Genomic DNA, 48,408 nt, shown 5'->3' on the forward strand with positions numbered 1-48,408 from the left:
ACGTCGGTGAGACCACGATCAGGGCGTCGGCCGTGGTGACCGTCGTGAGCACCTTCTCCAGGTTGGCCGACGGGAATCCGGTGAGCAGGTTGTTGGTCAGATCGTGTGCGTGGTCGCGGACCTCGATCACCTCGGTCCGTGACGCGACGCCGCGGGTCGACAACTCGTCGTGCACGGCCGCGGCCAGCTGATCCGCGAGCAGCCGGGACGACGACGGGGTCGTCAGCCCCGCCGTCACCACGGCGATCACGCGTTCGGACGGCGTACTCATCGGACCGGCTCCTCGATCGTCTCCAGGGCCTGGGCGCGCTCGGCCGCCGTCTTCAAAGACGCATGCGTCGGCGCATCCGGAACGTGCGCGGGCTTCAGCGCCGCAAACTCCTTACGCAGCACGGGAACGACCTCTTCGCCGAGGATGTCGAGCTGCTCCAAGACGGTCTTCAACGGCAGGCCCGCGTGGTCGATCAGGAACAGCTGGCGCTGGTAGTCGCCGAAGTGCTCCCGGAAGGTCAGCGTGCGCTCGATGACCTCCTGCGGGCTCCCGACCGTCAACGGCGTCTCGCGGGTGAAGTCCTCCAGTGAGGGCCCGTGGCCGTAGACCGGCGCGTTGTCGAAGTACGGCCGGAACTCGCGGACGGCGTCCTGGGAGTTCTTCCGCATGAAGACCTGCCCGCCGAGCCCGACGATCGCCTGGTCCGCGGCGCCGTGCCCGTAGTGCTCGAAGCGGCGGCGGTACAGGTCGATCATCTGCTTCGTGTGCGAGGCCGGCCAGAAGATGTTGTTGTGGAAGAACCCGTCCCCGTAGTACGCCGCCTGCTCAGCGATCTCCGGCGAGCGGATGGACCCGTGCCAGACGAACGGCGGTACGTCGTCGAGCGGCCGCGGCGTCGAGGTGAACCCCTGCAGCGGCGTCCGGAACTTGCCCTCCCAGTCGACGACGTCCTCGCGCCAGAGGCGGCGCAGGAGCGCGTAGTTCTCGACGGCGAGCGCGATCCCGTTGCGGATGTCCTGGCCGAACCACGGATACACCGGGCCGGTGTTGCCACGACCCATCATCAGGTCGACGCGGCCGCCGGCCAGGTGCTGCAGCATCGCGTAGTCCTCGGCGATCTTGACCGGGTCGTTGGTCGTGATCAGCGTGGTGGAGGTCGAGAGGATCAGGTTCTTGGTCTGCGCGGCGATGAAGCCGAGCATCGTGGTCGGCGAGGATGCGACGAACGGCGGGTTGTGGTGCTCACCGGTGGCGAACACGTCCAGCCCGACCTCTTCGGCCTTCAGCGCGATGGCCACCATCGCCTTGATCCGCTCGCCCTCGCTCACCGTCGTGCCGGTGGTCGGATCCTCGGTCACGTCGCTGACGCTGAAAACCCCGAACTGCATCGCTCCTCCTCAGACTCTGTAGTTCACGATTAAACTACTTATCTCAGGAGAACGCCAACTACCGGGGTGGCATTCCGCGGTCAGATCCCGGTGGACTCGAGCACCGGCGCCGCGGCCTGGGCTGTCTGTCGCCAGGCCTGCCGGCGGAACCCGAGCACGATCCCGGCCAGGACGGCGCTGCTCAGCACGGCGGCCGCGACGACCAGCGGGATGCTGCGCGTCAGCCCGCCGGTGACGACCACGACCAGCCCGATCCCCGCCGTACATGCGGCCAGCGTCACAGCAATCGGCTTCTGCTGCCAGACCCAGCGGTCACCGGCCTCGAGCTCGGCGGTCAGGCCGGTCGCGAACGCGCGCAGCTCGCCGTCCCACGGCGCCAGCTCCAGGATCTGGGCCGCCGCCTGCCGGCACAGGTCGCGCTGCCGCTCGTTCGCGATCACGCGCACCTGATAGACGGTGACGGCCAGCGAGGCCTCGGTCATCCGGCGGATCGCCCACGCGAGCCGGGCCCGCAGGTCGTTGTCCTCGGGCCGCGCGCGGAGCTCGCCGTACAGGCGGTCGACCTCGGCGGCCAGCTCGTCATCGGGGTGCACTACGGGTGTCCTTTCACGGGATGTAGACGACCTTGCCCTGATCGACGGCGACCCGGCCGTCGACGTCGAACTGCCGGGTGTCGGTGTACGGCACGCCGCCGTAGCCCCGGCCGGTCACGGAAACCACGCCGTCCGTGGTCGTCTCGACGAACAACTCACCGCCCTCGCCGAGGCGCACGGCGATCACCGGATACTTGGTGATCTTCCAGGTCTTGTCGTCACCGCCGATCGGGCAGCCGTCACCGGCCGACTTCAGGCAGGCGGCCAGGTACGCCTTGATCTGTCCGTCGGCCGCGGCGTTCGCACTCGCCTTCACCCGTGGCTCGACCATGACCTCCTGGTCGCCGAAACCGACGTCCGCGGTGACGGGGTCGCTCTCGAGCAACGGGTTGTCGCCGGACGAGACGACATATCGGCCGGGGAACACCGCGATCTGCGTGGTCACCTCGGGCGACGGCGCGGGCTTGCCGTTCACGAGGACGCCGGTGAGCGTCGGGCCGGACAGCTGTAGCGTCGGCCGATCGCTGGAGATGGCCCAGCCGCGGAACATCCCGGCGGTCAGCTCGGGCTTGCGACTCAACCGCAGCTCACCCTCAGCCGTCGTGTCACCGACCTTGAACCGCACCTTCGCGACGCGCTGGTTGTCGTCGCTCTTCATCTCCAGCACCTTCAGGCCGGACGGCGGGACGTACGCCTCCGAGCTCAGGAGGCCGTCGATCGACGTACCCGAACTCCCGACGTACGACGCCGCGGCGGTCGCGTCGCGATCGGCCAGCGCGGCGAAGTAGTTCTCGACCACGGCCTGCGGCGTGAACCAGATCCGCTGGACGGCGAACGTCGCGATACTCACGGTCGCGATCGCCGCGACCACGATCGTCGTCCCGATCACGCCGCGCGGCGTCGGCCGCCAGGGCTCCACGAACGGACTGGTCCGCCCGTCGGGTCGCACACTCGTCTGCATCCTCAAGCCTCCTCGGCTGTGTTCTGGGCCTGCGCCAGGTACTCGTCCCGCTTGGCGTTCCGGTCCGCCATGATCTGCCCGTGGTGCCGCACCGGCGGCTCGTGCCGGCACGTCGCCAGCTCCTTCCAAGCCACCGCCGACCGCCGCAACTCGTTGTGCCACCGCACCCCGTCGGCCGGATTCACCGCACTCCCCACCACCCACCGATGCCAGTACCAGAACATCGCCAACTCGACCCGCAACCCCTCATGCACCGGCCAACACGGCGGCAACACCACCCAAGGCGCATAAGCCTCCTCAACCCACTCCACCCACTCCGCCAACCCACCCCACCGAACCGCCCGCTCCTCAGCCCCCAACCCCTCCCAAACCCAAGCCGGCCTACCAGCCATCACTCCACCTCCCGATCCGCCGACCCCTCAGCCGACCCGTCATAAGAGCCCCCCTCAAAACCCCCACCCGCACCAGACTCAGCCTCCATAGCCGCCGCCACCTCAGCATCCTCACCCGCCATCCCCCCACCCCCAGCCCCCGAGCCACCCTCCACCTCGCCCCCACCCGCAGCCGCACTCTCGCCTGACGCCGCGCCCTCGCCCGACGCCTCGCCCTCACCCACCCCGGCCGCTGCGTCATCCTCCGCCTCGACCCCGCCTACCGCCCCGCCCTCGCCCAACGCCCCGCTCTCGCCTGACGCCCCGCCGTCGTCCACCCCCGCCGAGGCGTCATCCGCCTCACCCACGGCCTCGGTCTCCCCCTCACCCCCCGCCTCAGCCAGCTCGTCACCCTCAGCCTGTCCGCCGGCCCGCCCCTCCCCCTCGACCTCAACCCCGGCCTGTCCTTCGGCCTCGGACGCGGCCAGCTCGTCAGTCTCCGACTCAACCTGCGCCTGCGAGTCGGCCTCAGGCTCGACCTCGTCGGTCTGTGCCTGCTGTTCGGCGTTGGGCTCGGCCTGCGCCTCGGTCTCGGACCCGACCTGCGCGTCCGCCTCCGACCCGACCTCCGAGCCGGCCTCGGCCTCGACCTCGCCGGCCTGTGCCTGCTGTTCGGCGTCGGTCTCCGCCTGGGCTTCGGTCTTGGACTCGACCTGCGCGTCCGCCTCCGACTCAACCTCGCCGGCCTGTGCCTGCTGCTCATCTTCGGACTCGGCCTGGGCCTCGGTCTCGGCTTGTGTCTGCTGCTCGGTCTCGTCGGTCTGAGCCTGCTGTTCGGCGTCGGTCTCCGCCTGCGCCTCGGCCTCGACCTGCGCGTCCGCCTCAGACTGGGCCTCGTCGGCCTGTGTCTGCTGCTCATCCTCGGCCTCGGCCTGGGCCTGGGCCTGGGCCTCGGTCTCGGACTCGACCTGCGCGTCCGTCTCCGACTCGGCCTGCTGCTCGGTCGCTACGTCAGTCTGCGCCTGGGTGTCGTCCTCAACCTGCGCATCAACATCCGCCTGTGAGTCCGCCTCGACCTCGGACTCTTCCTGCTCGCCAACCCCGCTCTCGACCAGTACGTCGTCCTCGACGTCCCCCGACTCCTCGAGAACAACCTCCTCCCCACGCTCTACCGGCGCCTCCTCCGGCACCCCATCGCCCTCGGCCCCACCCTCGTCGAGCCCATCCTCAGGTTCCCCCGCCAACCGCCCCCGCGGCTCCCCCTCCCGCTCAGTGCCGCCCTGCGCCTCCCGCTCAGCTTTCTCCCGCGCCTCCTGCGCCTTCCGCTCCCGCAGTTCGTCCTCATCCGCGAGAACCTGGTCGACGTACCGCTGCTCAACCTCAGCCAGCGGCCTGTGCTCCACCGGCGTGATCAACTCTTCGTGGCCCGGAGGCGGTTCCGTGTCGCCGTAACGCTCGGTCTGGATATGCCGGACCGCCTCCCGGTACTGCAGGTGGTCGTAACGCTCGGCCTCGGACATCCGGCGGGTGTCGACCGTCGCCCGGGCCCGGTCCAACTCGTAGAGCAGGTGGTTGTCCCGGTCCTTGACCCGGAACCACTCGGGAGTGTGGAACTGCACCTCGAACTGCTGCAGCACTTCGCCGTCCTCGACGACCGCCCAGGTGGAGTTGATGCCCCGGTAGTCCGGCTCGTTCAAGGTGTTGCGTTCCTTGAGCATGACGAACTTCTGATCCTCGAGCCGACGGTAGGCGTCCCGTACGCCGTCGGTGTACTGCTCACGCGGGAACGTCAGCGTGTAGCGGTTGAGGTCGTTGGTCGAGTCCGCCACGTCCTTCGCCGAGCGCCGCCGCGGACGACGCGCCACCTTGCTCCGGAACGAGTTGAGCGACTTGAGGGAGAAGTCGAGTCCTTCGAGTTTGCTGTTGTGCTCAGCAGTCTCGTTCCGCACCCGCTCGAGCGCCCTGTCGAGGGCACGCCGCCGATCCGCGGCGCGCTGGTGCGCCTCGCGGACGGCCCGGTCTTCCTCGGCGGTCAGCGTCAGATGGGCCTCGTGACCTTCGCCGCGCCATGCCACGGAACTCACAGGTCGGTGGCTCCGACGACCCCGGTGGTCTCCTGGATGATGCGTTCGGCTTCGGCCGCGTCGATCGGCTTCAGGTCGGGGACGTCGTGGGGACCGCCGACCAGGAAGTCGTGGATCTCGGTGGTGTCGGTCCACTCGGTGTTCCAGAAGTACTGCTCCGCCAGGCGATCCGGGCTGCTGAGCCGGCGGTAGACGAAGGTGCCGTCGCTGGGGTCGCCCTTGGCCCGCGACTCGTGAAGCACCCAGTACTTGACGAATCGCTGGCGATCGGCGAGCAACTCCTCGGCCTGCTCCGCCGAGATCGTGACCTGCAGGCTGGGCAGCGGGAAGTACCGCTCGGTGCCCGGATGCCACGTCCAGTCGACGAACGACAGGTACTCGAGAACATCACCCTGCCGCCGCCACAAAGCCCCCGGACGCTCGGCCGTCTCCCGCGCTGCCTGGGACACGATGGCGATGTACTGCCAGTCGTCGGTGTTCATGTGGTGGGGTCCTTCGGGGTGGTGGGGGTCATGGGGTGAAGCCTTGGAGGGTGGCGAATTCGGGGATGGCGCCGGCGGGGCGGGCTTCGGTTTGGAAGGGGGGTTCGGAGCGCCAGAAGAGCCAGGCGTGGAAGGGCGGGAGCATTTGGATGGAGCTGATGGGGAGGGCGGGGCGGTAGATGCTGGAGACGGTGTGGTTGGCGGCTCCTAGGGAGCCGCCGACGCCTACGGTGCCGGGGGCGGATGCCATGGCGTTGGGGTTGAGGTTGGTGCTGGTCATGGACTGGCGTTCTTCGCCGGCCCAGGAGGAGATGTTGTGCAGGTCGTCGCCGTTGGAGAGGCCGCCGAAGATGAGTTTGGCGGTGGTGGCGGCGAGGATGGCGGCTTGTTGTTCGACGCCGTAGCGGTTGCGGAGCTGGGCGAGGCTCTGGGTGGCCCACATGGTGACGATGCCGCGGCCGCCGCCTTCGCTGACCAGGGAGGGCAGGCTTTGCAGGGGCGCGATGTTGGCGATCTCGTCGAGCGCCAGCAGCAGCGGCGGGTCGAGGCGGCCGCCGCGGGCGGCGGCGAGTTCGGAGGCGCGTTGGGCGATGCTGTCGACGAGGCCGGCCATCAGCGGCGCGATCGCCTGCTGCTGGTGTGACGGGCCGATGATGAACAGGGACGAGCGGGTGTTCAGGAACTCGTCGATGTCCAGGTCGTTCGCCGAGCAGGACGCCAGTACGGTCGGTTCGGACGTCGCTTCGAGCGTGTTGCGAGCCACCGAGTAGAAGCTCCCGCGCTCCCGATCGCCGAGGAGCTTCACCGCGTCCAGATCGTCGGCCCACATCGCGCCCGGGCTCGACGACAACCGCAGGATCGCCGTGGGGTCACGGGTCTCCTGCGCGGTCAACCAACGCCGTACGACGGACACCGGCAGCCCTTCGAGCGCCGCCGCGTGGAAGTACGCGCGCAGGATCGCCGCCGCGCCGCCACGCCAGTGGTCCCCGTCCGAGACGCCCTGCCCCGCGACCGCCGTCATCGCCGCCACCCGGCGGTAGCAGACCGACGGGTTCTCGCAGTCGGCCAACGGCGACCAGCGCATCGACAGCTCGGGATACTCGCTGCCGAACGGGTCGTACACCAAGACCTTGCCCCCGTACGGCGCTGCCAGCGCGCGCCGCCGGTTGCCGGTGAACTGGAGGATGTCGCCGCGTGTCGACGTACAGACCAGCGGTCCCTCCCACCACAGCACCGACGGGATGATCAGCCCGGACGTCTTGCCGTACCGCGGCGGCCCGATGATGCCGACCGAGTCCTCCGGGGCGCTCCAGCAGCGTTTGTACCCGCCGCGCGCGTCCCACCCGAGGAACACCTGCCGGCGCGGGTCGGTCGTGAACGGCGGGATCGCGGGCCACTGGTTGCTCATCAGTCCCTCGCCAGGCCGCTCGTCACGATCACCGGCGTCGGCGCCGCCGGGGCGTCGGCGTCCGGCAGCGGGTACTCGACGCCCGGCTCCTCGATCGCCTCCAGCCGCAACTCGTTCGGCGGGTGACTGGCCTGCATCGACAACTCCCAGCTGTTCCGCGCGCCGTCGAAGTTCGTCCGGAACCGGGCCAGCGCCGTCCGCAGGCCGGCCCGTTCACCGGCGAACACCGCGCCCTGGTCGGCCTGGTACTCCATCGCGCGCCCACCGGCCGCCTGCATCGGGACGACGATGTACCTGATCGTGACGAAGATCGGCCAGGTCATGATCGCGATCGCGAACTGGACGACGCCGCGGGTACTCGCGAGCAACCAGCTGCAGACCCGGTACGAGATGTAGAGCGGCAGCGCGACGCCCTGGATGAAGGCGCCGGCCAGGGCGTCGGCGTTCCGCCAGTGCGTGAGCTCGTGACAGAGGACGCCGGCGAGCGGCTCGGGCGCGTAGTCGAACTCGTCCAGATAGCCCTTGGTGACCATGATGTGCCGGACGGAGGCATACGCGTTCGGATCGCGGTCGTCCAGCATCAGCAGCGGTGGGACGAAGGCCAGGCCCATCTTGCGAGCGCAGTCCTGCAGGATCGGCTCGATCAGCTCCCGCTCGCGCCGGCTCGGACGCCGCGCGCCCATCAGCTTGAGCTGCCAGCGGTCGGTCGCGATCTGGTAGATCGTGTAGAGGAAACCGCAGAGCGCCGCCGACAGGAGTTGGGCGAGCAGCCGGCCAACGGCTTCGAGCGGGCTGTCCGCGGTGACGGCGAGCCAGGGCAGCAACAGGCCGCCGACGAAACCGCCGACCGCGCCAACCGCGGCCCCGGCCAGCAGACCGAGGATGCCGCCGCCTTGGAGCAGAGTGCCGCTGAGCAGGCTGTCCAGGACCGGGATGTCACTCAGCCACGAGCTCGCCGAGCTGAACCCGCCGTACAAGCCGCCCGCGAACCCGGCGATACCGCCGAACACCAGCCCGACGCCGCCGAGCAGGACGGCGGCCGGCAGATTCAGCCAGGCGGCGAGCAGGGCCCCGACGAGGCCGCGCTTGTTGCGCAGCATGCCGGTCATCAACCAGGAGAGCACGCCTGGATAACCCGGCGGCGGTGTGAAGGCGAACCGCCACCACGCAGCTGCCCGCGCGCGCTTCGAGCCCTTCGCTGCGGCCGGCGCGACGTCCGGTGGCGCCGGATGCGGCCGCGGTGGGCCGGTCGGGGGACCGGCGTTCTCCAGGAAGGACGCAGTCGGTACGCCGACCGGGCCGGACGGCGACCGCGGTGGACCAGCCGGCGCGACCGACGGGCCGCGCGGCGGCCCGCTCGGGCCCGGCGCCACGCCGGTGGGTGGTGCGGCGCCGGCGCCGCAGTGTGGGCAGGTTTGGCCGGCCGGGTCTCGCTGGTTTCCACAGCGGACGCAGATCCCCACGCGGTCCTCCCGGTTCGGGCGCTCAAGGCCACTTGGTCGTCACGGAGCGGAATCGACCCTAGCGGTGGCCAGGAGCCGGTTGGAGCGGAAAGACCGAAAAACATCTGCAGGAAGTGGCAAGTTCCGGAACCACAGGCTCTTGTCATGGTGGGTCCGCGTGGTGAAACTGAGTGCCGTCACATGAAACCTCCCGCCCGCCTCGTGGAGTGCCGAATGTCCCCTGAATCAGCTCGATTGAGCCGCCGGCTCCTGCTCGGCTCCGCCGCCGCGGCCCCCGCCGCAGGTCTGCTGACCGCCCCCGCCCACGCCGCCCCGACGACCAAATCCCGGCGCGACCTCTCCACCCAGCTGCTCGACGAATGGGCCGCCGCCCCCGGCGCGCACCCGCTCATCCCCGACATCTCGCACGCCGGTTATCGCGGCGGCGAGCGCCCCCGGCGTCCGCGCACGGTCGCCGATGTCGTCGACTTCGGCGCCCGCCCGAACAGCCCGAACGACGCCGCGGCCGCCTTCACCGCCGCCGTCCGGTACGCCGGTGAACGCGGTGGTGGCACCGTCGTCGTACCGGCCGGGACCTATCGACTCGACTCTCCGCTCTGGATCCACTGGTCGAACGTCGTCCTCAAAGGCGCCGGCCGCGGCCGCACGATCCTCCACTTCACGAAACCGCTGGAGGAGTCGTACCGCCCGAATCTCCAACCCAGCTTGCAAAGTCGCTGGTCATGGACGGGCGGCCAGATCTGGGTGATGCCCGCCGAGCGCAAGGCGCAGTCCGAGGCCGAGGACTACGCGACCTCCGAGGGCTGGCTGCTCGGCGAGACCCTCGCGGACGTCGGCGCCGCGTCCCGCGGCCAGCGCACCCTCCTGGTCAACACGACCGCGAACCTCAAAGCCGGCGACCTCGTCGTCCTGGAAACAGACAACCCCGCGGACGCCGGCGTCCTGCGTCACCTCGCCGGTGACATCCCCGGCCTGCCCAGCTACGACTGGCGAACCAGAGCACCGCAACTGACCACCGGCTCAGGCGGTCAGTACGTGCAGTACGCCAGCCTGCAGTGGCCGGTCCGGATCGAGGCGGTACTTGGTGAACGCCTCGTCCGGCTGGCCCAGCCGCTCCGCTACGACCTGCGGCCGAGTTGGCCGTCGCGACTACGAGAGATCGGCCCGACCGTGCACGACGTCGGCATCGAGTCGCTGACGATCCGCAACGAGCTGCGCCCGATGACGATCCACAACCGGCACCCAGGCGCGAACGGCCTGTGTTTCCAGGCCGTTCACGACTGCTGGGCGGACGACGTCCGCGTCGAGAACTGCGATCTCGGCTTCGGGTTCACCACCACGAAGGCGATCACGCTGACCAACGTGGTCGTCGGCGGCCGCTCCGCGCACCACAGCTTCGCGTGCCGGATGCAGGCGCACGACAACCTGGTCGACGGATTCGAGATCGAGCCGTTCACCGTGGCGTTGCCGTCCGGTGCGTTGCACCACGGCCTCAACCTCGAAGGTCTCTCGGCCGGCAACGTGTGGCGGCGCGGCAAGATGGCCGAGGGCACCTTCGACACGCATCGCGCGATGCCGTTCGAGAATGCTCGGACCGACATCACTCTGGTGAACAACGGCCGAGTCGGTGGTTCAGCGGCGTCCGGACCGTTGTTCGGCGCGCGCATCGCGCACTGGAACGTCCGCATCACCTCTGGCAGCCCGTACGCCATTCACCTGACCGACGTGGCGCCCCGCAGCATCACTGTCGGGCTGCAGGGCCTCACGTCCACGGCCAGCGGTCTGCCGCGCGACTTCCAGGGCGATCTCGAGAACGCGACCTACCTACCCGACGCCCGCCCCGCCGTACCGGATCTGTATGCCGCGCAGCGGCTCAGCTGCGGTGTGGCTTGAGCAACTCGTCGTCGCCGGTGAGCGCCGCTGCGATGCGGCGGTGCTTACCGGCTTCGTCCCGCCGGGACTGGCGTTCGAGAGTCCGCGCCAGCATCAGATGGGCGTAGTACTCGGTGGGCTCACGTTCCAGCACCTCTAGTAGGTGCTCTTCGGCCGGCTTCAACAGCGCCGCGTGGTAGTAGGCACGCGCCAGCAGTAGCCGGGTGCCGACGTCGTCCGGCGTCTCTTCGACGACCGGAAGGAGCGCACGGATCGCACCGCGGTAGTCGCGCTCCTCGAAGTACTGCTGACCGATGCCGTAGCTGAGTGCACGCATGTCCTCCATGCGCTCCTCAACACCAGCGACGCGCTTTGTATGCCCTATGTACCTGGTAGGCGCCACAGCGGTCGCCTACAGTGCTGGACCGATGGCACATCCCGGAATGACCTCCAAGCGCCTGGCCGCCACCGCATTCGCGGTCAACCTCGTCGTCTGCGGGGCAGTAGGCGCCGGGCTGCTCGTACTGCGCGCGCCCGACGACGCAGCAGCCAGCGAGCCCACCCCAACCGCCAGTACGCCGACGGCGAGTGAAACCCCGTCGACGAGGCCCTCGACAGAGCCGTCGTCCGAGCAGCCCACTGTCTCGAAGCCGACCGCGCCGTCCACCACTCCGACCTCCACGGGTGCAATCGGCGTCTCAGGACCGGGCGGCATCGTCACCTCGATCCCGAAGGGCTGGCAGGGCAAGCCGCGCGCGAACGGCACCGACGCCCAGGCGAACGACCCAGCCGAGCCGACCAGCTTCCTCCGGTACGGCGGCTCCCCATCGCCCACCCGCCCGCTGCTCCAGGTGATGCAGCAGGCCGAGGCCGGTTTCCGCGGCAATTACCCCGGCTACAAGCTGATCGCGCTCCGCTCGCAGTCCTGGCGTCAGCACGAGGCCGTGAACTGGGAGTTCGAGTTCGACACCGCGGACGGCCGCAAGCACGTCAACTCGATGTACTGGCGAGCCGGCCAGAACGACTATGTCATCTACGCCTCGTCCTTGGTCGCCAACTGGCCGAAGATGCAGGCCATCTACGCGACCGCCATCGACACCGCCTCCCCCTGAGTGGAGGAGGCGGCGCGCGGGATCAGGCGGCGTCGAGCGCCGCGACCTGCTCCGGGGTGAGGGTGACGTCGACCGCGGAGTAGGAGTCGCGGATCGTCTCCGGCCGGCTGGAGCCCGGGATCGGGATGACGACCGGCGACTTGTGCAGCATCCAGGCCAGCGTCAGCTTCTGCGGGCTGATGCCGAGCTCGCCGGCCAGCTGGTGGAAGGCCGGGTGCTTGTCGCCGAGGTCACCGGCGCTGGAGATCCCGCCGAGCGGGGACCAGGGCAGGAATGCGATCCCGAGCTCGTCGCAGAGCTCGAGCTCCGGCTCGCTGGAGCGGAACTTCGGCGAGAACTGGTTCTGCACCGAAACCAGCCGGCCGCCGAGGATCTCGTTGGCGAGCTTGATCTGCTCCGGGTTCGCGTTCGAGATACCCGCCTGGCGGATCTTGCCCGCGTCGAGCAGGTCGCGAATCGCGCCGACCGAATCGGCGTACGGCGTCTTCGGGTCCGGCCGGTGGAACTGGTAGAGCCCGATCGCCTCCACGCCGAGCCGCTTCAGCGAACCCTCGACGGCCTGCTTCAGGTACGCCGGGGAGCCGTCCAGCGTCCAGCTGCCGTCACCGGGACGCAGGTGGCCGCCCTTGGTCGCGACGAGCACGTTCGACGTGTCGCCGCCGTACGACGCCAGCGCCTTCGCGATCAGGGTCTCGTTGTGACCGACGTCGGTCGCGGTCAGGTGGTAGGCGTCGGCGGTGTCGATCAGCGTGATTCCGGCGTCGAGCGCGGCGTGGATGGTCGCGATCGAGCGCGCCTCGTCCGGCCGCCCCTCGATCGACATCGGCATCCCGCCGAGGCCGATCGAGCTGACGGCGAGCTCGCCGATCGTCCGGGTGTGGTTGTTCTGAGTGGCCATACCCTCCAAGTTCCCGCACCGAATCCCCAAACTCCAACAGGAATATCAGAACGGATTCACCACCCGGAGCGATCAATCAGGCGCTGTGGACGTGCGGGTTCCGATCCTCGACGACGTACGTCGCCCGCGTGCTGATCGGGGCGCCGGGCGTCTGGACGTACGGCAGCACCCGGAAGTCGGAGCGCCACTGCCGCTGGTCGACGGTCACCCGGACGTAGCCGCGCTGTGCGTTGAAGAACTTCAGGTGCTCGTTCGCGGCCAGGAACTGCTTGCCCTGCTCGGTCATGTCGGCGCCGTTGCCGCCGCTGGTGATCGACGTCCCGACGAACTCGGTGCCGACCGCCTTCGACTTCTCGTCGGCGTAGTCGGGTTTGAGCTCGAGCGCGTAGTTCTGGTGCCGGTCGCCGGTGATCACGACCAGGTTCCGGACGCCGCTGTCCCGCGCGGCCCCGAGCACCTTGTTGCGCTCGGCAACATAACCGTCCCAGGGGTCGGTCCAGACGTGCGTCTCCGGGCCGGCCGCCCAGTCGGTCTGGCCCATCGGGGTCTGGTTGCCGATCACCTGCCAGCGCGCGGGCGACCTGCGGAACCCGTCCAGCAGCCAGGCGCGCTGCTTACCGCCGAGCATCGTGTTGTCGGGGTCGAAACGGTCGCCGCAGTCCGAGGTGTCGGTGTCACCGCAAACCTGGTCGGAGCGGTACTGGCGGGTGTCCAGGATGGTGAAGTCGGCCAACCGCCCGTACGGGAGACGGCGGTGGTAGCGGATGTCGGGGCCGGCCGGCATCTGCTCGTGCCGCAGCGGCATGTTCTCGTAGAGCGCCTGGAAGGCCTGCGCGCGGCGGGCACGGAAGACCGCGCGGTCCTGGTCCGGCTCGGTGTCGATCTGGGAGATGTCCCCGGCCCAGTTGTTCTCCACCTCGTGGTCGTCGAAGGTGTGGATCCACGGGTGCGCGGCGTGCGCGGCCTGCAGCGGCGCCTCGGTCTTGTAGAGCGCGTACTGCAGCCGGTACCGCGCGAGGTCGAACGTCTCGGTGTGGAAGCGCGGGTCCGTCGTGACGCCGCGTTTGTTGGTCTTCACGCCGGACTCGTACAGGTAGTCGCCGAGGTGGACGACGAGGTCGAGGTCCTCCTGCGCCATGTGGTCGTACGCCGTGAAGTACCCGTCCTGCCAGGCGTTGCAGGACGCGAACGCGAACCGCAGCTCCCGCGGGCTGGCGAACGGATGCGGCGTCGTCCGCGTCCGGCCGGTCGGCGAGACCTGGTGGCCGGTGCGGAAGCGGTAGTAGTAGACGTGGTCGGGCAGCAGCCCGTGGATCTCCGGGTGCACCGAGTGCCCGAGCTCGGGCGTCGCGACCACGCTGCCGCGACGGACGACGTACCGGAACCGCTCGTCGAGCGCGACCTCGTATTCGACGCGGACCGGGCGAGCGGGCATCCCGCCCTTGCCGTCGACGGCGTACGGGTCGGTCGCCAGCCGGGTCCACAGGACGACGCTGCTGTACTGCGGATCGCCCGAGGCGACCCCGAGGGTGAACGGATTACCCGCGGACGTCGGGGCGGCGTACGTGGTCGAGGCGTCCCAGGCGCCCGTGCCGAGCAGCACGGCGGCCGAGCCCGCACCACCCACGGCGAGGAACCTACGGCGGGAGACGGTCATGAAAGTTACCTCCTGGACGAGGCGGATTCAGGTAGGAAAGCGCCCAGCCAGTCTTCTGTCGCCGGGTGTCGAAGCCCTGACCGCCAGATGAACTCGCTGGTGCAGGATGACCGCATGACCGACGACCGCGTCCGCCGTGCCCGCCCCGAAGACGTCCCCGCGATCGTGGAGCTCGTCCACGCCCTCGCCGACTACGAACGCGCCCCCGACGAGTGCCACCTCACCGCCGACCAACTCCACACCGCCCTCTTCGGCCCCGCCCCCGCCGTCTTCGCCCACATAGCCCTCCACGACGACGAGATCGCCGGCTGCGCCATCTGGTTCCTCAGCTACTCCACCTGGCGCGGCGTCCACGGCATCTACCTGGAAGATCTCTTCGTCCGCCCCACCGCCCGCGGCACCGGCCTCGGCAAAGCCCTCCTCACCGCCCTCGCCCAAGAATGCGTCCGCAACAACTACGAACGCCTCGAATGGTCCGTCCTCAACTGGAACACCCCCGCCATCGACTTCTACGAATCCCTCAACGCCAACCCCCAATCCGAATGGACCGTCTACCGCCTCACCGACGAACCCCTTACCGCACTGGGTTCCTGAGCTGCGGGAACGATGTTCGGAGCCGAGCGACGACCTCAGGGCCGCTCGCGCCGACTGCGAGCCACAGCGTCGCGATGGCGGCGCGCAGCGGCTCCTCGTCGTACGTCGCGGTCAACGTAAGCAGCGCCTGGATCGGTGCCGGGCGACTCGCATCCCAGTCACCGCTGTGCATGATCGCGAAGCTGCCGTCGAACGTGCCGGCCGGCGGGCGCAACAGCTCGGAGAAGTCGACGCCCTGGTCCATTCGGTCGAGCGCATCGGCAATCCAGTCGATCTGGTCGAGACCGGCGGCCGCGCAGGCTTGCCGGGCGGACCAGCGGGCGACAGCGGTGAGGGTTTCGGCATCCGAAGCGTCGAGCTCGTCGAGCAGCTCACGGTCGAGCCGGGCCAGACGCGAGGCCTGCTGCACCTGCTGAACCCGCTCGCTCGGGAGCCGGCCACCCCAGGACTCCAGCCGCTCCGCCGCCCACAGTTCGGCCTGGTCCGCGGCCCGCTTCGCCTCCGCGGCCGCGACTTGTTCAGGCGTCAACGGCGGGGGCAGCGCCTGCGCCGTTCGGTGCCAGTATGCCGCGAGCTCGCTGGTCCTCTTGACGATCCGATCCGGCGCCGCCGGCGCGGGCCAGAACTGTAGGACGTATCGATCCACCGGTGGCTCGTCGTCCATCGGCGGGTCGGAGTCGTGCGCGGCGTCCATCCCCGAACCGCAGTACCGAACTCGGTACGTCGTCTCCGCGAGCGCCAGCGGCCAGCGCCCTTCACCACCCCACGACACCAGCGCCGCCTCCCCGCCAGGCTGGTACGACGCCTCGACGATCTCCTCCCACGACTCGTCGATCACCGGCTCCTCGTCGTACGCCTCGACCGCGAAGCCGACATCACCCGTGTGCATCCCGGTGATCAGGAACAACGTGCCGGCGGATGCTGCGCCGCACAATCCGTTGCGCTGCCCCCGAAAGCAGTCGTCCACGTCGTAATCGGCCTGTGCGCTCTCCACGTAGATCTGGCCGTACGAAACCGGAGCTTGCCCACTCATCAAAGTCCGCATGAAACCCTCTCAACTCGTGGTCGAGATCCAAGCAGAGGGCGCCGACAAACTCAGGTGCGGTGGGTTTTGGTGGCGTACATGGCTTGGTCGGCGGTGTGGAGGAGGGTGTCGAGGTCGGGGGAGGTGGGGGTGATGGGGGTGGTGCCGATGGCGGTGGTGACGGCGATGGTGATGCCGTCGAGGGGGCGGTTGACGGCGGTGGTGAGGCGGGTGATGAGGGTGGTGAGGGCTTCGGGGGTGATGTCCTCGGCGAGGATGGCGAACTCGTCGCCGCCGAGGCGGGCCACGGTGTCGCCGTGCCGGACGGCGTTCGAGAGGCGGGTGGCGATCTCGCGGAGGGCGCGGTCGCCGGCCTCGTGGCCGTAGCTGTCGTTGACGAGTTTGAAGTGGTTGAGGTCGCAGAAGAGCAGGGCGCCGGGGCGGCCGGAGGCGCGGGTGCGCTCCAGGACGAGGTCGAAGCGGTGCTGGAGCAGGCGGCGGTTCGGGAGGCCGGTGAGCGGGTCGTGCGCGGCGTGGTGGCGGAGCTCGCGTTCGGCGTCCTTGCGGGCGGTCACGTCGTCGATCTGGACGAGCAGGATGCGGCCCGGGTCGCGGCCGACGAGCGCCGCCGTACCGCCCAGCCAGATCTCGTTGCCGCTGGGCTGGGTGAAGATGCGCTCGAACCGGTACGGCGTCTTGCTGTGCGCCAGCCGGGCCAGCTCGTGCCGGGTCTGCTCGGGCTCCTCATCGCGCAGGAACTCGCCCGCGAAGGCGCCCACGAGCTGCTCCGCGGCGTACCCGGTGATCTGGCAGAAGGAATCGTTGACCTGCAGGATCCGGCCGGACTCCGGCCCGTCCAGCGCGACCGTCGCCATCCCGTTCCCGGCGCCTTCGAAGACCATCCGGAACGTGGTCTCGCTCGCCTCCAGCAGCGCCTTCTCGGCGAGCAACTGGTCGGTCAGCCGGGCCTTGTCGATCGCCAGCCCGGCCTGCGTCGCGAAGATCTCCAGCAGCTCGCGGTGAATCGGCCCCGGCCGCCGCTGATCCTCCGGCAGGTCGACCGAAAGCATCCCGACCAGCTCGCGATCGGGCGAGTAGAGCGGGGCGAACAAGGCGTCCAGCGGGTGCCACGCGTCCGGATCGTCGGAGACCGGTACGTCGGGCACCCACCCGACCACCTCACCCTCACCGAGCCGCTCGTGCGGGACGAAGCGCAGCCCGCCCCAGACGTCGGCGATCGCGAACTCGGCGTCGAAGATGTCCGCGGCGCTGATCGTGCCGAGCAGGGCTTCGCGGGCCTCCGGCGAGCCGGAGACCGCGATCACCTCGAACTTCCCGTCCGGCTGCCGCAGGTTCAGCACCGCGATCCCGAAGCCGAGCCCGTCGACCACGCCGTCCACGACGGCCTGCAGCGTCTCGGCCAGGCTGCGCCCGGCGCCCATCCGCGCGCTCACCTCGTACAACCGCCGTACTGCGGTCAGCTGTACCGTCGGCTCGTTCTGCACCACTCGAGGATAGGCCGAACTCACCAACCGTGAGCAGCTGTATCCACAGGGCAGTGCTAAATCTCGGTCAGACCTCGGTAGCTGCGCTCGGCCGAGGCCCACGAATCGGTCGGCTTGTCGTGCTCGACGAGGTACTGCTCGACGCCGCCCGACTCCGCGTGCGCGAACATCGCCGCGAAGTCGAGTTTGCCGGCGCCGACGTCCTCCCAGGAGCCGTCCGCAGCCATGTCCTTCACGTGCAGCGCGGGGAAGCGGCCCGGGTGGTCCTGGAACAGCTTGGCCGGGTCGTGGCCGCCGTCGACCGCCCAGTACAGGTCCAGCTCGAAGCCGAGCAGCTCCGGGTCGACGTCCAGGAGGACGTCGTACAGGACCGTGCCGTCCTCCTCGGCGAAGTCGAAGCCGTGGTTGTGGAAGAGCAGTTTCAGCCCGGCGTCCCGCGCGGCCTTGCCGGCCTCGGTGAACGCGGCCGCCGCCTGCTTGAACCCGGCCAGGTTGCGCTGCGCCTCCGGGATCGAGGGGACGACGATCCACTGCGCGCCCAGGGTGCGGACGTCGTCCAGCGCCGTCGACCAGTCGTCGGCCATCCGCGCGTAGCCGACGTGTTCGAGCACGATCCGCAGCCCGGCGTCGTCCGCGAATCCACGGATCTCCGCCGCGCTGTGGTCGAACCGGCCGCTCACGCCGACCGTGCGGTAGCCGATATCGGCCAGCCGCTTCAACGTCCCTGGATAGTCCTCGGCCAACACGTCCCGCATGGTGTAAAGGTGCATACCGATACCGTCGGCGGGGATGGTCATAACTTCGGCTCCTCAGGGCTAGACGACGTGCTCCTGGTAGCGGGCGTACGCGAGGTCGAAGACTTTCTGACCCGGCGCGTCCCACAGTTCCTGATTGAAGATCTCGACCTCGATCGGGCCGGTGTACCCGGCGTCGTCACACGCTTCCCGGAGCCGGCGCAGTTCAATCACGCCGTCGCCCATCATGCCGCGGCCGAGCAGGTTGTCGACCGGGAGCGGGACGGTCCAATCGCTGACCTGGTACGACACGATCCGCTCACCGGCCCGCGCGATCTGCCGGTAGACATCGGCGTCCCACCACAGGTGGTAGGCGTCGACGATCACGCCGACCTGGCTCGCCGGGAAGTGCTCGGCGAGGTCGAGCGCGCCTTGGAGGGACGAGACGACGCAGCGGTCCGAGGCGAACATCGGGTGCAGCGCCTCGATGGCCAGCTTGACGCCACGCTCCTCGGCGTACGGCGCCAGCTCGGCCAGGCCGTCGCGGATCATGCCGCGGGCGCCGTCGATATCACGCGATCCCTTGGGGATGCCGCCGCTGACCAGCACGAGGACGTCGGTGCCGACCGTGGCTGCCTCGTCGATCGCGCGCCGGTTGTCCTCGATCTTGGCCTGCCGCTCGGCGGGGTCGGTCGCGGTGAAGAATCCACCGCGACACAGGGACGACACCTTGAGCCCGGCGTCCGCGACCAGCTTGGCCGCCTTCTCGACGCCGTACTCCTGGATCGGCTCGCGCCACAGGCCGATCCACTCCAGCTCGGCTTTGGCGCTGGCGGCAACGACGTCCTCGAGCGGCCAGTACTTCGTGGTCGCCTGGTTCAGGCTGTAGCGGTTCACGCGTCGATCCCGCCGACCTTGAGCAGCTGGCGGAAACGCTCCACGGCCAGCTCCGGATCGGTGAGGACACCGGCCTGGTCGGCCAGCCGGAACGTGTCCGCGAGATGCGGCAACGCCCGCCCGGTCTGCAGCCCGCCGACCATCGTGAAACCGGGCTGGTGCCCGTTCAGCCAAGCCAGGAAGGCGATTCCGGTCTTGTAGTAGTAGGTCGGCTTGGAGAAGATCTGCCGGGCCAGCGGGACGGTCGGTGCGAACACCCGCTCGTACGTCGCGTCGTCACCGTCGTCCAGCGCCTTCAGGGCGGCCGCGGCCGCGGGGGCGATCGCGGCGAAGATGCCGAGCAGGGCGTCGCTGTACTTGTCGCCGTCACCGCGGATCAGCTCGGGGTAGTTGAAGTCGTCGCCGGTGTAGAGCCGCACGCCCTCGGGCAGTCGCTTGCGGAGGGCAACCTCCTTCTCGGCGTCCAGGAGTGACACCTTGATCCCGTCGACCTGCTGCACGTTGTCGTTGATCAGCTGGACGACGACGTCCGCCGCCTTGTCGACGTCCTGCTCACCCCAGTAGCCCTCGAGCGCCGGGTCGAACATCGAGCCGAGCCAGTGCAGGATGACGGGCCTTTCGGACTGCCCGAGCAGCCGGTCGTACACCTTGCGGTAGTCGTCCGGGCCGCTGGCGGTCGCGCACAACGCGCGACTGGCCATCAGGATCGGCTGTGCGCCTTGGGAGGCCTCCAGCTGCTCCTCGTACGCGCCGGCCACGTCATCGAGCGAATGGTTGCCGGGGGCAAGTTGATCGGTGCCGACACCGACCGCGATCCGCCCGTCCGGCGCCTCGGCCACGGACCGCCTGATCAGCTCCTGTGTCGCCGCCCAGTCCAGCCCCATCCCACGCTGAGCCGTGTCCATGGCCTCGGCCACCGACAACCCCAGCTCCCACAGGTGATGCCGGAACTGGAGCGTGTGCTCCCAATCGACCACCGCCGGCGCACCCGGCGAGTTGTCCCCAGTCGGATCCGCCACCACATGAGCCGCCGCAAACGCCAGCCGCGACTTCGCCGGCGCATAAGAGCCGGCCGCAACCGGCGTACCGGTCAAGCGATACGTCTCAAGCCCGCCGCGCTGGCTCTCCACCCCACCGCCGGTCGTGGAACCGGCCGGAGGGCCGGCGACTCGACCGGCAACCGGCAGTTTCAGCTCCATCAGTTGGCCCCGAGGTCGAGCGCGGGCACCTCGAGCTTGCGACCCTCACGCCACGACTGCAGGCCGAGCTCGGCCAGCTGCACGCCCTTGGCGCCCTCGACGAAGTCCCACGTGAACGGAGCGTCGTCCACGATGTGCCGCAGGAACATCTCCCACTGCACCTTGAACCCGTTGTCGAACGTCTCGTTGTCCGGCACCTCGGCCCACTGCTCCCGGAAGTTCTCGGTCGCCGGGATATCCGGGTTCCACACCGGCTTCGGCGTCGCCGACCGGTGCTGCACCCGACAGTTCCGCAGCCCGGCCACGGCCGACCCCTCGGTCCCATCGACCTGGAACTCCACCAGCTCGTCCCGGAACACCCGCGTCGTCCATGACGAGTTGAGCTGCGCGATGATCCCGCCGTCCAGCTCGAACACGCCGTACGCCGCGTCGTCCGCCGTCGCGGCGTACTCGCTGCCCTGCTCGTCCCACCGCGCCGGGATGTGCGTCGCGCCCTGGCAGTAGACCGACTTCACCTCACCGAAAATCTGATCGAGCACGTACCGCCAGTGGCAGAACATGTCGACAATGATCCCGCCGCCCTCTTCGGACTTGTAGTTCCACGACGGGCGCTGCGCCTCCTGCCAGTCGCCCTCGAACACCCAGTACCCGAACTCGCCGCGCACCGACAAAATCTTGCCGAAGAACCCGCCGTCCACCAGCCGCTTCAACTTCCGCAGCCCCGGCAGCGACAGCTTGTCCTGCACCACCCCGTTCTTCAGCCCCGAATCACGCACCAGCTTCGCCAGATCCACCGCAGCCTCAAGACTGTCGGCAATCGGCTTCTCGCAGTAGACAGCCTTCCCAGCCTCCACCGCCGCCCGCACGCCCTTCTCCCGCAACTGCGTCAACTGCGAGTCGAAGTAGATCTCCACATCCGGCTCCGCCAACGCCTCCGCGACATCCGTCGTCCACCGGCTGATCCCGTACTTCTCCCCGATCCGCCGCAACTTCAACTCGTTCCGCCCGACCAAAATCGGATCCGGAACAATCAACGTCCCATCCGCCGCCGCGATCCCACCCTGCTCCCGGATCGCCACGATCGACCGCTCCAGATGCTGCCGCAACCCCATCCGCCCGGTCACACCGTTCATCACGATCCCGACCCGTCGCTCACTCACGTCCCACGCCTCCCTACTCACCCTTGGAAAGGGCTTTCCAAGGCGTGACGCAACCCTAAAAGCTCCCCCACCCCCAGTCAACCCAAAACGGAAAGCGATTCCCCGAAAACGTTCCCAAACATCCCGAGCAAGGGGAAGAGGCGGGGGACAGGTGAGCGACTAGGAGCGGCCGGACGGCGACTACCTCGAACAGACCAGCCGTACGACGGAAGCTCGCGTACGCCGACCCCCAGCAGAGAAACCTGTTGTCGGATGAATGTGGTCGCCCCACGCGCCGCCTACGCGAGGCTCCTCCGTCGCCCCGCTCGCGCCGCTCCCACCCGCCCGTCGAAGGTGCGTGCTCCGCGCGCTCCTCCCGCAACCGCGCGCCCCACCGTGCTACCGCCCGAACGTGCGCTAGCGCGCCCCACCGGGCTGCCCCGCCGGCTCCGCGCTGCCGCGCTTCCCGGGGTTCGCCGCCCGAACGCGTCGCTTATCGCGCCGTGGTGCGAGCTACCGCCCGCTCCACCGTGCCACCGCCCGGACCAGCCGCTACCGCGGCCCGCGCTCCCGCCGGACTGGCGCCCCGGACCTTGCGCAGCCGCGCTACCAACGGGCTGCCGCCCGACCGCGGCGCTACGGCGCCGGTCTCCACGTACCGCACGAACCACCGGGCTACCGCAGCGGACGTCGCGCTTCCGCGCGAACCTCCCGCGCTGGCGCGCGGCCCCACCCGCCCTCCGGGCGCGCGCTTGGCTCTGGCGCGCCCCGGCCGACCCCGCACTCGATTCGCGGGTCGAATCGTCCAGTATCCAGCGGGCCTCTACATGCAACGAAAGTTTTCGTTCTGAGCCACCAGTTCCCTGCCTCGGCGGAGTGTTGAGGACAAGAACCGCCTAGAACACCTCATCGGAGGCCGAGTCATCCCCGCCACCACTCCCTAAATCGGCGAGGCCGGCGCGGCGATCCCTGCATCCACGCCGGTCACGCCCACCACCCCGCGCCCTTGCCCTGGCCACGTCCTCACACCTCTGGGCAAGGGCGCGGCTATATCTCGACCCACCGAACGGACACCCATGCCCGAAAGCCCGCAGCCTTCACGACAGCCCTGCCCCGCCTGCGGAGGCAACGGCTGGACCGTCGTACAGAAGACTCGTATCAAGGACGGCAAGGTAGTCACCGAGCCTGAACATGAACCCTGCAAGAGATGTAGTGGTAGCGGATGGGTCAGCTGATAGCCCGTCCGCAACACGACGACGACCCACCGCGGCTAGAGTCGCGGCATGGAGATCGACGATCAAGAACGGGTGACCTTCACTCCTGAGGAACTCGACACCGTACGGGCCGCACTCGTCACCATCGAACACTACGCAACCAACATCTGGGACCAAGTCGAGATCAGCGCCGTGTCAGGCAGCACAGTCGACGAAATCGTGTCAATGAGGCGGCAGCTCGACGCTATCCGACGCACCTGAGCGAGCATCGCACACTACGGCCCAACATCAGCCTGGCCGAGCTCGTCGATCAACCGCGTCCTGTCTGCCGGATTGACCTCTTAAGAATCAAGGCGCGCCGCAAGCGGCGCGCAGCGCCGCCCGGGCTTACGACCTCCGGCCGACGCCCTCCACCGCGCGCACCATCTTCGGATCGTCGATCCTCAATCGGGCACGCCGTCGACCAGCCAGTCAGCGACGATGTCGGCAAGGCCGGCGGGTTGGCCGCGTCCCCCTGGTCGCTCGATCGTACGGCCACCACGACACGCATCAAGAGCGCCGATGGCGTCCCTACGGGATCGGCAAGCCGCCTCCTGACCCGCGCCGCGCTGACCTTGGGTGGCAGCTATCAGGAGGACGGGGCAGGTTTGGGCGCAGAGTCATCAGGACCGATCGCGAAGACCACAGCGCTTGCGAGGGCCTCGTATTCTGCAGCCTTCTCGGCGCCGATTCCGTGGCCATCGCGGCCGTTCCGAGCTAGCTCGTACAAGATTGCTAGCCCTTCGACGGCTCGGACGATCTCGTTCGGCACCAAGCCGTGTTTGGCAGCCGTGCGTGCAAGGCCGGGTGGACTCATCAAGAGGTCGTGCGGGTCTTCGAGCCCCTCCAGCTTGGCGCGCAGCGATTCACGGATGTGGTCGTATGCCATGACCACTCGCTCTTCCGGCGAGTGGGGCGCGGTGAACATCTCGCCTGGGTGCTGCATGGGCTTTGTCTGCCGGACCTGTGGGTAGTCCAACTGGACTCGTGTTTCAACGAGCTGCCTCTCCCACTCAAGCTCGACCGGTCCCGCTCGCAATCGCTTGACATCACTGGAGAGCAGTTCGATCAACTTCGTGCGGAACAACAGTGCAACCACTAGAAGGGCGACCGGCCAAGCGAGCGCTTGGAACATCGCAACGATGAACTCCATCACGGACACGCGTTCGAGGGTACGACGGGATCAGGGGTATGTGGAGGAGGCAGTGCGCTATCGCTACGGGGGAGATGCGTGCGTGGCATCCGGAGGATCTGACGGCATGGCCTTCTGCGCCATCGCCCAGCTCTCTAGCGACTTCTCCGCCGCTGCGAGCAGTACCCGGCGGCGGGTGCGGAACTCCGACATGTTGGAACGAAAGGTCACGATTACCGCGTCCAGCTCCCTCACCTGGTCTTGAGCGAGGTCTGTGAGCCTCGCAATCTCTGGCCGCAGTGCGCGAATCTTGTCTAGTTTGGTTTGGCGGATCTGAGATTCATCCTGCTGAAGCAGCGCTGCTTCCCATGTGTCGAGCTTCGCCAGAGTCGCGGTGCACCATCTATGGAGCGGCCGCATCTTCTTTCGGATGCGGCGTACCTTCGGCGCGAATCGAACGCGAGAGGTCACAGCTATCCAGTAACCCAGGAGGTTGTGGGGGGACATCTGTGCGATGGCGCGAGCATTCGCCCGTACGAGAAGTTCCAATGCAGGAGCAACGACGAGTGTGGCAATCCCAACCTGGATGCCCTGCTCGATCACTAGTGGCCAGCCGGACCAGACGGATTTGCCAGCCAATGCACGAAGACAAGCAGGTGTTGCAAACGCGTACGACAGCAGCGAGAAGGCCCATAAGAAGCCTTGGATACTCTTGAAGAGGCGGTCGCGGCCAGGCACCCATCCTCGGACGATTACCCTCGCCTCGACTACAAGCGCCAATGCGAGTACCGGCATGGTCTGAGCGCTGGTGGTCCAGAAGTCTGGTGGCGGCATCGAGCTAGTATCAGCTCAGGCTGGCGGTGCCGTCATCCGCCTAGCCGTGTCGGGGGAGTCAACAGGGGACGATGAGCCTGCTGTACTGCTAACAGATCTGCTAACAACGGGCTGGGCAGTTGTGGACGTCGGTGGATCGCGGCTTGGCTCGTGCCGCGCGATCGCAGGTGGCTAGGACCTCTGTGGACGCAAGTCGCGGCACTCGTAATGAGACGGTCCGACGTGACCCCAGTCTGACCCCAACGGCCCCTGCGTAGGAGCGTTCATCCGCCAACGGCACTGAAACAGCCAACGCACAGACACGCTACTGATGCTTGATTGCAGGGTCCTACGGATCAGAAGGTTAGGGATGCGAATCGCTTCGGGTGCCAGCAGTTAGCCGGCGAAGGCGAGGGTGTTGCCGTCTGGGTCGCGGAGGATGAAGTCGGTGCCGCCCCAGGCTTGTTTGGTTAGCTTTTGGACGATTTCGGCGTTGGTGGTCAGGTATTCGGCGTAGAGCTGGCGGACATTCGGGGTCTCGATGAAGGCCATGATGAGGCCTTCTTGTTCGAGGGCGCCGGCTGCGAATATCGGCTCGTGGACGAGCTTTAGGTGGAGGGTTGCGCCGTTGCGGGTGACTGAGCCGTAGAAGGGTGGGTTGCCGTGAAGCCAGTCGATGTGGAAGCCGAGTTGGTCTTGGTAGAAGGTGGCTGCGGCGTTGACGTCGGCGACGTACAGGACTGGTTTGGCGGTGGCGGGTGCCGGCTCGACAGGCTGGCCGGGGGTGGGTGGGGTGGCCTCGGTGCTTGCTTTGAGGGCGGCCCAGGTGGGGAAGCCTGCTTCTAGGGCGATGATTTCTTGGGCTTCGGTGAGGGGGAACTTCAGGGCGAGGGCTTCGCGGTCCGACAGGGTTTGGTAGCGCGGGAGTTGGCGGATGCGGCCGCCGATGGAGAAGTTCCGGTCGCGGTGCCAGCGGACGAGTAGCTTGGCTTGTTTTTTGTAGGTTTCCAGCTTGGGCATGGCGCTCCCTCTTCGGTGAAGTAGGTGGGCCTTGCCCTTTCGGCTGAGTGCCGTTGCGCCCTACGACCGGGATGAACCCGCGCCTGCGAATTCGAGATTAGCATGCGGGGTGGTTGGTCGGGAGCTCAGTTTTGTTTGAGGTGGGTTGCTCGGGCTTTGCGGAAGGCTCTGGCTGGGCTGAGGGCGACGTACTGCCAGGGGTGCTCGGTGACGTGGTCGCCGAGTCTGGAGAAGACGGCTGCTGCGGCGGGGTGGTCTGCGGCCTTGGTGAAGGCCAGTGCGAAGGTGTTGTAGTAGAGGGGCCAGCCGGGTCGGAGGTCGGCGGCTGGGTGGAGGACGGAGCGGTCGGCGGCTGCGCGGAGCTCTGACCGGACGTCGGGTCGGTTCATGTGGTGCAGCGCCTCGTTGACGTCGAGATCGATCATCAGCTCAAGATGGGCGAGTGGGATCAGGGCATGCAGCATGTTGCCGTCCGGCGCTGCTGCGGCTGCGGAGTGGGCCAGGTGGAACATTCGGTCATGGGTGCCTCCCCACTTCTGGCAACAGGTCTGCAGCCATTCGGCGTGCGCCTTGAGGTTGGTGGCATGTCGGGAGATCGCTTGCTGGAAACGGAACTCGCCGTCTTCGAGGCCGAGTTGCAGGCCGCGAGCGGTTCGGACGAGGAAGGCCCAGGCTGCGACCTCGTCCGGGTTCGCCGCGACGACGTCGTACAGGCTGCTCTCGGCGAGGCGGAGTCGTTCGAAGAAGAGCTGGAACTTGTCGGCTCCGGTGTACCGCGCTTGCCGGCGGCCGCGTGCATCCCAGGCCCACGCGACGGCGTGGCAGCCGCGGACCAATTGCGCCAACGGGTCCGCGGTGAGCGGGCCGATCCAGTCCTGGACGTCGGGAACGGAGCCGCAGGCGTCGAGGAGGAAGCAGCGGTCGTCCGGGTGATCGGTGTCGAGGAGGATCTGGCGGGCGGTTGGCCAGTCGCGGCGGGCCAGCGCGGCGCAGAACGACTGTGCGACCGGGTCGCCCATACACGGATCGATCGCAGGCGACGACCCCACCCGTCGGATCAGCTTCACTTCTTGCTCCTGAGTCCTCGGACGAAGGTGATGACCGCGATGGCGAGAGCGATCGGTATGGCGCGTTGGGCCAGGGAGGCGATTTCGTCGGGTGCGACGGTCAGCACGAGACCGATGATGACGAGCACCAAGAACGGGACCCAGACGATCGGTTGGTCGAGCCAGGCCCGGATCGTGTCGATCCGGCGGACCTTGAACCGTGGGATCTGGTCCTTCGGCCGCTCCGGCAGGCGGATGTGCAGCGCAGCAGGGATCGCCGAGTCGAGCAGCGCGACCGCCTGCGCGCCGCGGCGCCAGAACGTCGGCTCGACCTGCACCTGGTAGCCGTCGTGCCGGATCAACTGCCGGCCGCCGTCGCCGTAGCTGATCATGCCGGCGACCTCGTCGTACGGCGTGGACGTGCGCCCGTCGGCCGTCTCCCGATGTACGCCGGACGCCCCGACAATCAACGCGGTCTTGGGCTCCGGGTGGATCGGCCGGAACCGCCGGCCGTCCGTGGGCTTGTCTCCAGCCGGTGGATCGCTCAGCCAGGTCAGCTGCGGGTCGCCGCCAGCTCTTGGATCGACGGACACGAGCAGATCGCGCCAGACCGACATGGCGGCCTCGCGCACGTGTGTCACGGTCACTGCGTCTGTCTCAGCGGCCAGCTCGTCGACGCTGTGCGTCACTGGCGTCCCGAGCAGCGCGTCCCGGGCGGCCAGGAACGGGAGCCACTGGTGTGCGGGCTGCGTGCCGAACTGACGGATCTGGGCATCGAGGTCGTCGCGCAGCTCGACCGGATCGGGACCGTGGTCGCGCATCCTGCGAAGTACGCCGATGGACTCGCTGACCGCGGACCGGACCGCCTCCGGGAGCACGTCCATCCCGACGGTCAGCATTGCCCGGTCGGCGTCGACCACCTCGTACGACGACCATGCGCTGTAGCCAACGCCGGACTTGTGTCGGAGCCCGCCCTGCAGACCTCGCTCAAAAGCACGCAGCATCGCACCGGCCGCAGTCGATCGGACGGCCGTGCCGGACAGCGCGATCGCAGCGGGCTGCCCCGCGAAGCCCCCAGGCAGCGGCTGGTCGCACTGGACGGATCGCGCCGGAACCATCCGAGGACCCGGCCGCAGCGGCAGCTCGAGCCCGGCGGGCGGCGGCCCCGACAAGGCGAGCACTGCGTTGCCCTGGGCATACGCCCGCGCGGCGAGCTCACGCAGCCCGTCCGGCTCGGCGGTGTAGAGGCCCAGCTCGTCGTACCCGGCGAGGCCTGGTCCGCGTGCGCCGTACCGCCAGAGCAGGTGGCTGCCCACGACACTGCTGCCGCGCCGCGAGCTCTCGGCCCGCAGGACTCGGCGCTCGTGGTCGAGGTCGGAGAAGACCGGATCGCTCAGCCAACGGCAGAGGTCCCGCAGGTGCGCGACCACGGCGTCAGGCTCACCCTCCACGTCGAACGCGGTGTGCAGCAGGCTGACCTGACCGTTGACAGGCGTCCGGATCGAATGCCGCCCGTGCAGCGCCAGGTGCTCCAGCAGATGCAGCCAGCCGTGGGCCGGGAGCGGCTCGTCCGCCATGCCGGCCCGGAACCACAGGTTGGCCCGAAGCGTGCCGGGACCAGGCAACCAGTAGACCGGTACACCGTCCACCTCTGTCGTGCGCAGCTTCTCGCCGCCCATCCGTCCTGCCCCCCAACGCTCGTGAAATACCGGCCAATCCTGCCGGATGTCGAGAGTTCGCGGCAGGCATATTTCCCGAGTTGCAGCTTTTGACATTTGGACTGCACAGGCTCATGCGACGCTGGACCGGGAGGACTGCGTCGCGAAGAAGGGTCTCCATATGGCTGTTGGGCTTGGTCACGGCGCGTCGGGAGCGGTGCGTCGTTTCGCCGCCTGGCTCTAGCAGGCCTGCACAGGAGAACTCCCGGCCGGTCAGCAGGACTTTGAGCCCTGGGAGTGCGAGCTCTACTGAGCGAGCCGCGTCTCGGGCGACAACCCCGGAGGGGTCCGCGGGTCTGTGGGGTGGGTGTGGTGTGCTGGTGGGGTGGACGGGTTGAGGGAGCAGCGGGAGGTTTATCGGACGTTGGATTTGGCGTTGCGGGTGGGGGAGGTGTTGTTGTCGAGTGGGGCTGGGACGGCGGATGCCACGGCGACGATTTTGGGGGTGACGGCGGCTGGGGGGTTGCGGGGGTGTGAGGTGGATATCACCTTTACGTCGATTGCGATCTCTTATCAGGCATCGCCGGATGCGGCGCCGGAGACGCATATGCGGGTGGTGCGGTATCGGTCGCAGGATTTCAGTCGGTTGAGTGAGGTGGATCGGCTGGTGCGGCGGTTTGCGCGGGGGGAGGTGACGCGGGACGAGGCGAGTCGGGAGTTGGCTCGGTTGACGTCGGCGGGGCCGCCTTATCCGCGGTGGACGGCGGTGCTGGCTTGGGGGGTGATGGCTGGTGGGGCGACGTTGTTGCTCGGGGGCGGTTGGCTGATCACGTTGGTGGCGGTGGTGACCGCTGTGGTGATCGAGTTGAGTAATCGGTGGTTCAATCGGCAGCGGTTGCCGGCGTTCTATCAGCAGGTGGCGGGGGCGTTCGTGGCGACGGCGGTGGCGTTGGTGTTGTACGCCGTGCATGCGCCGGTGAAGCCTTCGTTGGTGGTTGCCGCGGGCATCATTATGTTGCTGGCCGGGATCGCGTTGACCGGTGCGGTGCAGGATGCGATCACGGGGTACTACGTGACGGCGGCCGCGCGCAGCCTGGAGGCCATGCTGCTGACCGGCGGGATCATCGCCGGGGTGAGCCTCGGCCTGGCGATCGGGATCAAACTCGGGTTGCACGTCGGTATCGAGGCCCAGACGATCCAGACGGCGAATCTGCCGATCATGACCGGGGCCGGCGCGTTGATGGCGGTCGCGTTCGCGTATGCGTCGTACGCGCCGTTGCGGTCGCTGATCCCGGTTGCGGTGATCGGCGGCGCCGGGTCGCTGGTGTTCACGTTGATGACGCGGGCCGAGTTCGGGCCGGCCTGGTCGACCGCGGCGGCGGCGTTCACGATCGGGTTCGGGAGTTACTCGCTCGGACGCCGGTTCGGCGTACCGCCGTTGGTGGTGGTCGTGTCGGGGACGGTGCCGCTGCTGCCGGGCCTGACCATCTACAAGGGCCTGTACGAGTTCGCCGGCCTCGGCAACCTGATCGGGATCGTCAGCCTGGCCACGGCGGTCGCGATCTCGATCGCCATCGCGTCCGGCGTCATCCTCGGTGAGTACGTCGCGCAGCCGATCCGCCGCGAGGCCCGCAAACTCGAAGACCGGTTGGCCGGGCCGCGGCTGGTCGGGCCCCGTCGTCCGATCCGGCGGCGGAGCGGGACCTCCCGCCGGAGCCGCCGTACCTGACAGGATGACGGCGTGCCGCACCTCACCGATGCCGAACGCCGCCGCCGACTCGCCGTCCGCCATGGGCTCGCCCAACCCTTCGCGACGGTGGAGGACGCGACCCGCGCCATGACGGTGCTGCACGCGACCGAGTCGGCGTCCGTGCACCTGTCGTTGTGGGCGCGCGTCGCCGGGGTGAGCGTCGACGACGTCGAGCAGGCCCTGTACGCCGATCGCACGCTGATCAAGCAGATGGCGATGCGCCGCACCCTCTTCGTCTTCCCGCGCGACCTGGTGCCGGCCGCGTGGGGGAGCGCGTCGAAGCGAGTCGCCGTCCAGACCCGAACGCAGCTGACCAAGATGCTGACGGACGCCGGGATCGCGGACGGCGCCGCCATCCAGACCTGGCTCGACACCGCGGCCGAGCAGGTGACCGAGCTGCTCTCGGACGGCGTCGCCCGGACGGCCCGCGAGATCCGCGACCATGTCCCGGCGCTCGACGGCCGGGTCAGCTACGGCGGCGAAGGCACCAAATGGAGCGGCGCGACCCCAGTCGGCCCGGTCGTCCTGACGCTGCTCGGCGCCGAGGGCCGGCTGATGCGCGCGGCCAACGCCGGCCACTGGCGCCTCAACAAACCTGCCTGGACCACCACCGAGCACTGGCTGAAGGACGTCGAGCCGCTCGACGAGACGGCCGGATACACCGAGCTCATCCGCCGCTGGCTCGCCACGTTCGGCCCCGGCACCGAGGCCGACATCGTCTGGTGGCTAGGTTCGACGAAGACCGCCGTACGCCGAGCCCTCGCCGACCTGAACGCCGTCGAGGTGTCCATCGACAACGGCACCGGCTGGGTCCTCCCCGGCGATGACGCCGAGACGCCCGAGGTCGAGCCCTGGGCGGCTCTCCTGCCCGCCCTCGACCCGACCGTGATGGGCTGGAAGGAACGCGACTTCTACCTCGATCCCGCCGACAAACCGTTCCTCTTCGACACCAACGGCAACGGCGGGACGACGGCCTGGTGGAACGGCCGCATCGTCGGCTGCTGGGTCCAGGACGCCGACGACCCGGCCGCGCCCGTCCGCCTGATCATCCACGCGGACGTCGACGCCCATGCCCGCAAACTCCTGGACGCCGAAGCGGACCGGCTCACCGCCTGGCTCGACGGCGTCCGCATCAGCAATGTCTACGCCTCACCGCAGATGCGCGGTCAACGCCTGCCCTGAATCAGCGGGTGAGCTTCGTGCGCATCAGGAACACGTTGTACGGATCCCATTGCGACATGGTGAAGTAGAGGTCGGAGCCGGTCGACCACGGGTGCAGGTAGGTCCCGTAGAGCCCTGGGTAGTCGGTGCCGCGGGCAACGATCTGTGCTGGGCTCCACGAGCCGGTCAGCGACTTCGCCGTCCACAGGACGACGGCCCCGCGCTCCTCGTCGAGGTAAAGCATCAACCACTTGCCCAGGTAGGCGTTCCACGGCACGGAGACCTCGGAGATCGGGCCGTTCGCGATCGGCGCCGCCGCCTGCTCCCGGGGTGACCAGCCGCGGCCGTCCCCCCGGCGCCGCCTCCGCCTCCGCAGCAGCTCGACTTGGCCCTCCAGCCGCGAGCCCGGCGATCAGAACCACGGGCAGAACCACTAGCCAGCGCATGACGATCCCGGAAATCGATTTCCCGCCACCTTTGGGTCCAGGCGAAGGTGAGGCAATGGCGGAAGGCCGTCGCTAGGGACAGGAGGTAGTCGCCGGATCGGCGGCCCGGGTGGGGTGTCTCCGGCGTGCGGGTGGATGTATGTACCCGACTACGTCCTGTCGTTCGCGACGTCGACGGTCGCGTGGGGCATGCTGGTGACCGCAAGGTGGAGCCGTTAGAGTTACTGACTGGAAACATCGGCTGATCGCCGGGGTGGCCCGGCGGGCTCGGAGGATCGACGTGGCACTGGGTAGGACTTCTCCACGGGACCTGCCGCTGTTCGCGGATCTGTCCGGACGCGATATCCGGGACATCTTCAAGGCCGGCGAGGAGGTCTCGGTACCGGCCGGCTGGTCGCTGATCCTCGAGCAGACGCCGCCGGACGCGGCGTACCTGATCCTCAGCGGGACGGCGGCGGTGCGGGTCAAGGGCGAGGAGATCGCCGAGCTCGGGCCGGGGGATATCGCCGGTGAGGTCGGCGTCCGGAAGAACACGTTGCGCACGGCAACCGTCACCGCGAAGTCGCGGCTGCAGCTGCTGCATTTCACCCGGGAGAAGTTCGCCGACCTGACGAATCGCCTGCCCGCCTTCCGCGACGCCATCGACGCCACCATCGCCGAGCGCCGCGGTGCCAAGTAACGCCGGCGACGACGAGCCGGCCCCGGCGCCGGATCTGGCCGCCCTGCAAGCGGAGTTCGAGCGCACGCTGCTCGGCGGCGAGCGGAAGTTCACTCGGATCCAGGTGTCCGAGCGAGCAGGTATCTCCAGCGCCCGCGCCGAGCGGATGTGGCACGCGCTGGGGTTCGCGACCGTGCCGGACGACGAGATCGCCTTCACCGACGGCGACGTCGAGGCGCTCCGGCTGGTGGCGGCGCTCGAGGACGACGACTTCATCGACCCGGCCATGGAGTCGTCGCTGGCGCGCAAACTGGGGCAGACCCAGTCGCGCCTGGCGTCCTGGCAGTCGGCGATGTTCCTGGAGTTCCTGGCCGGGTCGTCGAAGCTGTCGGCCGACGAGGCGATCGAGGTCGCCGGGCTGCTGCTGCCCGCGATGGAGCGGCTGCAGAACTACGTCTGGCGGCGGCATCTGGCCGCCGCGGCCGGGCGTGCGGTAGCCGGCTCCGACGAGCTCGCGCGCGGGATCCGGGCGGTCGGGTTCGCGGATATCGTCAGCTACACCCGCCTGACCCGCCGCCTGACCGAGACCGAGCTCGGCCAGCTGATCGAGCGCTTCGAAGGAATGGCCGCGGACGTCGTCGCCCTCAACGGCGGCCGGGTGATCAAGTCGATCGGCGACGAGGTCCTGTTCGTCACCGACACCGCGGCCCAGGGTGCGGCCGTCGCGCTCGCGCTACAGGACGCCGTTCGCACGGCCGGCGACCTGCCCGAGCTGCGGATCGGGCTCGCCTACGGCAGCATCCTGATTCGCCTCGGCGACGTTTACGGCGAGGTGGTCAACATCGCCGCCCGCCTTACCTCCGAGTGCAAACCGGGCCGCGTGCTCGCCGACCGTGAGGTCGCGGCGGCCCTTGACGGGCACGAGGCGTACCACCTGCATCGGTTGCGCCGGGTTTCCGTCCGCGGGTACCGCCACCTCGTCCCGTACGCCCTGCAACGCGCCGACTAAAAGACTGACGGCCGAGCGCGACCGTCGTCGCGCCCGACCATCAGAGCCCTACCGGCTCGGCTGAACAGTCAGCGTCGCACTCGGCTTACCGGACGCCGGCGGCGGCGTCACCTTCGCACTTGGCGTCGGTGTCGGCGAGGCAGGCGGCGGAGTCGGCGTCTGGAACACGATGGGCGGCGGAGTGAACGGCGCCACGGTGGTTTCCCGGCAGTTGTCCGCGGAATCGACGAGCGCGTCGGGCGGGATCACGCCGTACGGGAACTGGTTCTCGATGTGACTGTTGGTGCCTTGCACCCAGTCGCAGTTCTCCCGGGAGTCGATGCGGATCGGCTCGCCGTTCTGGTCGTACAGCAGCACCGAGGTTTGCTTGCCCTGGGCATCGAACGGATAGATGTTGGTGATCTGCATACCGTTGAGCCGCAGCCCGTCGTTCGGCGTGTGGCTCGACGACGACGAGGGGTATCCGTTGCTGAAGACACCGAACGACGCGCCCAGGTAGGCGGCCGACAGGACGGCCGGTACGGCGACGGCGGCGACCACGTTGAGCGGGACGACGTACCAGAGCCAGCGCCGATCCTGCTGCGCCCGACGGGCGATCCAGACCGACACGATCGCGCCGACAATCGCGGCGACGGCGGCGACCGCGCCGGCTCCGAACAGCAGGAAGAATCCACCGGCGCCGACCGCGCCACGCAGCACCCACCACACCGGTTGGCCGATCGTGACCAGCTCCTGGCGAAGCTTCGGTGGGATCTGGGCAACCATGTCCCGGATCAGCGCCTCGCCCTTGGCGCCCCGCGGGGTGTCGAGGACGACGGCCGGATCCTGACCGCGGAGCGCCCGGACACCGAGCCAGGCGGCGAGGAAGAGCACCGCGAAACCGATGAACACGAAGAACGCGCCGACCTCCTCCGCGCCGGCGAAGATCGCGATCGCGACGAAGAACGGGCCCACCGTGGCGGCGATGATCCCCCACCGCAGCGCGGCCTTACCGGGGTGCTTGACCGTCGCCGCCGGCGCGGTGCGGGGTGGGTAACCGGCCGCGTTCCGCAGTTCGTCGGCGTACTGCCGCGGCGTGCCCAGCCGCTCCTGCAGCGCTGCGCTGCTCGGCTCACCATCGAACTCGGCCGCGACCTCGGTCAGATGACCGGTCACGTCGTCCAGGACGTCGGCCAGCTCGCCGGGCGGGAGATCGCTCAGCTCAGCGCGCACCTGGGCCAGGTACGTCGCGACCGCTCCGGTCAGTGTGCTGTTCACGCGGCCTCCTCCTTGGTCAGCAGCAGAACCGACATGATGTCGGCGAAGTTGGTCCAGGTCCGGGTGGACTGCGCCAGCAGGTCGTGCCCAGTCTTGTTGAGTCCGTAGTACTTCCGGTGCGGCCCCTCCTCGCTGGGCTGCACGTACGACGTCAGCGCCCCGGCCGCGAACAGCCGCCGCAGCGTCCCGTACACCGAGGCGTCCGCGACATCCTCGAGCCCCGCGGCCCGCAGCCGCCGCAACACGTCGTACCCATATCCGTCGGCATCTCGCAGCACCGCGAGCACCGCCAAATCCAGCACCCCTTTGAGCAGCTGGCTCGTATCCATCCTGTTCCTCCTCGACTGCACCGGAAGGACGGGCCCCTCAGACCGCCCTCCCGGTGCTCTCCCACCCACACTACTACACACTGCGGAGTACTCCGCAATAACAACAATCGGCGGGAAGGGTGTCCTCGAACGAAGACAGTGATGGCTTGTCTTCGAACGAGGACATTGAGAAGATGTCTTCGAACGAGGACAAGGAAATGCCGTGGCGGACTTGGCGATCGGGGACTGGTCGAAACTCGGCTCGGTCGTTCGGGATCAACGGCAACGGCTCGGACTGAGCCAAACCGAGGCCGCTGCACGCGCGCAGGTCTCCCGTTCCTGGCTGGCCAGAGTCGAGGCCGGGCATCGAGGCGCGGAGCTCGAGCAGGTTCTGCGGCTCTTGGATGTCCTCGGTCTGACGCTGTTCCTGCGGACGTCGGAGCGCGCCGGTGGCCGACGGGGTTCCGAGCAGCTCCGGAGCAGTCATCAGGCGAAAATGGCCGACCGCCGTCGTGCCTGGGGCGAACCCGGTGAGTTGAGGTCCGGGGCATGAGCGACCGACTGGCTGTCCTCCTGTACGGCGAGGTCATCGGCCACCTCGACCGGCGTGCCCGGGGCGACGCGCCGACCTTCACTTACGCGCCGACGTACGTCGAGTCGGGCGTCGTTCCGTTGTCGCTACGGCTACCGATCGCAGCTCGCACCCATCCGGCCCGTCAGGTCGAGCCGTATCTCCGTGGGCTCCTGCCGGAGAACGACCAGACTCGTGCTCGATGGGCGGATCGACTCGACACCACGGCCGACGACCTCTTCGGAGTACTCGCGGTCATGGGCTGGGACTGCCCGGGCGCGGTGCAGTTCTGCGCTCCCGATCGCGTTGACGAACTGCGGCGCCGAGACGGCGAGCTCGTCTCCGTCGACGAAGCTCAGATCGCGCAGCGGTTGCGCAGGCTGGCCGATCAGCCGGCGTCCTGGTCGATGCCCGACGAGCACTGGTCGCTCAGCGGCCAGCAAGAGAAGTTCGCGCTCACCCTGATCGAGGACCGGTGGTACCAAGCGCAGGGCGCGGCGCCCACCACGCACATCGTCAAACCGGGGATCCGGGCGCTCATGCACCAGGCGCTGGTCGAGCATGTCAGCATGGCGGCCGCCGCTGAGCTGGCGGTCGACGTCGCGGACAGCCAACTGCTGCGGTTCGAGGATCAGTGGGCGATCGTCGTCCAGCGGTTCGACCGCGTCATCGGCGACGACGAGATCACGCGCATCCACCAGGAGGACTTCTGCCAGGCGCTCGGCCGGCTTCCGGAGTCGAAGTACGAGAGCCGCGGCGGGCCAGGCCTGGCAGATATGGTCAGGCTCGTTCGCACCCAGTCGACCACGCCGTCCGACGATTTGCTGGCCTTGGCCGATTTCGCTCTGATCAACCTTGTCGCCGGCGCCCCCGACGGCCACGCGAAGAACATCTCGCTGCTACTCGCTCCGGACGGCGGACGCTGGGTCGCGCCGCTCTACGACCTCGCCACCGGCCTCGCGTACGACGGCGACGCGGTCGATCGGAGGATCGCGTTGTCGATCGGCGGTGAAAGGCTCGTCAGCCGGATCAGGGAACGTCAATGGGGTAAGGCGGCAGCGACCCTCGGGCTGTCGGAGGCCCAACTCCTCGGCCGGGCGCGCAATCTTGCCGAGCAGTACCCGAGCGCTTTCGAGAAGGCGCTCGGGACCGTCGCCGACGCTCCAGGCGCCCAAGCCGTCGCCGATCAGGCGTTACCTGAGCTACGCCGTCACTGCGCCACGTTGCTGAAAGCCTGGTGACTTGGACGTGTCCTAGTTCTTCGGGTCGTGGAGGTCGGGGCGGCGGGTGGGGGTGGTGATGTCGACCTGGATGGGGGTTTGTTTGGTGGGGGCCGTCAGGTTGCCGGTGGTGAGAGGGAGGTTGAGGCGGCTGGCGGCGAGGTCGATGTCGATGGAGGCGCCGGTGTCGTTGGGGCTGGTCCATTCGGCGTCGGAGAGGGTGACGGCGAGGCCGAGGATGCGGCCCTTGGGGAGGACTTGGTCCTGGGCGCGGAGCGGGACGGTGACGGTGGTCCAGCGGCCGGGGGTGAGCGGTTTGGGTTTGCTCAGGGAGTTGCTGTGGGCGGCGTCGATCCAGCCGCGGCTGACGATGCCGTGGTCGGAGCGGGTGGTGAGCTTCTGGATCTTGAAGTAGCAGGCGTCGTCGTAGTCGGTCTGGGCGCCGTTGCAGTCGAACTCCTTGGTGGTACGCACACCGGAGAAGCGCTGGGCGTCGCCGTACTCGACGAGGCGGGCGGTGATCGGGGTGGTGGCCGAGTCGGCCTTGACGCGGAGCGTCACGGTCGGGGTACCGCTGACCCGGATCGCGGTCGGGAGCGGGGCGGAGAGGAACATCTGCCGGCCGGCGATCTCGGTGGTCGGGTCCGCGACGATGTCGTCCTCGGTGAGCTCGGGGTCGTCGGTGACGGTGACCGTCCCGTTGCCAATGGCACCGAGTTTGCCGGCCGCCAGCGGGATCGGCAGCGCGGCCTTGGTGGCCGGCCAGGTGCGGTAGTTCTGCCAGACGTCCGGCGCGGTCTCGACCGTCGCCATCGGCTCCTTCATGACGTTGTTCTTCAGGCCCTGCAGCCAGTAGTCGAACCACTTGTGCAGCTCGTCGACCCACTCGTCCCGGCGGAACTCGAACGGGTCGACGTGGTCCTCCAGGCCGAGCCAGATCTTCCGTGGGACGCCGCGCTTGGCGAGCGCGTCCCACCACTGGGAGAAGTGGTTGGTCTGCACGTTGTAGTCGGCCAGGCCGTGCGCCACGAACACCGACGCCTTCACCTTGCGGACGTCCTTGACGTAGTCGCGCTCGGCCCAGAACTTCGTGTAGTCGCCGGTCTCGTCGTCGTCGTTGTCACCCAGCTTCGCGCGGACGGCGTCGCACGCGGGGGTGTCGTGGCCGACGTACCCACCGAGCCAGGGCATGTAGTCGTCGCTGTACGGCACGCCGCCGGAACGGGTGTAGTCGTACCACGAGGAGATCGCCGAGATCGGCACGATCGTCTTCAGGCCCTTGACGCCGGTCGCGGCCACGCCGTTGGCCAGCGTGCCGTCGTACGACTTGCCGATCATGCCGACGGCGCCGTTCGTCCAGGACGCCGAAACGGGGACGCCGTCCGCGGTGTGCGCGGTGTTGCGGCCGTTCAGCCAGTCGATCACCGCGACGACCGAGTCGATCTCGTCCTTGCCGCCGACGTCGCCGCAGCCGGTCGAGCGCCCGGTGCCGACGATGTCGACGCCGACCACGGCGTACCCGCGCGGGACGAAGTAGTTGTCGTAGAACAGCGGCATCTTCTTGATGACGCCGTCCTCGTCGTAGGTCTTCTTCTCGCTCTCGTTCCCGCGGCCGCAGCAGGAGAAGTACGGCGAGGCGTCCATGATGACGGGGATCCGGCGACCGGCCAGCGCGGTCTCGGTCGGCCGCACGATGTCGACGGCGATCACGTCGCCCGCGCCGTCGGAGTCGGTGTCCATCGTGGTGTCGACGTACACGGACTCGCGGATCGCGTTCTTGTAGTCGTAGACCGGTTTGGTGCTCTGGCTACGGACGTCGACGTTCTCCGGGACGGCGGCGGCCGGCGCGGCGGATGGGCTGCCGCCCGGGCCGTCCGGCATCGGGGCAGCCGTCGCCGTACTCACGGCGGCGCCGAAACAGAGCGCGGTGGACGAGACCAGGATCGTCACCCTGGCGCGGACGGTCGTCATGGATGGGAAGGCTAGCCACTGACGGGTGCCAAAGCCAGGTTCTGAGCAGATTGACCGCGACTTGCCCGGCACACAGCGTGACGGCAAAGGTATTCCGATAAGGTGACCGCCACCGCCCCGGGGGGAAGAGGTACGAAAGGGTAGGCCAGTGAATCTGCGAGCACCGGTGACATTACTGGATGTGGCACAGCGTGCGGGTGTGTCGGTAGCGACCGCTTCGCGCGTGCTGAACGGCGGCGATCGCGTCCCGCGGCCCGAGCTGCAGGAGCGCGTCAAAGCAGCCGCCGAAGAGCTCGGCTACACGCCGAACGCCCAGGCCCAGGCCCTGGCCAAGTCGTCCACCAACGTGGTCGGCATCCTCGTCCACGACATCGAGGACCCGTACTTCGCCGCGATCGCGAACGGCGTCATGCGCGCCGCCGACGAGCGCAACCTGCTGGTGATGCTGGCCAGCACGTTCCGCGACGCCGAGCGGGAGATCGCCTACCTGGCCTCGCTGCGCGCCCAGCGCGCCCGCGCCGCGGTGATGATCGGCTCCCGGCGGACGGATGCCGAGAGCCTGGCCCGGACGGCGTCCGAAGTGGGCTCGTTCCTGAACTCCGGCGCCGGTCTCGCGCTGGTCAGCCAGTCCGGGATGCCGGCGCACACGATCGAGCCCGACAACCGGGCCGGCGCCGCCGCGCTCGCCCGCGAGCTGGTCGGCCTCGGCTGGCGGAGGTTCGCCGTCCTCGGCGGGCCCGACACCCTCGCGACGGCGCGTGACCGGCGGGACGGATTCCTGGCCGGCCTGGCCGATTCCGGACTTGAGCCGGTGGCGATCGAGAGCGGCGACTTCACCCGGGACGGCGGCCACGCCGCGATCGAGCGGCTGCTGGATCGTGGTGTCGGCGCGGACTGCGTTTTCGCGGTGAACGACGTGATGGCGGTCGGCGCGATGTCGGCGCTCCGCCAGCGCGGCGTCGACGTACCGGGGCAGCTGGGGGTTGCCGGGTTCGACGACATCGCCACCCTGCGGGACGTCTGGCCCGGTCTGACGACCGTTCGGCTGCCGTTGGAGCAGATGGGCCGGCGCGCGCTCGAGCTGGCCATCCACGGCGGCGAGCCGACCACGGAGACCTTCCGCGCCGAGGTCGTCCTGCGCGAAAGCACCGCCCGCGCCTGAGTCGAGGGCCTGAACTAGGCTCGGCAGGTGACCGTTTCCGAGATCTTCGACCCGTCCGCCTGGAAGCAGGTCGACGGCTTCGAGCTGACCGACATCACCTACCACCGGGCAGTTGACGCGGGCGTCGTACGGATCGCGTTCAACCGGCCCGAGGTGCGCAACGCGTTCCGGCCGCACACGGTCGACGAGTTGTACCGCGTGCTCGACCACGCGCGGATGTCGAGTGACGTCGGCTGCGTGCTGCTGACCGGTAACGGCCCCTCACCGCGGGACGGCGGCTGGGCGTTCTGCTCCGGCGGCGACCAGCGGATCCGCGGCAAGGACGGCTACAAGTACGCCGAGGGCACCACCGCGGAGTCCATCGATCCGGCGAAGGCCGGCCGGCTGCACATCCTCGAGGTGCAGCGGCTGATCCGGTTCATGTCCAAGGTCGTGATCTGCGTCGTCCCGGGCTGGGCCGCCGGCGGCGGGCACAGCCTGCACGTCGTCGCGGACCTGACGCTCGCCTCGGCCGAGCACGCGCGGTTCAAGCAGACGGACGCCGATGTCGCGTCGTTCGACGGCGGGTTCGGTTCGGCGTACCTGGCCCGGCAGGTCGGCCAGAAGTTCGCCCGGGAGATCTTCTTCCTCGGTGACGAGTACTCCGCCGAGGACGCCTACCGGATGGGCATGGTGAACAAGGTCGTCCCGCACGCCGAGCTCGAAGCGGTGGCGCTCGAGTGGGGTAAGAAGATCTGCGCGAAGTCGCCGACTGCTCAGCGAATGCTCAAGTACGCCTTCAACCTGATCGACGACGGCCTGGTCGGCCAGCAACTGTTCGCCGGCGAGGCGACCCGCCTGACCTACGGCACCGACGAAGCCGCCGAGGGCCGCGACTCCTTCCTGGAGAAGCGCCCCGCCGACTGGTCGCCGTACCCGTACGCCTTCTAGTTCACTTGTTGTGCCACTTCTGCACCGCGGTGTTGGCGCAGGGGCGGAGGACGAGGCTGGCGCCGTTGTTGCCGGAGTCGGCGGTGACGCACTTTTGGGTGTTGGGGTTCATCAGCTCACGCTTCTCGGTGAGCTGGAACTTCTGCGCCCAGCCGCCGTTGCAGTTGGCGAGCTGAACCCGGGTGCCGTCGGCGCTCTGGGCGTTCGCCAGATCCATGCAGAGGCCCATCGAGCGGACTGAGCTGTCGGGCTGGAAAATCCAGCTCTGGTTGGCGTTTCCGGTGCAGTCCCAGGCCAGGAGCGGGGTGCCGTCGCGGCCGACGCCGTCGGCGGAGCCCTGGACGTCGATGCAGCGGTTGGACGCGTCGCTCATCAGCTTCATCGGCTGCTGCGCCGCACCGAGCGCGGGCGGGCGGCTCTCGTTGCTCTTGTCACCGGTAGGCACCTTGACCGTGGTGGTCGTCTTGGTGGTGGTCGTCGCGGTGGCCGTGGTCGTCGCCGTCGTGGTCGCCGTCGCGGTGGTGGTGGCCGGCGGCAGGGTGACGGTGGCGGTCAGGTTCTTCCCCGGGACGGTGACGACCATCGTGGTGTTCTTACCGGGAACGGTCACGGTTGCCGGCGGCAACGTTACGGTCACCCCCGGCTTGAGCACGGTGGTCACCGACTTGCCCGGAGTGGGCAGGCCGGCCGGCGTCGTCCGCTGGTCAACCACTGGCAGATCGGCCGCATAGACAGGTGAATTTCCGCCGCTGGGCTGCAGTAAAGCCGATACGGTAAACGCAATCCCAGCCACGAAACCGGTCACCAAAAGGGTTGCCGACCAGGCGCGCCGGTCGGGCATTCGGGTGACCCGCGGGACGTCGGGACGTTTGGCGAACGTATCCGCGAAGCGGGACGAGGTTTTCGGTGACCTCACGTCGGCTCCTGAGGCTTTGGGGCGGGGGACTGCCGCTCATTTGAGCGTGCTCATATGAGCGCGAAGCTATGCCTGCAAGGGTTTTGCGGGCAATGCCATTCAGCAGGATCAGCCCAACAATGCGCTCCCGTCAAACGATGGCGAGTCTGTGATGCCGGTCACCGCACAAAATCGACCGGTCGTCGTATGAGACCTCATTGTTGCGGACTGTTCACCGTGCGTTGTTGCCATGAGAGCGTTCTCAGTTTACTTTGGCGACTGATCTGGGGGTCCTCCAACGAGTCGCCCACGAGGGAGATCCATCATCGACGAGTGCGCGCGCCGGACCATCGTCATCGATTTGTGTCTGGCCGAACGAGACAGCCTGCGCAGGTATGTGACGAGCATCCTGGGCCGCGACAGCCATGCCGTCGAGGACGTCGTGCAGGAAACCCTGCTGCGCGCCTGGCAGCTGGCCGAGCGGATCGAATGGCAGGACCGGCCCGTCCGGATGTGGTTGTTCCGGGTGGCGCGCAACCTCGTCGTCGACCAGCATCGCCGCGAGGGCCGCGCCGTCCCGGTCGGGCTGGACGCCGCCGATTTCGAACAGGCGCGCGAATCCGACCCCGCGGAGGAGGTGACGGACCGCCGCCTCGTCGTCGACCTGCTGGCCCGGTTGTCACCTGCGCATCGTGAGGTGGTGGCCCGGATCCATCTGCTCGGGCATGCCGGTGAAGAGGTCGCGGCCGTGCTCGGCGTCCCGCTGGGGACGGTGAAATCACGGGCCCACAACGCCGTTCGGCAGATTCGCGCCGAGCTGACGCGAGGAGATTGGGCCGGAGCGGCTGCATGAACGTGTTCGGCAGCTCGGGGGTGCGGGCGTTCCTGGGGTACGTCGGTCTCGCGCTGCTCGTCATCGTCCTGGTCAACCTGCTCGTCCGCCGGCTCGGCGGCTGGCGCAAGCTCGGCCGCTGGATCAAGCGCGAGACCCGCCGGACGGTCAACGCCTTCGTCGAGCCGATCGCGGCCCGCCGCCGGTACAAGCGCCGGCTCCGCCTGCTCGGCCAGGTGTTACGCGACCAGCAGGCCTGGGTCGCCGCCGAACAGGTGATTGTTGCCGCCGCCAACCTTCTGCCCGGGTACGCCCCGTACGCCGTCGCCCTGACGCGCAAGCGGGTCGGCGTGCTCGTCGCCGGACCGGATGCGCACGCGCCGCTGCCCGCGCCTTGGCAGCACGACGACCAGGATCCGCGGCTGTGGTGGATCGACCGCGACAGTGTGCCGGAGCCAGCCGCCCGCCGCGCCGAGACGCCGCTGCTCGTCTGTCTGGGCACCGACAGCGGCGGCACCGCCGTCCTGATGATCGACCTGCTCTCCGGCCCGCGCAGTCTCTCGGTGTACGGCGTCGATCGGATCGCGCGGCCCGTCGTCCAGGCGATCGCGGCGCAGCTCGACGTCCGGCTGCCGGTCGGCGCCATCGAGGTTGCCGAGGGCATCCATTCGCAACACGACGGGCTGCCGCTCGCGCAGGCCGTGGTCCGGCTCGGCGCCTGGTTCATCGTCGGCGCCGAGCCGCTGCATGTCCCGCTCCCCTCCGGACGCCGACTGCTCAGTCTCGGCCCGGCCCGCGGCAGCAGCCGGCTGGTCGAAGCGCTGCCCGATCAGAGTCTGCGACTGCACGGCGCGGCCGAGTGGCTCCGCATCGATCCGTTGCCGTTGGCAAGGGCTGTGCAGCGCTCGATCCGCAGTCTGCCGCCGCACGACTTCGGCACCGACACCTCATTCACCACGGCCGAGCCGCTCGACGACCTGGACGACCTGCGGATGCCGGCCGGCACGATCGGCGTCTCGGCGTCCGCCGCCGACGCCGGTGAGCCAACCCGGAAGGCTGCCTCGTGGAGCTGAACCTCACCACTGTCGAAGCCCGCTCCGGCGAGCGCGCCGACCGGCTCGTGCGGGTTCCGCGCGGTCTGTCGGTCGCCGGTCTGGCCGAAGGCCTCGGCCGCCCGGGGACGCCGTTGTTCCTCGGGCGACGGCTCCTCGACCCGACGGCTCCGCTAGCTGGGTCCGGCGTTCGGACCGGTGGGGTGATCGGGCTCGGTGGGCCGATCGACGTACCGGATCTGCTGCAGCGGCGGCCAACCGGGCCTGCGCCGGTCGTGGTCGAGTTGCATGCGGTGTCCGGGCCGCAGGCGGGTCGGGTCTGGCGGGTCGGTCCGGGGAGTCATGAGATCGGGTCGGATCCGCTCTGCACGATCCGGTTGACCGGGGCCGACGTACCCGAGGGCGGCCTGTGGGTGACCGTCGGGCCGGCCGGTGAGGCGTTCTGGCACCGCACCGACGATCTGACCGGGGATGTCGCGAGCCGGCAGATCGGGCCGCCTGAGGACGATGCCGCGACGACGGCGATCCGGGTGCACGACGACGAGACCGTCGGCAATCCGGAGAAGCCGCAGCGGGTGATCAACCCTGGTCATGCCGCGGTCGGTGAGGTGCGGGAGTGGCCGCCGGACGAGGACCTGGCGATCGGCACGGTGCTGCTGCGCTGCAGCGGCGCGCTCGAGCCGCAGGCCGCCGTCCGCGTCGCCGACGACGGCTTCACGCTGGACTACAACCGCCCGCCGCGGCTCGCGCCGCACCTGGACGACGAGAAGGTCCGCCTGCCGAACCCGCCGGCGCCGCCGCAGAAGCGGCCGTTCCCGTGGCCGGTGGTGATGGCGCCCGTCGTGCTCGGTCTGGTGATGGTCGGGCTGTTCAACTCGTACTACTTCCTCGTCTTCACGATGCTCAGCCCGATGATGATGGGCATGAACTACTTCAGCGCCCGGAAGACCGGCCGCGCTGACCACATCGAGGCCCGGAAGCGGTACTTCGCCCGAATGGCCGCGTTGGAGGAGGAGATCGAGGCCGCGGTCGGCCGGGAGCGGCTGATCCGGAACGTGACCGCGCCCGACCCGGTGCGGATCGCGCAGCTGGCGACGCGTCCGGGCAGCCGGCTGTGGGAGCGTCGGCGTACCGATCCGGACTACCTGCTACTTCGGTTGGGGACGGCGGACCAGTCGTCGCTGAAGGAGCTGGACGACCAAGGGCGCGAGGAGAACCACCGGACGATTCGGTGGACGATCCCGGATGCGCCGATCGCGGTGCCGTTGCGGCAACACGGCGTGGTGGGGATCGCGGGGCCGGCGGCGACGATCCGCGGGGTGTCGCGGTGGCTGGCGATTCAGGCCGCGGTACTGCATTCGCCGCAGGCGCTGCGGATCGTGGTGCTCGCGGACGAGGACACCGTCGACGAGTGGGACTGGGTGCGCTGGCTGCCGCAGATGCAGCCGGACAAGGCTGGTGCGGCGGTTCTGATCGCGAATGACGAGACGACGACGTACGCCCGGATCAGTGAACTGATCGCGCAGGTCCAGGGGCGGCATCGGCGGATCGCGGCCGAAGGTCAGTCGGCGCAGAAGCAGTTGCCGGAGACCGAGATCGTCGTCATCGCGGATGGGTCGCGGCGACTGCGCGACGTACCGGGGTTCATCCAGGTGCTGACCGATGGGCCTGCTGTCGGCGTGTACTCCGTTTGCCTGGACCGGGACGAGCGGTTGCTGCCGGAGGAGTGCGGCGCGGTGATCGCGGCCGAGGCGGAGACGCTGACTGTCCGACGTCCGGGGATTCCGGACCAGGAGAACGTGCGGGCCGATCTCGTGACGCCGGAGTGGTGTGAGCAGATCGCGCGGGCGCTCGCGCCGGTGCGCGACATCAGCCCGGACCACGACGCCGGTCTGCCGAAGCAGGTCAAGCTGCTCGACGAGCTCGACCTGGAGCCGCCGGCGCCGACCACGATTCTCGAGCGGTGGCGTCGGCGTCCGGCCAGTACGTCGTTCGTTCTCGGCACCGACTTCGACGGGCGGTTCGTGGTCGACCTGGTCGCGGACGGGCCGCACGGCCTGATCGCCGGGACGACGGGCTCGGGTAAGTCGGAGCTGTTGCAGACGATGGTCGCGTCACTTGCGGTGGCGAACCGGCCGGATGAGCTGACGTTCGTTCTGGTCGACTACAAGGGCGGCAGCGCGTTCAAGGAGTGCGCCGGGCTGCCGCACACGTTGGGGATGGTGACCGACCTCGACTCGCATCTGGTCGAGCGGGTGCTGATCTCGCTGGACGCCGAGCTGCGGCGGCGGGAGCGGATCCTGGCCGCGGCGGACGCGAAGGATCTGGTCGACTACCAGATCAAGCGGGCGGCGGATCCGTCGATCGCGCGACTGCCGCGCTTGTTGCTGGTGATCGACGAGTTCGCCGCGATGGTGGCGGAGATTCCGGACTTCGTGCCCGGGCTGATCAGTCTGGCGCAGCGGGGGCGGTCGCTGGGGATTCACTTGATTTTGGCGACGCAGCGGCCGGCTGGTGTGGTCACTGGAGATATCCGGGCGAACACGAACCTGCGGATCGCGCTGCGGGTGACCGACCAGTCGGAGAGCCAGGACGTCGTCGACGTCAACGAGGCGGCGTCGATCAGCACCGGGATCCCGGGGCGCGCGCTGATTCGGCGGGGGCCACGGTTGGCCGATCTGTTCCAGACGGCGTGGGTCGGTGCGGAGCGCAAGGACGAGGCGGAGCCGAGTGGGCCGGTTGACCCAGCCGGCGTACTGGTGACCGAACTGCCGTGGGAGGCGTTGGGGCGGCCGGTGGAGCGGGAGGTCGAGGAAGAGGTCGAGGAGGCCGCTGCGACCGTACCGGTGACGGACCTGCAGGTGTTGGTCGAGGCGCTGCGGGAGGCGTCGACCGAGTTGCCGGACTTCGCCGTCCAGCCGAAGCCTTGGCAGCCGGCGCTTGGTTCGCAGATTCTGTTGACGGATCTGCCGGACACGAGCGAGCGGGAGATGTTCGCGCCGTACGCGCTGGAGGACATTCCGGCTCTGCAGCAGCAGCGGGTGGCGGGGATCGACTTCGACACGTTCGGGCATCTGTATGTGATCGGTGCGCCGCGGTCGGGGCGGACGCAGACGTTGCGGACGATGGCGGCGTCGGCGGCGAAGTACTTGAGTGTGGCCGACGTACACATCTACGGGATCGACGCGGCCGGTGGCGCGCTGGCGCCGCTGGAGTCGTTGCCGCATTGCGGCGCGGTCGTTTCGCGGCACGACATGGAGCGGATGACGCGACTGCTGCGGCGGCTCAACCAGGAGCTGACCGAGCGGCAGGAGCTGGCTGGGCAGCACAATGCAACCGGTCTGACCGAGCTGCGCAAGGCGCTGCCGAAGGCGAAGCGGCCGGCGCACATCATGGTGTTGATCGACGGCTGGGATGCGTTGTCGACGATGCTCGACGACCATGACAGCGGGAACCTGTTCAGCGAAGTACTGCGGTTGCTGCGGGAGGGCGGTGCGCTGGGGATCCACCTGATCGCGACGTCCGAACGGTCGCTGCTGGGTGGGCGGCTCTCGTCGCACAACGACCACAAACTCCTGCTCCGCCAGGCGGACCGGACCGACTACCAGGCCGCGGGCCTGCGGCTGGCGAAGGTACCGGCGATGGTCGGCTCGGGGCGCGGGTGGCATGTGCTGACCGCGACCGAGACGCAGGTCGCCGTCCTCGCCGAGGGTGGCGGTTCGGCGCAGGTGGAGGCGATCCGCGCGATCGCGGCCGAGGCCGCCAAGCGCGACTTCAAGGTCGCGGCGGCTCGGCGTCCGTTCACGATCGCCGAACTGCCGACGGCGGTCGAGTTCGCCGAGGCGTACGAGAAGGTTGCCGCCGAGGATCGGCGTCCGCTCTGGGGCCTGGTCGGTCTCGGCGGCGACGAAGGCGGCGCGATCGGCGTCGACCTGGCCGGCATCGGCTCGTCGTACGCCGTCCTCGGATCACCCGGCTCGGGCCGCAGTAACGCCCTCTCCTGCCTGGCCGTCTCCCTGCTCGCCGCCGGCTCCTCGCTCGTCGTCATCACCCCCCGCGAATCGCCGCTGCGGATGCTCCAACGCCACCCCCAGGTCGCCCTGATGAGCCAGGCCGACCCAGCCGAAGACATCCTCCGCGCCGCCCTCGACGGCCTCACCGGCCCCAAGGTCATCGTCATCGACGACGCCGACCTCCTGATGACCGCGGCCGCCGACAAAATCCTCAAGGACATTGTCGTCTCCGGCCGCGACCAAGGCCTCGCCCTGATCTTCGCCGCCACCACCGACGGCTTCCAGTCCGGCCTCTCCGGCTGGGCCTCCGCCGCCCGCCGAGCCCGCCGCGGCCTCCTCCTCGAAGCCCGCTCCATGTCCGACGGCGACCTCATCGGCGTCCGCCTCGGCCCCTCCGTCCTCCGCGCCACCCCCCGCCTCGGCCGAGCCTGGACCACCGGCCCAGCCGCCCAACCCCAAACAGTCCAAGTCCCCCTAACCATCCTCCGCCCCGAGTAGTTGTCAGGCGGGCGAAGCCCCACGCGCCGCCTACGCGAGGCTCGTCCGTCGCCCCGCTCGCGCCACTCCCACCCACCCCCACACGGTGCGTGCTACCGCCCGCGCCCACCGCTCCGCGCGACGTGCGGGCTACCGCCCGAAACTGCGGGCTAACGCCCGCGGCGTCCTACCCCGCCAGTCCGCGTGCGCGCTTCGCGCGAGAACGGGCTGTCGCCCGGTTTGTGCTGTACCGCCACGCCGCGTTCGCGTGAGTGCGGGTGCTACCACGCGGTGCCGCGTTTGTGGGTGGCGGCGAGGTCCGCACGACCTGCGTGGCTCGGCGGGGGCGGACCGCCGGCACTCACCAACTGTGCGGAGTAGCGGCTCGCCGCGCCTGGGGC

The 48,408-nt window shown here is 68.9% G+C and carries 43 protein-coding genes (1 of these 43 running past the window's edge); 15 read left to right on the top strand and 28 right to left on the bottom strand.

Going from position 1 to position 48,408, the window contains the following annotated elements:
• From HPO96_RS17870 to HPO96_RS39640, 9 genes are all read right to left on the bottom strand, one after another.
• On the bottom strand, positions 1–271 hold the 5' end (the start) of the coding sequence (locus HPO96_RS17870) for an FMN reductase (RefSeq protein ID WP_171674565.1). It extends 341 nt beyond the left edge of the window; 271 of the gene's 612 nt are visible here — the first part of the coding sequence; it begins with the start codon at positions 269–271; its stop codon lies off the left edge, out of view.
• Positions 268–1,380 (bottom strand): LLM class flavin-dependent oxidoreductase, encoded by a 1,113-nt coding sequence (locus HPO96_RS17875; RefSeq protein ID WP_171674566.1) that lies wholly within the window; start codon positions 1,378–1,380, stop codon positions 268–270. The genes HPO96_RS17870 and HPO96_RS17875 overlap by 4 nt, the downstream gene beginning before the upstream one ends.
• A gap of 80 nt (positions 1,381–1,460) precedes the next feature.
• Positions 1,461–1,973 (bottom strand): hypothetical protein, encoded by a 513-nt coding sequence (locus HPO96_RS17880; protein WP_171674567.1) that lies wholly within the window; start codon positions 1,971–1,973, stop codon positions 1,461–1,463.
• Between the two features lie 13 nt (positions 1,974–1,986).
• Entirely contained in the window at positions 1,987–2,934 is a 948-nt protein-coding gene (locus HPO96_RS17885; RefSeq protein ID WP_171674568.1) for a hypothetical protein, read from the bottom strand.
• Between the two features lie 2 nt (positions 2,935–2,936).
• Positions 2,937–3,326: a hypothetical protein gene (locus tag HPO96_RS17890; RefSeq protein WP_171674569.1), complete on the bottom strand. Its 390-nt coding sequence runs from the start codon at positions 3,324–3,326 to the stop codon at positions 2,937–2,939.
• Complete coding sequence (locus tag HPO96_RS17895; protein ID WP_171674570.1) at positions 3,326–5,389, bottom strand: putative sodium/potassium/calcium exchanger; 2,064 nt, start codon at positions 5,387–5,389, stop codon at positions 3,326–3,328. Before HPO96_RS17895 ends, HPO96_RS17890 begins: the two co-directional genes overlap by 1 nt.
• Positions 5,386–5,871 (bottom strand): hypothetical protein, encoded by a 486-nt coding sequence (locus HPO96_RS17900; protein ID WP_171674571.1) that lies wholly within the window; start codon positions 5,869–5,871, stop codon positions 5,386–5,388. Before HPO96_RS17900 ends, HPO96_RS17895 begins: the two co-directional genes overlap by 4 nt.
• Before the next feature lie 28 nt (positions 5,872–5,899).
• Positions 5,900–7,279: a type IV secretory system conjugative DNA transfer family protein gene (locus tag HPO96_RS17905; protein ID WP_171674572.1), complete on the bottom strand. Its 1,380-nt coding sequence runs from the start codon at positions 7,277–7,279 to the stop codon at positions 5,900–5,902.
• Positions 7,279–8,742, bottom strand: coding sequence for a M48 family metalloprotease (locus HPO96_RS39640; protein WP_337796687.1), 1,464 nt, complete (start codon positions 8,740–8,742; stop codon positions 7,279–7,281). The genes HPO96_RS17905 and HPO96_RS39640 overlap by 1 nt, the downstream gene beginning before the upstream one ends.
• A 213-nt stretch (positions 8,743–8,955) precedes the next feature.
• Between HPO96_RS39640 and HPO96_RS17915 the strand changes: the two genes are divergently transcribed.
• The gene (locus HPO96_RS17915; protein WP_171674573.1) at positions 8,956–10,635 is read left to right on the top strand and encodes a glycosyl hydrolase family 28-related protein; all 1,680 of its coding nucleotides are present in this window, start codon (positions 8,956–8,958) and stop codon (positions 10,633–10,635) included.
• Here HPO96_RS17915 and HPO96_RS17920 read toward each other — a convergent pair.
• Positions 10,616–10,951 carry a tetratricopeptide repeat protein gene (locus HPO96_RS17920; RefSeq protein ID WP_238355157.1) on the bottom strand — a complete coding sequence of 112 codons (336 nt, stop codon included), beginning with the start codon at positions 10,949–10,951 and terminating at the stop codon, positions 10,616–10,618. The genes HPO96_RS17915 and HPO96_RS17920 overlap by 20 nt on opposite strands.
• Positions 10,952–11,057: 106 nt before the next feature.
• On the opposite strand from HPO96_RS17920, the gene HPO96_RS17925 reads away from it, so the two are divergent.
• Positions 11,058–11,726: a hypothetical protein gene (locus HPO96_RS17925; RefSeq protein WP_171674575.1), complete on the top strand. Its 669-nt coding sequence runs from the start codon at positions 11,058–11,060 to the stop codon at positions 11,724–11,726.
• Between the two features lie 22 nt (positions 11,727–11,748).
• Here the strand turns inward: HPO96_RS17925 and HPO96_RS17930 are convergent, their stop codons facing one another.
• Both HPO96_RS17930 and HPO96_RS17935 read right to left on the bottom strand, forming a co-directional pair.
• Positions 11,749–12,624, bottom strand: a complete 876-nt coding sequence (locus HPO96_RS17930; protein WP_171674576.1) for an aldo/keto reductase — start codon at positions 12,622–12,624, stop codon at positions 11,749–11,751.
• 76 nt (positions 12,625–12,700) lie between these two features.
• Positions 12,701–14,281, bottom strand: a complete 1,581-nt coding sequence (locus HPO96_RS17935; protein ID WP_171674577.1) for an alkaline phosphatase D family protein — start codon at positions 14,279–14,281, stop codon at positions 12,701–12,703.
• Between the two features lie 114 nt (positions 14,282–14,395).
• Between HPO96_RS17935 and HPO96_RS17940 the strand changes: the two genes are divergently transcribed.
• On the top strand, positions 14,396–14,875 hold the full coding sequence (locus tag HPO96_RS17940; protein WP_171674578.1) for a GNAT family N-acetyltransferase: 480 nt from the start codon (positions 14,396–14,398) through the stop codon (positions 14,873–14,875).
• Here the strand turns inward: HPO96_RS17940 and HPO96_RS17945 are convergent.
• The 6 genes from HPO96_RS17945 to HPO96_RS17970 are packed head-to-tail and all read right to left on the bottom strand — an operon-like array spanning position 14,856 to position 21,394.
• Entirely contained in the window at positions 14,856–15,920 is a 1,065-nt protein-coding gene (locus HPO96_RS17945; RefSeq protein ID WP_171674579.1) for a hypothetical protein, read from the bottom strand. The genes HPO96_RS17940 and HPO96_RS17945 overlap by 20 nt on opposite strands.
• Before the next feature lie 50 nt (positions 15,921–15,970).
• Positions 15,971–17,404 carry a diguanylate cyclase domain-containing protein gene (locus HPO96_RS17950; RefSeq protein ID WP_337796688.1) on the bottom strand — a complete coding sequence of 478 codons (1,434 nt, stop codon included), beginning with the start codon at positions 17,402–17,404 and terminating at the stop codon, positions 15,971–15,973.
• 56 nt (positions 17,405–17,460) lie between these two features.
• Complete coding sequence (locus tag HPO96_RS17955; RefSeq protein ID WP_171674580.1) at positions 17,461–18,201, bottom strand: sugar phosphate isomerase/epimerase family protein; 741 nt, start codon at positions 18,199–18,201, stop codon at positions 17,461–17,463.
• Between the two features lie 18 nt (positions 18,202–18,219).
• Positions 18,220–19,035 carry a TIM barrel protein gene (locus tag HPO96_RS17960; RefSeq protein ID WP_171674581.1) on the bottom strand — a complete coding sequence of 272 codons (816 nt, stop codon included), beginning with the start codon at positions 19,033–19,035 and terminating at the stop codon, positions 18,220–18,222.
• Positions 19,032–20,234, bottom strand: coding sequence for a dihydrodipicolinate synthase family protein (locus HPO96_RS17965; protein WP_171674582.1), 1,203 nt, complete (start codon positions 20,232–20,234; stop codon positions 19,032–19,034). Before HPO96_RS17965 ends, HPO96_RS17960 begins: the two co-directional genes overlap by 4 nt.
• Entirely contained in the window at positions 20,234–21,394 is a 1,161-nt protein-coding gene (locus HPO96_RS17970; RefSeq protein ID WP_171674583.1) for a Gfo/Idh/MocA family protein, read from the bottom strand. The genes HPO96_RS17965 and HPO96_RS17970 overlap by 1 nt, the downstream gene beginning before the upstream one ends.
• Before the next feature lie 1,262 nt (positions 21,395–22,656).
• Here HPO96_RS17970 and HPO96_RS17975 point away from each other — a divergent pair.
• Positions 22,657–22,848: a hypothetical protein gene (locus tag HPO96_RS17975; protein WP_171674584.1), complete on the top strand. Its 192-nt coding sequence runs from the start codon at positions 22,657–22,659 to the stop codon at positions 22,846–22,848.
• A 367-nt stretch (positions 22,849–23,215) separates the two neighbouring features.
• On the opposite strand, the gene HPO96_RS17980 is transcribed toward HPO96_RS17975, so the two are convergent.
• The 5 genes from HPO96_RS17980 to HPO96_RS18000 form a co-directional block, all read right to left on the bottom strand.
• Positions 23,216–23,788 (bottom strand): hypothetical protein, encoded by a 573-nt coding sequence (locus tag HPO96_RS17980; RefSeq protein ID WP_171674585.1) that lies wholly within the window; start codon positions 23,786–23,788, stop codon positions 23,216–23,218.
• Positions 23,789–23,842: 54 nt separating this feature from the next.
• Positions 23,843–24,592: a hypothetical protein gene (locus HPO96_RS17985; RefSeq protein WP_171674586.1), complete on the bottom strand. Its 750-nt coding sequence runs from the start codon at positions 24,590–24,592 to the stop codon at positions 23,843–23,845.
• 375 nt (positions 24,593–24,967) lie between these two features.
• Positions 24,968–25,591, bottom strand: coding sequence for a glyoxalase superfamily protein (locus HPO96_RS17990; RefSeq protein ID WP_171674587.1), 624 nt, complete (start codon positions 25,589–25,591; stop codon positions 24,968–24,970).
• A 125-nt stretch (positions 25,592–25,716) separates the two neighbouring features.
• Positions 25,717–26,658, bottom strand: coding sequence for a hypothetical protein (locus HPO96_RS17995; RefSeq protein WP_171674588.1), 942 nt, complete (start codon positions 26,656–26,658; stop codon positions 25,717–25,719).
• Complete coding sequence (locus HPO96_RS18000) at positions 26,655–28,316, bottom strand: peptidase M16 family protein (RefSeq protein WP_171674589.1); 1,662 nt, start codon at positions 28,314–28,316, stop codon at positions 26,655–26,657. Before HPO96_RS18000 ends, HPO96_RS17995 begins: the two co-directional genes overlap by 4 nt.
• Before the next feature lie 364 nt (positions 28,317–28,680).
• On the opposite strand from HPO96_RS18000, the gene HPO96_RS39120 reads away from it, so the two are divergent.
• Both HPO96_RS39120 and HPO96_RS18010 read left to right on the top strand, forming a co-directional pair.
• Positions 28,681–30,024, top strand: coding sequence for a threonine/serine exporter family protein (locus tag HPO96_RS39120; RefSeq protein WP_337796689.1), 1,344 nt, complete (start codon positions 28,681–28,683; stop codon positions 30,022–30,024).
• Positions 30,025–30,036: 12 nt separating this feature from the next.
• Positions 30,037–31,227, top strand: coding sequence for a DNA glycosylase AlkZ-like family protein (locus HPO96_RS18010; RefSeq protein ID WP_171674590.1), 1,191 nt, complete (start codon positions 30,037–30,039; stop codon positions 31,225–31,227).
• 1 nt (position 31,228) lies between these two features.
• Here the strand turns inward: HPO96_RS18010 and HPO96_RS18015 are convergent, their stop codons facing one another.
• Complete coding sequence (locus HPO96_RS18015) at positions 31,229–31,603, bottom strand: DUF4185 domain-containing protein (protein ID WP_171674671.1); 375 nt, start codon at positions 31,601–31,603, stop codon at positions 31,229–31,231.
• Between the two features lie 329 nt (positions 31,604–31,932).
• Between HPO96_RS18015 and HPO96_RS18020 the strand changes: the two genes are divergently transcribed.
• Positions 31,933–32,331 (top strand): cyclic nucleotide-binding domain-containing protein, encoded by a 399-nt coding sequence (locus HPO96_RS18020; RefSeq protein ID WP_171674591.1) that lies wholly within the window; start codon positions 31,933–31,935, stop codon positions 32,329–32,331.
• On the top strand, positions 32,321–33,319 hold the full coding sequence (locus tag HPO96_RS18025; RefSeq protein WP_337796690.1) for an adenylate/guanylate cyclase domain-containing protein: 999 nt from the start codon (positions 32,321–32,323) through the stop codon (positions 33,317–33,319). The genes HPO96_RS18020 and HPO96_RS18025 overlap by 11 nt, the downstream gene beginning before the upstream one ends.
• Positions 33,320–33,367: 48 nt before the next feature.
• Here HPO96_RS18025 and HPO96_RS18030 read toward each other — a convergent pair whose 3' ends face one another.
• Together HPO96_RS18030 and HPO96_RS18035 are read right to left on the bottom strand one after the other, a co-directional pair.
• The gene (locus HPO96_RS18030) at positions 33,368–34,576 is read right to left on the bottom strand and encodes an HAAS signaling domain-containing protein (protein ID WP_171674592.1); all 1,209 of its coding nucleotides are present in this window, start codon (positions 34,574–34,576) and stop codon (positions 33,368–33,370) included.
• A complete protein-coding gene (locus tag HPO96_RS18035; protein WP_171674593.1) occupies positions 34,573–34,905 on the bottom strand; it encodes a PadR family transcriptional regulator in 333 nt (110 codons plus the stop codon). The genes HPO96_RS18030 and HPO96_RS18035 overlap by 4 nt, the downstream gene beginning before the upstream one ends.
• Positions 34,906–35,107: 202 nt before the next feature.
• On the opposite strand from HPO96_RS18035, the gene HPO96_RS39900 reads away from it, so the two are divergent.
• Both HPO96_RS39900 and HPO96_RS18045 read left to right on the top strand, forming a co-directional pair.
• Positions 35,108–35,437, top strand: a complete 330-nt coding sequence (locus HPO96_RS39900) for a helix-turn-helix domain-containing protein (RefSeq protein WP_171674594.1) — start codon at positions 35,108–35,110, stop codon at positions 35,435–35,437.
• Complete coding sequence (locus tag HPO96_RS18045) at positions 35,434–36,696, top strand: type II toxin-antitoxin system HipA family toxin (RefSeq protein ID WP_171674595.1); 1,263 nt, start codon at positions 35,434–35,436, stop codon at positions 36,694–36,696. The genes HPO96_RS39900 and HPO96_RS18045 overlap by 4 nt, the downstream gene beginning before the upstream one ends.
• Positions 36,697–36,708: 12 nt before the next feature.
• Here HPO96_RS18045 and HPO96_RS18050 read toward each other — a convergent pair whose 3' ends face one another.
• Positions 36,709–38,646 carry a Xaa-Pro dipeptidyl-peptidase gene (locus tag HPO96_RS18050; RefSeq protein WP_171674596.1) on the bottom strand — a complete coding sequence of 646 codons (1,938 nt, stop codon included), beginning with the start codon at positions 38,644–38,646 and terminating at the stop codon, positions 36,709–36,711.
• 181 nt (positions 38,647–38,827) lie between these two features.
• On the opposite strand from HPO96_RS18050, the gene HPO96_RS18055 reads away from it, so the two are divergent.
• The gene (locus tag HPO96_RS18055; RefSeq protein ID WP_337796691.1) at positions 38,828–39,808 is read left to right on the top strand and encodes a LacI family DNA-binding transcriptional regulator; all 981 of its coding nucleotides are present in this window, start codon (positions 38,828–38,830) and stop codon (positions 39,806–39,808) included.
• Positions 39,809–39,835: 27 nt separating this feature from the next.
• Positions 39,836–40,738, top strand: coding sequence for a 1,4-dihydroxy-2-naphthoyl-CoA synthase (locus tag HPO96_RS18060; protein ID WP_171674598.1), 903 nt, complete (start codon positions 39,836–39,838; stop codon positions 40,736–40,738).
• 1 nt (position 40,739) lies between these two features.
• Here the strand turns inward: HPO96_RS18060 and HPO96_RS39645 are convergent, their stop codons facing one another.
• Positions 40,740–41,450 (bottom strand): ricin-type beta-trefoil lectin domain protein, encoded by a 711-nt coding sequence (locus HPO96_RS39645; protein WP_171674599.1) that lies wholly within the window; start codon positions 41,448–41,450, stop codon positions 40,740–40,742.
• Positions 41,451–41,994: 544 nt separating this feature from the next.
• On the opposite strand from HPO96_RS39645, the gene HPO96_RS18070 reads away from it, so the two are divergent.
• The 3 genes from HPO96_RS18070 to HPO96_RS18080 are packed head-to-tail and all read left to right on the top strand — an operon-like array spanning position 41,995 to position 48,028.
• Complete coding sequence (locus HPO96_RS18070) at positions 41,995–42,486, top strand: sigma-70 family RNA polymerase sigma factor (protein ID WP_238355159.1); 492 nt, start codon at positions 41,995–41,997, stop codon at positions 42,484–42,486.
• Complete coding sequence (locus HPO96_RS18075) at positions 42,483–43,538, top strand: hypothetical protein (RefSeq protein ID WP_171674600.1); 1,056 nt, start codon at positions 42,483–42,485, stop codon at positions 43,536–43,538. Before HPO96_RS18070 ends, HPO96_RS18075 begins: the two co-directional genes overlap by 4 nt.
• On the top strand, positions 43,529–48,028 hold the full coding sequence (locus HPO96_RS18080) for an FtsK/SpoIIIE domain-containing protein (protein ID WP_171674601.1): 4,500 nt from the start codon (positions 43,529–43,531) through the stop codon (positions 48,026–48,028). The genes HPO96_RS18075 and HPO96_RS18080 overlap by 10 nt, the downstream gene beginning before the upstream one ends.
• Positions 48,029–48,408 lie beyond the last annotated feature (380 nt).

Source organism: Kribbella sandramycini, from assembly GCF_013131805.1.
Lineage (GTDB): Bacteria > Actinomycetota > Actinomycetes > Propionibacteriales > Kribbellaceae > Kribbella > Kribbella sandramycini.

What these genes read in the sequence shown, in the direction of transcription:
- HPO96_RS17925 (WP_171674575.1), top strand. Translation starts at nt 11,058, where the DNA reads ATGACCTCCAAGCGCCTGGCCGCCACCGCATTCGCGGTCAACCTCGTC.
- HPO96_RS18075 (WP_171674600.1), top strand. Translation starts at nt 42,483, where the DNA reads ATGAACGTGTTCGGCAGCTCGGGGGTGCGGGCGTTCCTGGGGTACGTC.
- HPO96_RS17945 (WP_171674579.1), bottom strand. Translation starts at nt 15,920, where the DNA reads ATGCGGACTTTGATGAGTGGGCAAGCTCCGGTTTCGTACGGCCAGATC.
- HPO96_RS17940 (WP_171674578.1), top strand. Translation starts at nt 14,396, where the DNA reads ATGACCGACGACCGCGTCCGCCGTGCCCGCCCCGAAGACGTCCCCGCG.
- HPO96_RS17990 (WP_171674587.1), bottom strand. Translation starts at nt 25,591, where the DNA reads ATGCCCAAGCTGGAAACCTACAAAAAACAAGCCAAGCTACTCGTCCGC.
- HPO96_RS18000 (WP_171674589.1), bottom strand. Translation starts at nt 28,316, where the DNA reads ATGGGCGGCGAGAAGCTGCGCACGACAGAGGTGGACGGTGTACCGGTC.
- HPO96_RS18045 (WP_171674595.1), top strand. Translation starts at nt 35,434, where the DNA reads ATGAGCGACCGACTGGCTGTCCTCCTGTACGGCGAGGTCATCGGCCAC.
- HPO96_RS17930 (WP_171674576.1), bottom strand. Translation starts at nt 12,624, where the DNA reads ATGGCCACTCAGAACAACCACACCCGGACGATCGGCGAGCTCGCCGTC.
- HPO96_RS18050 (WP_171674596.1), bottom strand. Translation starts at nt 38,646, where the DNA reads ATGACGACCGTCCGCGCCAGGGTGACGATCCTGGTCTCGTCCACCGCG.
- HPO96_RS17935 (WP_171674577.1), bottom strand. Translation starts at nt 14,281, where the DNA reads ATGACCGTCTCCCGCCGTAGGTTCCTCGCCGTGGGTGGTGCGGGCTCG.
- HPO96_RS17890 (WP_171674569.1), bottom strand. Translation starts at nt 3,326, where the DNA reads ATGGCTGGTAGGCCGGCTTGGGTTTGGGAGGGGTTGGGGGCTGAGGAG.
- HPO96_RS17900 (WP_171674571.1), bottom strand. Translation starts at nt 5,871, where the DNA reads ATGAACACCGACGACTGGCAGTACATCGCCATCGTGTCCCAGGCAGCG.
- HPO96_RS17905 (WP_171674572.1), bottom strand. Translation starts at nt 7,279, where the DNA reads ATGAGCAACCAGTGGCCCGCGATCCCGCCGTTCACGACCGACCCGCGC.
- HPO96_RS17965 (WP_171674582.1), bottom strand. Translation starts at nt 20,234, where the DNA reads ATGGAGCTGAAACTGCCGGTTGCCGGTCGAGTCGCCGGCCCTCCGGCC.
- HPO96_RS17920 (WP_238355157.1), bottom strand. Translation starts at nt 10,951, where the DNA reads ATGCGTGCACTCAGCTACGGCATCGGTCAGCAGTACTTCGAGGAGCGC.
- HPO96_RS17885 (WP_171674568.1), bottom strand. Translation starts at nt 2,934, where the DNA reads ATGCAGACGAGTGTGCGACCCGACGGGCGGACCAGTCCGTTCGTGGAG.
- HPO96_RS18035 (WP_171674593.1), bottom strand. Translation starts at nt 34,905, where the DNA reads ATGGATACGAGCCAGCTGCTCAAAGGGGTGCTGGATTTGGCGGTGCTC.
- HPO96_RS17975 (WP_171674584.1), top strand. Translation starts at nt 22,657, where the DNA reads ATGGAGATCGACGATCAAGAACGGGTGACCTTCACTCCTGAGGAACTC.
- HPO96_RS17915 (WP_171674573.1), top strand. Translation starts at nt 8,956, where the DNA reads ATGTCCCCTGAATCAGCTCGATTGAGCCGCCGGCTCCTGCTCGGCTCC.
- HPO96_RS17985 (WP_171674586.1), bottom strand. Translation starts at nt 24,592, where the DNA reads ATGCCGCCACCAGACTTCTGGACCACCAGCGCTCAGACCATGCCGGTA.
- HPO96_RS17875 (WP_171674566.1), bottom strand. Translation starts at nt 1,380, where the DNA reads ATGCAGTTCGGGGTTTTCAGCGTCAGCGACGTGACCGAGGATCCGACC.
- HPO96_RS17955 (WP_171674580.1), bottom strand. Translation starts at nt 18,201, where the DNA reads ATGACCATCCCCGCCGACGGTATCGGTATGCACCTTTACACCATGCGG.